Source organism: Aquirufa antheringensis, from assembly GCF_023921165.1.
GTDB classification, from domain to species: domain Bacteria; phylum Bacteroidota; class Bacteroidia; order Cytophagales; family Spirosomataceae; genus Aquirufa; species Aquirufa antheringensis.
The window spans coordinates 2,231,810-2,289,480 of sequence record NZ_CP049835.1 but is presented as its reverse complement, the minus strand read 5'-3'; the positions used below and the strand labels follow the sequence as shown (position 1 = coordinate 2,289,480).

Annotated in this window: 53 protein-coding genes and 1 tRNA gene (2 of these 54 running past the window's edge); 28 read left to right on the top strand and 26 right to left on the bottom strand. The window is 40.5% G+C overall.

Annotation, left to right across the window (positions count from 1 at the left end; all coding sequences use genetic code 11):
* The 8 genes in view from ribF to G9X63_RS10295 are tightly spaced (at most 43 nt apart) and all read right to left on the bottom strand, a layout consistent with a single transcriptional unit that may run on beyond the window.
* Positions 1-540 carry the 5' portion of a riboflavin biosynthesis protein RibF gene (gene ribF, locus G9X63_RS10330; RefSeq protein ID WP_252622903.1) on the bottom strand. The gene continues 381 nt to the left of window position 1, outside the view, so the window shows 540 of its 921 coding nt (coding positions 1-540); it begins with the start codon at positions 538-540; its stop codon lies off the left edge, out of view.
* A complete protein-coding gene (truB, locus tag G9X63_RS10325; RefSeq protein ID WP_252622900.1) occupies positions 524-1,213 on the bottom strand; it encodes a tRNA pseudouridine(55) synthase TruB in 690 nt (229 codons plus the stop codon). The genes ribF and truB overlap by 17 nt, the downstream gene beginning before the upstream one ends.
* A complete protein-coding gene (locus G9X63_RS10320; RefSeq protein WP_130923348.1) occupies positions 1,201-1,989 on the bottom strand; it encodes an undecaprenyl-diphosphate phosphatase in 789 nt (262 codons plus the stop codon). The genes truB and G9X63_RS10320 overlap by 13 nt, the downstream gene beginning before the upstream one ends.
* Positions 1,989-2,192, bottom strand: a complete 204-nt coding sequence (locus G9X63_RS10315; protein ID WP_130896694.1) for a DUF3098 domain-containing protein — start codon at positions 2,190-2,192, stop codon at positions 1,989-1,991. Before G9X63_RS10315 ends, G9X63_RS10320 begins: the two co-directional genes overlap by 1 nt.
* Before the next feature lies 1 nt (position 2,193).
* Positions 2,194-3,078 (bottom strand): cell division protein FtsX, encoded by an 885-nt coding sequence (locus G9X63_RS10310; protein WP_252622899.1) that lies wholly within the window; start codon positions 3,076-3,078, stop codon positions 2,194-2,196.
* A gap of 2 nt (positions 3,079-3,080) precedes the next feature.
* Positions 3,081-3,650, bottom strand: a complete 570-nt coding sequence (locus tag G9X63_RS10305) for a bifunctional nuclease family protein (RefSeq protein ID WP_252622898.1) — start codon at positions 3,648-3,650, stop codon at positions 3,081-3,083.
* Between the two features lie 43 nt (positions 3,651-3,693).
* Positions 3,694-4,623, bottom strand: a complete 930-nt coding sequence (locus G9X63_RS10300; RefSeq protein ID WP_236633209.1) for an electron transfer flavoprotein subunit alpha/FixB family protein — start codon at positions 4,621-4,623, stop codon at positions 3,694-3,696.
* 1 nt (position 4,624) lies between these two features.
* A complete protein-coding gene (locus G9X63_RS10295; RefSeq protein ID WP_130923350.1) occupies positions 4,625-5,359 on the bottom strand; it encodes an electron transfer flavoprotein subunit beta/FixA family protein in 735 nt (244 codons plus the stop codon).
* A 51-nt stretch (positions 5,360-5,410) separates the two neighbouring features.
* Between G9X63_RS10295 and G9X63_RS10290 the strand changes: the two genes are divergently transcribed.
* Positions 5,411-5,719 carry a tetratricopeptide repeat protein gene (locus G9X63_RS10290; protein ID WP_252622897.1) on the top strand — a complete coding sequence of 103 codons (309 nt, stop codon included), beginning with the start codon at positions 5,411-5,413 and terminating at the stop codon, positions 5,717-5,719.
* Here G9X63_RS10290 and G9X63_RS10285 read toward each other — a convergent pair whose 3' ends face one another.
* Positions 5,720-7,606 (bottom strand): DNA topoisomerase IV subunit B, encoded by a 1,887-nt coding sequence (locus tag G9X63_RS10285; RefSeq protein WP_130896689.1) that lies wholly within the window; start codon positions 7,604-7,606, stop codon positions 5,720-5,722.
* A 281-nt stretch (positions 7,607-7,887) separates the two neighbouring features.
* Between G9X63_RS10285 and G9X63_RS10280 the strand changes: the two genes are divergently transcribed.
* Entirely contained in the window at positions 7,888-9,126 is a 1,239-nt protein-coding gene (locus G9X63_RS10280) for an ABC transporter permease (protein ID WP_130896688.1), read from the top strand.
* Positions 9,127-9,197: 71 nt separating this feature from the next.
* Positions 9,198-9,281, top strand: a tRNA-Leu gene (locus tag G9X63_RS10275).
* A 35-nt stretch (positions 9,282-9,316) separates the two neighbouring features.
* Here the strand turns inward: G9X63_RS10275 and G9X63_RS10270 are convergent.
* Positions 9,317-10,792 (bottom strand): xylulokinase, encoded by a 1,476-nt coding sequence (locus G9X63_RS10270; RefSeq protein ID WP_252622896.1) that lies wholly within the window; start codon positions 10,790-10,792, stop codon positions 9,317-9,319.
* 14 nt (positions 10,793-10,806) lie between these two features.
* Between G9X63_RS10270 and G9X63_RS10265 the strand changes: the two genes are divergently transcribed.
* A complete protein-coding gene (locus G9X63_RS10265; protein WP_252622895.1) occupies positions 10,807-11,562 on the top strand; it encodes an ATP-binding cassette domain-containing protein in 756 nt (251 codons plus the stop codon).
* Here the strand turns inward: G9X63_RS10265 and G9X63_RS10260 are convergent.
* Complete coding sequence (locus tag G9X63_RS10260; protein ID WP_252622894.1) at positions 11,546-12,316, bottom strand: TatD family hydrolase; 771 nt, start codon at positions 12,314-12,316, stop codon at positions 11,546-11,548. The two genes, G9X63_RS10265 and G9X63_RS10260, sit on opposite strands and share 17 nt — an antisense overlap.
* Positions 12,313-12,924 carry a polysaccharide deacetylase family protein gene (locus tag G9X63_RS10255; RefSeq protein ID WP_252622893.1) on the bottom strand — a complete coding sequence of 204 codons (612 nt, stop codon included), beginning with the start codon at positions 12,922-12,924 and terminating at the stop codon, positions 12,313-12,315. The genes G9X63_RS10260 and G9X63_RS10255 overlap by 4 nt, the downstream gene beginning before the upstream one ends.
* 11 nt (positions 12,925-12,935) lie before the next feature.
* Between G9X63_RS10255 and ruvC the strand changes: the two genes are divergently transcribed.
* Positions 12,936-13,511, top strand: coding sequence for a crossover junction endodeoxyribonuclease RuvC (ruvC, locus tag G9X63_RS10250; protein WP_130896683.1), 576 nt, complete (start codon positions 12,936-12,938; stop codon positions 13,509-13,511).
* On the opposite strand, the gene G9X63_RS10245 is transcribed toward ruvC, so the two are convergent.
* Complete coding sequence (locus tag G9X63_RS10245) at positions 13,504-15,423, bottom strand: thioredoxin domain-containing protein (protein WP_252622892.1); 1,920 nt, start codon at positions 15,421-15,423, stop codon at positions 13,504-13,506. The genes ruvC and G9X63_RS10245 overlap by 8 nt on opposite strands.
* Before the next feature lie 45 nt (positions 15,424-15,468).
* Here G9X63_RS10245 and G9X63_RS10240 point away from each other — a divergent pair, with 45 nt between their 5' ends.
* Genes G9X63_RS10240 through G9X63_RS10225 form a run of 4 tightly spaced genes read left to right on the top strand, consistent with a single transcriptional unit; the run spans position 15,469 to position 21,639 of the window.
* Complete coding sequence (locus G9X63_RS10240; RefSeq protein WP_252622890.1) at positions 15,469-17,028, top strand: NAD(P)/FAD-dependent oxidoreductase; 1,560 nt, start codon at positions 15,469-15,471, stop codon at positions 17,026-17,028.
* 2 nt (positions 17,029-17,030) lie between these two features.
* A complete protein-coding gene (locus G9X63_RS10235) occupies positions 17,031-17,594 on the top strand; it encodes an NUDIX hydrolase (RefSeq protein ID WP_252622888.1) in 564 nt (187 codons plus the stop codon).
* A gap of 11 nt (positions 17,595-17,605) precedes the next feature.
* On the top strand, positions 17,606-20,326 hold the full coding sequence (locus tag G9X63_RS10230; protein WP_252622887.1) for a DNA gyrase/topoisomerase IV subunit A: 2,721 nt from the start codon (positions 17,606-17,608) through the stop codon (positions 20,324-20,326).
* A complete protein-coding gene (locus tag G9X63_RS10225) occupies positions 20,326-21,639 on the top strand; it encodes an MFS transporter (RefSeq protein WP_252622886.1) in 1,314 nt (437 codons plus the stop codon). Before G9X63_RS10230 ends, G9X63_RS10225 begins: the two co-directional genes overlap by 1 nt.
* Here G9X63_RS10225 and G9X63_RS10220 read toward each other — a convergent pair.
* Positions 21,626-22,549, bottom strand: a complete 924-nt coding sequence (locus tag G9X63_RS10220; protein ID WP_130923361.1) for a LysR family transcriptional regulator — start codon at positions 22,547-22,549, stop codon at positions 21,626-21,628. The genes G9X63_RS10225 and G9X63_RS10220 overlap by 14 nt on opposite strands.
* A 109-nt stretch (positions 22,550-22,658) precedes the next feature.
* Between G9X63_RS10220 and G9X63_RS10215 the strand changes: the two genes are divergently transcribed.
* Together G9X63_RS10215 and G9X63_RS10210 are read left to right on the top strand one after the other, a co-directional pair.
* Positions 22,659-23,207 carry a peroxiredoxin gene (locus tag G9X63_RS10215; RefSeq protein ID WP_130896676.1) on the top strand — a complete coding sequence of 183 codons (549 nt, stop codon included), beginning with the start codon at positions 22,659-22,661 and terminating at the stop codon, positions 23,205-23,207.
* 48 nt (positions 23,208-23,255) lie between these two features.
* The gene (locus G9X63_RS10210; protein WP_130896675.1) at positions 23,256-23,828 is read left to right on the top strand and encodes a carboxymuconolactone decarboxylase family protein; all 573 of its coding nucleotides are present in this window, start codon (positions 23,256-23,258) and stop codon (positions 23,826-23,828) included.
* A gap of 48 nt (positions 23,829-23,876) precedes the next feature.
* Here the strand turns inward: G9X63_RS10210 and G9X63_RS10205 are convergent, their stop codons facing one another.
* Together G9X63_RS10205 and rpe are read right to left on the bottom strand one after the other, a co-directional pair.
* Entirely contained in the window at positions 23,877-25,898 is a 2,022-nt protein-coding gene (locus G9X63_RS10205) for an OmpA family protein (protein WP_252622885.1), read from the bottom strand.
* Between the two features lie 4 nt (positions 25,899-25,902).
* Positions 25,903-26,565 carry a ribulose-phosphate 3-epimerase gene (rpe, locus tag G9X63_RS10200; RefSeq protein ID WP_252622884.1) on the bottom strand — a complete coding sequence of 221 codons (663 nt, stop codon included), beginning with the start codon at positions 26,563-26,565 and terminating at the stop codon, positions 25,903-25,905.
* Between the two features lie 74 nt (positions 26,566-26,639).
* Here rpe and ligA point away from each other — a divergent pair, with 74 nt between their 5' ends.
* From ligA to G9X63_RS10180, 4 genes are read left to right on the top strand one after another with little or no spacing between them, the layout of a single operon-like run.
* Complete coding sequence (gene ligA, locus G9X63_RS10195) at positions 26,640-28,637, top strand: NAD-dependent DNA ligase LigA (RefSeq protein WP_252622883.1); 1,998 nt, start codon at positions 26,640-26,642, stop codon at positions 28,635-28,637.
* Between the two features lie 2 nt (positions 28,638-28,639).
* Positions 28,640-29,533: a 4-hydroxy-tetrahydrodipicolinate synthase gene (gene dapA / locus G9X63_RS10190; protein ID WP_252622882.1), complete on the top strand. Its 894-nt coding sequence runs from the start codon at positions 28,640-28,642 to the stop codon at positions 29,531-29,533.
* A 6-nt stretch (positions 29,534-29,539) separates the two neighbouring features.
* On the top strand, positions 29,540-29,842 hold the full coding sequence (locus G9X63_RS10185) for a Dabb family protein (protein ID WP_130896670.1): 303 nt from the start codon (positions 29,540-29,542) through the stop codon (positions 29,840-29,842).
* Positions 29,823-30,263, top strand: coding sequence for a YbjQ family protein (locus G9X63_RS10180; RefSeq protein ID WP_130896669.1), 441 nt, complete (start codon positions 29,823-29,825; stop codon positions 30,261-30,263). Before G9X63_RS10185 ends, G9X63_RS10180 begins: the two co-directional genes overlap by 20 nt.
* Here G9X63_RS10180 and G9X63_RS10175 read toward each other — a convergent pair.
* Complete coding sequence (locus tag G9X63_RS10175) at positions 30,229-31,611, bottom strand: alpha-L-fucosidase (RefSeq protein WP_252622880.1); 1,383 nt, start codon at positions 31,609-31,611, stop codon at positions 30,229-30,231. The two genes, G9X63_RS10180 and G9X63_RS10175, sit on opposite strands and share 35 nt — an antisense overlap.
* Entirely contained in the window at positions 31,611-34,037 is a 2,427-nt protein-coding gene (locus G9X63_RS10170) for a M14 family zinc carboxypeptidase (RefSeq protein WP_252622878.1), read from the bottom strand. The genes G9X63_RS10175 and G9X63_RS10170 overlap by 1 nt, the downstream gene beginning before the upstream one ends.
* A gap of 83 nt (positions 34,038-34,120) precedes the next feature.
* On the opposite strand from G9X63_RS10170, the gene fucP reads away from it, so the two are divergent.
* The 10 genes from fucP to G9X63_RS10120 all read left to right on the top strand — a co-directional run bounded on the left by fucP (position 34,121) and on the right by G9X63_RS10120 (position 43,589).
* Positions 34,121-35,446 carry an L-fucose:H+ symporter permease gene (gene fucP / locus G9X63_RS10165; protein ID WP_252622876.1) on the top strand — a complete coding sequence of 442 codons (1,326 nt, stop codon included), beginning with the start codon at positions 34,121-34,123 and terminating at the stop codon, positions 35,444-35,446.
* A complete protein-coding gene (locus tag G9X63_RS10160) occupies positions 35,446-35,781 on the top strand; it encodes an L-rhamnose mutarotase (protein WP_130896665.1) in 336 nt (111 codons plus the stop codon). The genes fucP and G9X63_RS10160 overlap by 1 nt, the downstream gene beginning before the upstream one ends.
* Entirely contained in the window at positions 35,778-37,427 is a 1,650-nt protein-coding gene (locus tag G9X63_RS10155) for a UxaA family hydrolase (protein ID WP_130896664.1), read from the top strand. The genes G9X63_RS10160 and G9X63_RS10155 overlap by 4 nt, the downstream gene beginning before the upstream one ends.
* Positions 37,428-37,609: 182 nt before the next feature.
* The gene (locus G9X63_RS10150) at positions 37,610-38,350 is read left to right on the top strand and encodes an SDR family NAD(P)-dependent oxidoreductase (RefSeq protein WP_130923371.1); all 741 of its coding nucleotides are present in this window, start codon (positions 37,610-37,612) and stop codon (positions 38,348-38,350) included.
* A gap of 4 nt (positions 38,351-38,354) precedes the next feature.
* Entirely contained in the window at positions 38,355-39,029 is a 675-nt protein-coding gene (locus G9X63_RS10145; protein ID WP_252622874.1) for an SGNH/GDSL hydrolase family protein, read from the top strand.
* 1 nt (position 39,030) lies between these two features.
* Positions 39,031-39,870, top strand: coding sequence for a fumarylacetoacetate hydrolase family protein (locus G9X63_RS10140; protein WP_130923372.1), 840 nt, complete (start codon positions 39,031-39,033; stop codon positions 39,868-39,870).
* Positions 39,867-40,700, top strand: a complete 834-nt coding sequence (locus G9X63_RS10135; protein ID WP_252622871.1) for an amidohydrolase family protein — start codon at positions 39,867-39,869, stop codon at positions 40,698-40,700. Before G9X63_RS10140 ends, G9X63_RS10135 begins: the two co-directional genes overlap by 4 nt.
* Entirely contained in the window at positions 40,697-41,479 is a 783-nt protein-coding gene (locus G9X63_RS10130; RefSeq protein ID WP_252622869.1) for an L-fucose dehydrogenase, read from the top strand. The genes G9X63_RS10135 and G9X63_RS10130 overlap by 4 nt, the downstream gene beginning before the upstream one ends.
* Complete coding sequence (locus tag G9X63_RS10125) at positions 41,476-42,540, top strand: D-TA family PLP-dependent enzyme (protein ID WP_252622867.1); 1,065 nt, start codon at positions 41,476-41,478, stop codon at positions 42,538-42,540. The genes G9X63_RS10130 and G9X63_RS10125 overlap by 4 nt, the downstream gene beginning before the upstream one ends.
* Positions 42,531-43,589 (top strand): dipeptidase, encoded by a 1,059-nt coding sequence (locus tag G9X63_RS10120; protein WP_252622865.1) that lies wholly within the window; start codon positions 42,531-42,533, stop codon positions 43,587-43,589. The genes G9X63_RS10125 and G9X63_RS10120 overlap by 10 nt, the downstream gene beginning before the upstream one ends.
* Here the strand turns inward: G9X63_RS10120 and G9X63_RS10115 are convergent.
* Genes G9X63_RS10115 through G9X63_RS10085 form a run of 7 tightly spaced genes read right to left on the bottom strand, consistent with a single transcriptional unit; the run spans position 43,586 to position 51,642 of the window.
* Positions 43,586-44,302: an SDR family NAD(P)-dependent oxidoreductase gene (locus G9X63_RS10115; RefSeq protein WP_252622863.1), complete on the bottom strand. Its 717-nt coding sequence runs from the start codon at positions 44,300-44,302 to the stop codon at positions 43,586-43,588. The two genes, G9X63_RS10120 and G9X63_RS10115, sit on opposite strands and share 4 nt — an antisense overlap.
* A 1-nt stretch (position 44,303) precedes the next feature.
* Positions 44,304-46,019: an IlvD/Edd family dehydratase gene (locus G9X63_RS10110; protein WP_130896655.1), complete on the bottom strand. Its 1,716-nt coding sequence runs from the start codon at positions 46,017-46,019 to the stop codon at positions 44,304-44,306.
* On the bottom strand, positions 46,012-46,650 hold the full coding sequence (locus tag G9X63_RS10105; RefSeq protein WP_252622862.1) for a hypothetical protein: 639 nt from the start codon (positions 46,648-46,650) through the stop codon (positions 46,012-46,014). The genes G9X63_RS10110 and G9X63_RS10105 overlap by 8 nt, the downstream gene beginning before the upstream one ends.
* Entirely contained in the window at positions 46,643-47,791 is a 1,149-nt protein-coding gene (locus G9X63_RS10100) for a MalY/PatB family protein (protein ID WP_252622860.1), read from the bottom strand. Before G9X63_RS10100 ends, G9X63_RS10105 begins: the two co-directional genes overlap by 8 nt.
* Positions 47,781-48,551: an N-acetylmuramoyl-L-alanine amidase-like domain-containing protein gene (locus tag G9X63_RS10095; RefSeq protein ID WP_252622857.1), complete on the bottom strand. Its 771-nt coding sequence runs from the start codon at positions 48,549-48,551 to the stop codon at positions 47,781-47,783. The genes G9X63_RS10100 and G9X63_RS10095 overlap by 11 nt, the downstream gene beginning before the upstream one ends.
* 1 nt (position 48,552) lies before the next feature.
* Positions 48,553-49,878 carry an MFS transporter gene (locus G9X63_RS10090; protein ID WP_252622855.1) on the bottom strand — a complete coding sequence of 442 codons (1,326 nt, stop codon included), beginning with the start codon at positions 49,876-49,878 and terminating at the stop codon, positions 48,553-48,555.
* A gap of 6 nt (positions 49,879-49,884) precedes the next feature.
* Entirely contained in the window at positions 49,885-51,642 is a 1,758-nt protein-coding gene (locus G9X63_RS10085) for an alpha-amylase family glycosyl hydrolase (protein WP_252622853.1), read from the bottom strand.
* Between the two features lie 98 nt (positions 51,643-51,740).
* Between G9X63_RS10085 and pgmB the strand changes: the two genes are divergently transcribed.
* Together pgmB and G9X63_RS10075 are read left to right on the top strand one after the other, a co-directional pair.
* On the top strand, positions 51,741-52,388 hold the full coding sequence (pgmB, locus tag G9X63_RS10080) for a beta-phosphoglucomutase (protein WP_252622851.1): 648 nt from the start codon (positions 51,741-51,743) through the stop codon (positions 52,386-52,388).
* Positions 52,389-52,468: 80 nt separating this feature from the next.
* Positions 52,469-54,742, top strand: coding sequence for a family 65 glycosyl hydrolase domain-containing protein (locus G9X63_RS10075; RefSeq protein ID WP_252622850.1), 2,274 nt, complete (start codon positions 52,469-52,471; stop codon positions 54,740-54,742).
* 139 nt (positions 54,743-54,881) lie between these two features.
* Here the strand turns inward: G9X63_RS10075 and G9X63_RS10070 are convergent, their stop codons facing one another.
* Complete coding sequence (locus G9X63_RS10070; protein ID WP_252622849.1) at positions 54,882-55,880, bottom strand: fatty acid desaturase; 999 nt, start codon at positions 55,878-55,880, stop codon at positions 54,882-54,884.
* Positions 55,881-56,040: 160 nt separating this feature from the next.
* Here G9X63_RS10070 and dnaK point away from each other — a divergent pair, with 160 nt between their 5' ends.
* Positions 56,041-57,671, top strand: partial view of a molecular chaperone DnaK gene (gene dnaK / locus G9X63_RS10065; RefSeq protein WP_252622848.1) — the 5' portion only. 262 nt of this gene lie beyond the right edge of the window; 1,631 of the gene's 1,893 nt are visible here — the first part of the coding sequence; the start codon lies at positions 56,041-56,043; its stop codon lies off the right edge, out of view.

Sequence of the window (57,671 nt, the reverse complement as noted above, 5' to 3'; positions counted from 1 at the left end):
CATCGCTTTGGCCTTTTGTACTTCTCCTTCAGATAGGTACTTTTTGATTTGTGAGGAACTAACTATTACCTCATCCACTTTTGCTACATCAATGGAGATGGCTTCTAATTCAGCGCTAAAATGCTCCTTGATATAAGAAATAGAACCTTCTCTGTTTTTCCCAAAATGATTGTCATAGCCTAAAATCACTTTTTGTGCTTTTAGACGATGTACTAAATGTTCTTGAATAAACAATTTTGCGGGTAATTCGACGATATAGGCATCAAATGGAATGATAATCACATAATCGATTCCTAATCCCTCCAATGCAGCAATTTTCTCCTGCATGGGCATCAATAATTCATTACGCTTTCCTGTGAAATGATCCGCGGGGTGATTTGAGAACGTAATGACACAGGTCTTAAGATTTGCCTCCTTAGCTGCAGTTAAACAGCCTTGTATCACCTTCAAATGACCCAAATGCAAGCCATCAAACATACCGATAGTCACAGCTGTAGGCGAATCAATTGAAACCGTATCAAAACTATAAAAGCACTTCATGTAATTCGCTGTTAAAAGTGGCTACCTCCTGTGCTTTGTCTAAACCCCATTCACCTATTTTTGTTCGAACCAATTCACTCATATAAGCGCCTGATTGACATTTAGTGCCGAAATCTCGTACAATACTCCGAATATAAGTTCCCTTACTACATTCAATTTCAAAGCTAATCTCAGGAAAATGAGTTGCATCAATTTCCATTCGATACACTTCCACATCTCTTATCTTAATCTCTAATTCATCTGCGCTTACGCCATTTCGCGCATGGGTAAATAAACGTTGTCCATTGAGTTTAATCGCAGAATAAATAGGAGGGACTTGCTGAATAGCACCTAAAAAAGTTTGACGAACATCCTCTAGTAAACTGGAATCAATATGATCAATTGGATATTCACCGTCAAACTCGGTTTCTAAATCAATGGAAGGAGTGGTTTTACCCAAAACTAGTTTGCCTGTATAAGTCTTCGGAAGAGATTGGAAATAATCAATCTTCTTTGTGTATTTACCCACACACATGATTAAAATACCGGTCGCTAATGGGTCTAACGTTCCTGCGTGACCTATCTTTTTAAATCGACCCATATTCCGAATCTTCTTGACCACATCGAAAGAAGACCATTCCCTAGGCTTGTTAATCACATAAAACTTATCTTGAACTTCTATTAACTCATCCACAGGTACACACTTAATAAAAGACCAACAATAATGCGATAGTATCCAAATAATTTAAAACCATGCTTTTTTACAAATCCGACCATCCAATGGATCGTTAGGAGTGCCACAATAAAACTTATCACTGTGCCAATTCCCAAAAATTGAATATGTTCTTTCGTAAACAACACATCAAAGTCGTGGCGATAATCCAATAATTTCTTAGCACACGCTCCTAAAATAGTAGGTATCCCTAATAGAAATGAATATTCAACAGCTGCGGAATGACTAAGACCTAAAACGCGGCCACCTACGATAGTTGCACCCGAACGGGAAACACCAGGAATCATCGCTATACATTGAAATAAGCCTATTTTGAAGGCTTTTAAATAGGAGATGGCGTTAATTTCTGTTGAGTCTACTTTTGAAGGCAACCAAGCATCAATTCGGATAAGAATGAATCCTCCCACGATCCAAGAGCCAGCTATAAACCAATAGCCTTGGAAAAGCGCTTCTAAAAAATCATCCAACAAAACACCTAAAATGACCGCTGGAATAAATGAGGCTATAATTGTATAGTAAATGGATAATCCAGAGGCAAATAATCGTTTGAAGTAGAGGAACGGGACAGCAGCAATAGCACCTAATTGAACGAAAACAGTAAAGAAATTAAGAAACTTAGAATTTTCAATTCCTAACAAATTTTCAGACACAATTAAATGAGCCGTAGATGACACAGGTAAGAACTCCGTTAAACCTTCTACTAAACCTAAGATGATCGTTTTAAGAATCTCTGTCATTAGCGTTTCCACTTAAAAAGGGAGAACACCGGAATAATGATCCCGACTAAAACCAGAATAGGACCAAGGGTTAGGCCCAAAAAGCCAAAGCCAAATTCCTCTTTATCTAAGGTCATCACAAAAAAACCAACCAACATAATTCCTATACCTAGTAAGAGAATTTTGATGTCTTTAGCCCCTAATGGCATATTGGATTGACTCATATTAAAATAGGTTTGTATGTTGAATTTTTAAATACTTTGAAATAGAAAAGAAGGAAGCAATTACACTGAAGAAGGTACAAAAACCTACACAGACCAGAACCAATTGAACTTGATTGTTTATTTCGAAAAATAAGGAAGATATCTCAGGAATTGATGTAGAAAAATAATAGAATGCTCCATCCGCTAGCACGAAACCTATTAGTCCACCTAAGAAACCAACTAATAAAGCATTCAATAAATAGGGCTTTTGAATAAATCCATTCGTGCTACCTAGCAATTGCATCGTCTTTATCAAAACACGGTTTCCATGAATATGAAGTCGAATATTGTTTGCTAATTGTACATAAACAAACAACACTAAAATGACTATTAAAATCAATCCTACATAACCCACTGCCTTAATTTTACCTAATAAAGAACCGATGAATGTATTCGGGTAAGTTACTTCGTACACTTCGGGTCTTGTTTGAATTTCTGTTACAATCTTTTTAAAAGCAGCTTCGTTTTTAAATTCTTCCTTAATACCTAAAATCAAACAGTTTTTAAATGGATTTTCTTCCCCTAACAGACTTTGATAATCTTCTTGTGAAGATTTAAGGAATTCAGAAGCAATCTGGGCTTTGGACTTAAATTCTAATTCAGGCTTCAACTCCTTTTGTCCTAAATAGGGGCGAGTTTTGAAATAAGTAATCGTAGCAGCTAAATCAGAAGTGGATAATGAATCGCTTAAATAGACATATACCTTCATCTGAGACTTAATTTCATCTCCCCACGACTTTACGCTAACAAACAATTGAAAGAATAATGCAAGAATAAAGGCCAAACTCGCCATTGAAATCACCAAGGTTAACTGGGTAGATTGTGGACGGCTTTTAGAATATTTCATATTTATAATTTTTCAATTTCATCTCGTAATTTGGCAGCCTCTTCATAGTTTTCGTCTTGCAGGGCTTTCTGTAACAATCCATCTAATTCGGCCTTAGATCGAACAACTAGTGCCTTCTCTAACACATCAAGATCATCCTCTAATTCATCCAAAAACTCTTCCTCCGGAATGCAAATCTCATGTAACAACTTTTCAGATATTAGAATGGGAATATCTAAACGGATGGCCAAAGCAATGGAATCTGACGGCCTCGCATCAACTTGAAAGGTCTCTCCATCTTTGTATACCTCCAGATTCGCATAGAAAATACCATCTTTAAAGTCGGTAATTAAGACTTTTTGAATAGATACATTCGAATAGGAAAGGAGATTAACACACAAATCATGCGTTAAGGGACGACTGGTCTGTATTTTTTCCAAATAAACGGAAATAGATTGCGCCTCTTGACTTCCAATCACAATCGGAAAACGCAAGGATTGCGCACTATCAGACTCTAGTAAAAGAATGTAGGAGCTAGCACCTACAGAACTAGGGTTAACCGATAGAATACGCAAAGGAACAAACTCTTTCAAAGGCCTATATTAAAACACAAATGTACCAATTAGACCGCTAATTTTAATGAGATTGAAGCTTTTTTGTTAACCTTGGAAGTATATCATTCACATCACCCACGATTCCATAGTCTGCGTGTTTAAAAAATGGTGCTTCTGGGTCATTATTAATCACTACTACAATACGTGAACCATTTACTCCAGCTAAGTGCTGAATGGCACCAGAAATACCACAAGCGATATACAAATTAGGTGAAATCTTAACGCCGGTTTGTCCTACGTGCTCATGGTGAGGGCGCCAATTTAGATCAGATACGGGCTTAGAACAAGCGGTTGCAGCACCTAAGGCTTTGGCCAAATCCTCTACAATCGTCCAATTACCTGGATCTTTTAAACCACGACCAGCACCCACCACTAATGCGGCATCTGGCAAAGGTATAGCGCCAGTAATCGGTTTTAAGGCAAGAATAGAAGCTTTGCTACCTGATGCATTCGTTAAAGTGGTAACAGAACTAATCGATTGATCTCCATACGCTGCATTACCACTAAAATCAAAATTGCGATTCAAGCTGAAATAAGACGCAGATTCCGATGTCACTGTTAACGAAGCCTTACCAGAAAAGATCGATTTACTAATAGTGAATTTTCCTGCCGAATAAGTCAATTGCTGAACGCCTGAAATCATTTCTTGAGATGAACTTGCAGCTAATAGGCTTAACAAATTATCGACTTGAATAGATTTTATACCAAATACGGTGAAACCGTCTACTATTTTCAATAATGGTTCAATGGAAGACGAATCTGCCCACAATCCCTCAGATAAAGTGATAACATCAACTGATTTTGAAGCAGGTAACGAAGCAAACTTCACTTCGCCTATAGCCACCAGTAAAATGGATTCCGGCGTGAAGGAAGATAAAAATGAAATTAATTGAATAGAAGTATCAGAAAGCTGACCTTCTTTTGTCTGAGCAATAATAGCGACCTTTTTCATCTTATAATACGTTTGTCTCCGTTCTTAATAAATCAATTAACTGTTCAGCATCTTCGGCTTTAATCATCTTGTTCTTCCGAGCTGTTTCGGCAATATCCGCTTTAACAATCTGAATTTGACCGATGGATTCCAAAGGCAATACCACTATTTCTTTTGTACGAGCCGTCATGATACCGCGCATGGATGGAATCTTCCACTCGGCAATGGGCTCTTGACAACCCAAAACAGCGGGTAGGGGACAAGAAACCTCCATTTTACCACCATCCATTTCCACTTCTAATTGTAAACCATCACCAGCAACATCTAAATGCATCACTGGATTAAAATGGGTGTACCCTAAAGCTCCCGCCACTAAACCATGGACAATACCTGAATTATAATCAATGGATTCTTTACCCATTAAAATGAGATCCATTGGGTTTTGATTAACGTAGGATACAATGGCATTCGCAATCTGAGCCGAAGTAGTAGGATTTCCATCCACACGTACAGCTGAATCTGCCCCCAGAGCTAAGCATTTGCGAATAAGTGCTTCAGATTCGGAACCACCTACATGCAAAACAATCACTTCAGCACCAGTACTTTCTTTTAATTCAATAGCTCTTGAAAGGGCATAATCATCGTAAGGACCTACGATAAATGTTAATCCTTGGCTACTAATTTGGGAGGTTGATGGATCTATTGCTATTTTTGAGGTAGTGTCTGGGACACAGGAGATACAGACTAGTATTTTCATGGCAGATTAAATTGTTATGCAAGCATACTAATTTGTTTTTAATTTAGCAAAATGGATCGCAAAGAATTTATTAAAAATGAGATTAATCAAGATCCAATGGATCCGTTTAACCACTATCTATTAGCGATAGAATTGTATAAAGAAAAGGCTATTGAAGCTTCTTTTGAGCAATTTGAACGAATCATTACAGATTTCCCAGACTATATAGCGACGTACTACACCTATGCGAACGCACTTCTAACTGAAATCAAGGAAGATAGAGCAGAAAAAATAATACGATTAGGGATAAATGAAGCAGAAAAAAAAGGAGCTACTAAAGCCTTGAAAGAACTTAAACAACTCCTTGAATTGAATTTCTAATTACCCTAATAAAACCTCTTCCAAATCTTTTTCCACAACGAGGTTGTCAATGATGAATTTTTGGCGTTCCGGTGTATTTTTACCCATGTAATAGGTTAGAAGTTGCGGAATGGTAAAATCTTTTTCTAGAATCACTGGCTCTAGCTTAATATCTTCACCAATAAAGTTTCCGAATTCCTCAGGCGAAATTTCGCCCAAACCCTTAAATCGCGTAATCTCAGGCTTAGGACCTAAGGCCTCGATCGCATTGCGACGTTCTTCATCAGAGTAGCAATAACGCGTTTCTTTCTTATTTCGAACTCTAAATAGGGGAGTCTCTAAAATATACAAGTGACCATTACGCACTAAATCAGGAAAGAATTGCAAAAAGAAGGTTAAAATAAGCAACCGAATGTGCATACCATCCACATCGGCATCCGTCGCAATGACAATCTTATTATAACGTAGATTATCTAAGGAATCTTCAATATCTAATGCATGTTGCAATAGATTAAACTCTTCATTTTCGTAGACTATCTTTTTTGTTAGGCCAAAGCTATTCAATGGCTTACCTCGTAAACTAAATACCGCCTGCAATTGCACATCACGTGATTTAGTGATACTTCCAGAAGCTGAATCACCCTCCGTAATAAACAAAGTAGTGTCGTGACGAGTCTCCGATTTCTCATCCGACAAGTGTACACGACAATCCCTTAATTTCTTATTATGTAAGTTCGCTTTCTTCGCACGCTCATTCGCTAATTTCTTGATACCAGCAATATCCTTACGCTCACGTTCTGATTGTAAAATACGCTTTAGTAAAGCATCGGCAGATGCTGGATTTTGATGCAAATAATTATCTAATTCCGTCTTCACAAAATCCCCTACAAACGTACGAATCGAAGTAGAGTTTGAATCAGGTGAAATAGTCGTACTACCTAATTTAGTCTTCGTTTGAGATTCAAAAACGGGTTCTTGAACCCGAATCGCAATGGCCCCCACGATACTCGCACGAACATCCGATGGATCAAAGTCTTTCTTAAAAAACTCACGTACCGTTCTAACAATCGCTTCTCTAAAGGCCGCCAGGTGAGTACCACCTTGGGTTGTATTTTGTCCGTTTACGAAAGAGTAATACTCCTCTCCGTATTGGTTATTATGCGTTATCGCTAATTCAATATCATTACCCTTTAAATGAATAATTGGATACCGATTTTCCTCCGCATTCGTCTTTTTAGAAAGTAAGTCGAAGAGACCATTTTGGGAAAAATACTTCTCTCCATTAAAATTAATGGTCAATCCCGCATTTAAATAGGCATAATTCCAAAATAAGGAATCTAAATACTGCGGAATAAAATGATAGTTTTTAAAGATCGTATTATCTGGTTCAAACTGAACGTGCGTTCCACTTTTCCCATTCGATGCTTCGATGCCAGGAGATTCAGCGGTTAATTCACCCTTACAAAACTCAGCCCACTTTGTTTGGCCATCTCGGTAAGATTGTACCTTAAAGTAATTAGATAGGGCATTCGTGGCTTTAGTACCCACACCATTTAGACCTACAGACTTTTGGAAAGCACCAGAATCATATTTACCACCGGTATTAATTTTGGAAACGCAATCGATCACTTTTCCCAAAGGAATACCACGACCGTAATCACGCACTTCCACCTTATGATCAGAGATTTTAACGTCAATAGACTTCCCATTTCCCATCATGTGCTCATCAATCGAGTTATCCATGATCTCTTTCACAAGAACATAGATACCATCATCCACCGATGAACCATCGCCTAATTTACCGATATACATACCCGGACGAAGCCGAATGTGCTCTTTCCAATCTAGGGAACGAATACTATCGTCGTTATAAATGGGTGCGCTTTGTTGATTTTCTTCCACTGACATAATTTTACACTAAATTATCAAATAGTTCGCGATTAAGAAAGAGGGAGGATTGAATTAATTAGGTCAAAAAAAGGACTAACGGATTAAAAGCCTGTTTCATTGGTTTTTAATGCTGTGAAAAAGGGGATAACTTGCGGTAGCTTTGCAACAGTCGTCACTGCGTGACTTAGTCGCCTTCGGCTTAGTCATCGCTTCGCGATTTAGTCGTCACTGCGTGACTTAGTCGCCTTCGGCTTAGTCAAAAAGTCGCCGGAAGAATCCGGCTTAGTCAAATAGAGAATATGAATGTAAAAGAAAATGTATTAGAGGGTCTGCGTTCCATCAAGGGTAACCTGTTGAGAACGGTGTTGACTGCACTCATCATATCCTTAGGGATTACCTCCCTTGTGGGAATTTTAACGGCTATTGATGGAATTCAAAGTTCTGTAGATAATTCCTTTTCTGGTTTAGGGGCTAATTCGTTTGACATTCGTAATCGTCCAGCTATGCAAGTAAGGCGAGAAGGTCAAAAAGAAAAACGATTTAAAAATATCGATTATCGTCAGGCTATCCATTACAAATCTTTATTTTCTACAAAAGGAAAAGTATCTCTAAAAACCAATGTCAATTTTAATGCCATTGCGAAATTTGCGTCCAAGAAAACAAATCCTAACACCCGTGTGCTCGGAATTGACGAAAACTTCATGGAGTTAAAAGGTTATAAAGTGGGTGCAGGGCGTAATTTTTCGCCCAATGAACAACTGAATGCCATTAACGTTTGTATTTTAGGTGTTGACGTCATTGATCAATTATATGAAAAAGAAAGTCCTATTGGATCTGAAATTATCGTTTCTGGGATAAAGCTAAAAGTGATTGGAGTATTAGAGAAAAAGGGAAATATGATGGGTGGAGGAGATGATCGAGTAGTCGTTGTTCCTTTAGAAACGGGTCGTAAAATGGCTGTGGGTCGCAACTTGACATTTGATATCACCACATCGTCTGCAAAAATTAATAACCTCGATGATTTCATGGAAGAAGCGCGTGGGGCTATGCGGAAAGTACGAATGGATCCGATAGGCATGGAGGATTCATTTAGTATCGACCGTTCAGATTCTATGGCGAAAAGTTTCGAAAGCATAACAGGTTCTTTACGCATTGGTGGATTTGTGATAGGGTTTATTACACTTTTAGGTGCTGCTATTGCCTTAATGAATATTATGATGGTTTCTGTCAGCGAAAGAACGCGTGAAATTGGTATTCGTAAATCACTAGGAGCAACGCCAGGTCGTATTCTACAACAGTTTTTGATTGAGGCGATTGTTATATGTTTACTAGGAGGAATAGGAGGGATTATGTTCGCCATTCCAATTGGAAACCTAATTGCACAAGCTATTAGCTCTGGTTCAGCTAGTTTTATTATCCCTTGGTTATGGATGACGACCGGGATTATAATTTGCATTTTAGTTGGCTTATTTTCAGGAATTTATCCAGCTTTCAAAGCCTCTAAGATGGATCCAGTGGAAGCTTTACGTTACGAATAAAACAGAATTTGTGTTAAACACATTTGCGAAAGCAAATCATTTAGCCTAGTTTTGCATTGCAATTTTGAATTGCCCAGATGGCGGAATTGGTAGACGCGCTGGTCTCAAACACCCGTGGGTGCAAGCCCGTGCCGGTTCGACTCCGGCTCTGGGTACAAGCCTCTCAAGCGATTGAGAGGCTTTACCTTTTTTAAGCGGGTAGGTTATTCTTCCAAACACCGTAAGCATCCGCATAGGCATTCTTTAAACTTCCATCAGGATGAATCGTTTTCAAGACTTTGATATGACTCACCGCTTCATCTTCATTAGCATAATATCCTACACCCGCACCCGCACCTAAAGCCGCACCAAAAGCTCCATCTGATTCCAATAATTCTACTGAAGCACCTGAGGCATTCACAATGGCTTGTGTAAATAGCTCACTCAAATACATATTAGCTAAACCTGCCTTTAATTTCTTAGGCTTAACGCCCACGTTACCAAGCAATTCTATGCCATAGACCATGGAGAAGGCAATACCTTCTTGAGCGGCACGAATAATATCAGCTGATTGATGGCGATTGAAATCTAAATGCTGAAAACTGCCACCTAAGGTTTGATTCTGGAAAATCCGCTCTGCACCATTCCCAAAGGGCATACAAACTAAACCATTCGTACCAATTGTCGCTTTTGCACCTAACTCATTCATTTGGGAATAAGTTAAAGAAGGAAAGAAATTCTGCTTCACCCAACGGTTTAAAATACCCGTACCATTGATGCACATTAACACTCCTACACTTGTTTTAGTAGCTGTATGATTTACGTGGGCAAACGAATTAACCCGATTTTCTGTATCAAACTTTAAGTCAGCTGAAATTCCATAAACTACCCCTGAGGTACCAGCCGTAGTGGCGATGTCACCCGGATGTAAAACACCTAAGGAATAGGCATTATTAGGCTGGTCACCAGCTTTATAGGTTACCTTCACGTGAGATCCTAAACCTAATTCAGCAGCTACATTAGCAGTTATCGTGCCGTGATCCGAAAATAAAGGATGAACCGGCGGAAAAATGGATTCAGGGAAGCCATAATAAGCCATTAAGTCTTTAGCAGGGTGTGATTCTTTAAAATCCCACAATATACCTTCTGAGAGGGCTGAAGCTGTTGTGGTAAAATTGGATGTAAAACGACCTGCAATGAAATCACCTGGCAATAATACCTGTGCGATTTGTTCAAAAACGGCAGGTTGATTCTCCTTTACCCAGGCTAATTTAGCGGCGGTGAAATTACCAGGAGAATTCAGGTAATGACTTTGGCAAAATGACTCTCCTAAGTCTTTATAAGCTTTTTCTCCAAAAGGAGTGGCACGGGAATCACACCAAATAATAGATGGGCGTAACACCTGAGCTTCTTTATCTACGACGACCAAACCATGCATTTGATACGATATACCAATGGCTCCGATGTTTTTAGGGTCATACAAACCTGTAGAATTCGCTTTTAAAATAGCTTGTTTAACACAATACCACCAATGTTCTGGGTCTTGTTCAGCAAAACCTGGTTGAGGGGAAGAAATCTCATTTTCAACCTCTGGATAAGAAGTAGAATAAATTAATTGTTGGTTTGCTGCATCAACAATACTAACTTTAATGGAAGAAGTTCCCACATCAATTCCGCACAGAATCATTTTAAATAGGTTTAATGTTAAAAATCGGCATAAAGAAACACCAAGTTACTAGTCATTTTGCTTTATCCAATATTCAAATAAAGGTAAAATCAGGCGAAATCTACGCATTAATTGGAAAAAGTGGTTCGGGAAAAAGTACGATTGCGAACCTATTAGTGGGTTTGAAATACGATCAAGACTATTCCATTAGCATAGATTCAAAGGAATTAAATGATGGTTTGGATCGATTAATTCCGAAATTCAAAAAAGCGGGCTACGTCCCTCAAACCCTCCATTTAAAGCCTCATCACACCGTATATAATTATGCACAAGTATTATTCCAATACCTCCCTAATGCCCAACAAGATGCGGTAATAACTAAATACCTGAAGCAATTTTACTTATCGAAACAGCGCGACACAAAAGTAGCGGATTTATCTGGAGGTGAAAGACAAAAATTAGCCTTACTGGAAGCCATCAGCCAACCTATTTCTTATTTGGTATTAGATGAGCCTTTTAGTCAATTAGATACGGAACAAAAATTAGAATTCTCTCAAATAATAGCTTCAGTCGTTAATGAGCGGGCTATTCCTTGTATTTTGATTAGTCATGATTTGACCGATATACTACAATTGAGCCATTCCGTAGGAATTATGGAGAATGGGAAATTAGTATTTCAAGGCTCTTGGACAAAGTTTAAGGAATCATCAAATTCCGTGGTCTTAAGACTAAAAAAAGCCATACTTGACTGGGATAATCAAATGAAAGGCCTAATTAATAACCTGAGATAGTTTTTAATTGCTGTGCATTTTCGTTCGTCTGGGACACCACATGATCTAATGACACTTCGTATAAATCAGCCAATTTTTGAGCAATGATAGGGATATTCTTAGGTGAATTAGGCTTTCCTCTAAAGGGCACAGGGCTTAAATAGGGTGCGTCTGTTTCTAATACAATTCGAGACAAAGGAATATCCTTGATATCCTCAAATAGCGTCGTGTTTTTATAAGTAATTACACCGCCAATACCCAAATAATAGCCTAAATCAGTCAAAACCTTTGCTTCTCTAGCGTCACCTGCAAAACAATGAATAATACCTCCTAAAGGAGAGAATTCAGGTAACTTAAGCGTTTTAATTAAATCTGCATACGCTTTTCGACAATGTATATCTACCCACAGACCAAGATCTAATGCCCAATGGCATTGTTGCTTAAAGGCGTCCATTTGTTGGTCTGCAAAGGTCGTATCCCAATAATAATCGAGTCCAATTTCGCCTATGGCTAGCACCTTTTTATTGTCTAACTCCTTTTTTAGCACAGCTAACTCTTCTAAGTAATTTTCTTTCACATAGGTAGGATGCAATCCAATCATAGGAAGAACAAAATCAGGGTGATTTTCACTTAACTTCTTCAGATCCACCCAAGATTCCGAATCACAATTAGGCAACCAAACTTCAGTTACGCCGGCGTTCTGAATCTCCTTTAAGTGAAATATAATATCTTCTTGAAAATGAACATCATACAGGTGTGCGTGCGTATCTATCATAGGGCGGATAAATCAAAATTTTGTTCTTGACAATAACGAAGAATGACAGGTAAAATAACCTGTAAGTGGGGGAAAGCTTTGACACTATCGTGCATCACCACAACAGCACCAGGTTTTAATAAAGGAAGAACCGATTTTAGGATAGCGGAAGAAGTTAATGATGCATTGTAATCTCCCGTTAATACACTCCATAGAAAAACATTTTCCATTTCAAGGTACATCTTGCGCGTAATCCGCCCGTAGGGAGGACGAAAACCGACAGATGTGATGTGTTGCTGCGCAAATACATCCTCACATTTCTCAACATCAGCTAAAAAGGAAGCATAATCCATTTTCCAGGCATTACTATGGTTCATGGTATGATTTCCGATACTATGACCACCAGCCTGAATGCGTTGAATAATACTCGAATTTTCTACCACATTCTTGCCAATGCAAAAAAATGTAGCCTTTGCCTTGTATTCGTTCAAGCATTCTAGGACAAAATCCGTAATTTCAGGAGTTGGTCCATCATCAAAGGTTAAGTAAATCTGACGATCAGCTGGTTTTGACCACGTAAAACGCGGTAAAAGGTCAGGAACGAACGACGGAATTTGATGAATAAACATACACAGCATTAATGGCGCAAATTAGCACTTCCTCTTCAGAAAAAATAATCTTAGGCATTGACCCAGGAACGCGTTTCCTTGGTTATGGATTATTGCGTATCACGAATGACAAGGTTACTGTGTTACAGTATGGAGTGTTAAACTTGACTAAATACACGACGCAGGGAGCTAAATTCTTAAAGATTCACGAACGCGTTTTAGGTATTTTAGAAGAGTTTTTACCAGATGAAATCGCGATTGAATCTCCCTTCTTTGGAAAAAACGTTCAGTCGATGTTGAAATTAGGCCGCGTGCAGGGAATGGTGATGTCTTTGGCCTTCTCTAAATCAATTCCCATAGCGGAATACGAGCCTAAAAAGATCAAGCAATCGGTGACAGGGAATGGGAATGCGTCGAAAGAACAAGTCGCAAAAATGGTGGAGATTATTGGCAACATTAAGTTAGATGCCAAAATGCACGATGCTACTGATGCCCTCGGAATCGCCATTTGCCATCATTTCCACAATAAAAACATCAGCTCCACGCTCAAAGGCACGAAGAAAGGCTGGGGCGCATTCGTCACTGAGAATCCGGAACGAATTAAATAAGTTCAGAAAGCTGTTTATCTACCTCTTGTAATGTCGCAACAGGGGCAAAGCAATAATCTCCCACACATAATAAATAGGCCTCTATTTCATCCGAAGGAACAAAAACTAGTTGTTCTTTATCGATACACCAGTCAAAACCGACTAATCCATCAACATTCCCTGCATATTTCAACATCGCCTTGGGATGCTCCATCCACTCGGAATAAATACGTAGCCAATTTGCAAAATAGGCTGGATGAGCCATAGCTCTTTCGATAATTTGAGATAACATCGCACGACCTTGAAGTGTGTAATCAGCTTTATTTTTCAGTATTCCCATCCATAAAAAAGCTTCACATAGCATCGAATTAGACGAAGGCATCACCGAATCCATTACTTCCACTTTCTCCGCAATTAAATAGTCTGCCTTTTTCGACCGGTATTGATATAACGCTAATTCCGGATGAGCAAAATCATCGCATATCATCTGCAGAATTTTGTCAGCTTTCTCTTTATAGACTATATCTGAAGTCAACAAATAAACTTGAATGTAAGCCAAAACCAAAGCCGCCACATCATCTAAAAAAGCGCCAATCGGTTCACGCGAATACTGAGCCTGATGTAACCAAAGATTATCTTTGTTCAAATGCGTTTCAATGGCCTGCAGTAAATCGAAAGCACTTTGCAAATCCTCTTTTCGACCAAAAACTTGATAAACTTCCACAAATGCTGCCACTAATTGAGCATTCCAAACCAAGACTTCTTTTGTATCTGTCCCAGGTCTTATTCTCGTAAGCCTTGCAGCTCGTAAAACCTCCATCTCTTTCTCAAAATGCGCATTTAAAACAGGAGATGATTTGAATAAAATATTGCGTCCATCTTCCCAATTCCCATTCTTTGAGATGGAATAGGTCTTTAATAATTCTTCATTATTCAAGCCAGCCAATTCTGCATGAGACCAGGTATAGAATAATCCCTCTTGTCCCTCTGAATCCGCGTCTAAAGAGGAATAATACAATCCGTGAGGCGAAAGTAACTCTCTCTTTAAAAAGGAAATCGTATCAAAAATAACCTCTTGGTACAGCGGATTACGCTCTCGCTTATAGGCTTTCGTGTAGGCAGACAATAATTGCGCATTATCATAGAGCATCTTTTCAAAATGAGGACAAAACCATTCCGAATCCACCGAATACCTCGAAAATCCGCCACCTACAGCATCATAGATTCCTCCTTGAGCCATTTTTTCCATCCACGTTTTTTGAAGAATAGGTAAACCTAATTCAACAGAAAGAGAACTGGGAACCGAATACAAAAACTGAATTAAAGAGGGTAGAGGAAATTTAGGCGCTTTATTAATACCACCAAAAACAGGATCTAAAGCCGATAAAATTTTAGTCAAAGCAGCAGGAATAATTGCTGCCGTTTCAGCTAAATCCGAATGAGCAAAGAACGAGGCATTTTCAGAAAGACTTTCGGCGAAACCATCCGCTGATTTAGCTAAATCCTCCCGATTGTTCACAAAAGCATTGTGAATCGAGTGAAGTAGCTGGATCCAATTAGCCTTTTTGAAATAAGTCCCGCCGTAAAAAGGTTTTTGGTCTGGTAATAAAAACACATTCAGTGGCCAACCGCCATTCAATCCCATTTGATGAAGCGCCTCCATATATACCATGTCCACATCCGGTCGTTCTTCCCTGTCTACTTTAATGTTCACAAAGTGTTCATTCATGATAGCAGCCACTTCTTCATTCTCAAATGATTCGTGTTCCATCACATGGCACCAATGACAGGCAGCATATCCAATACTCACTAAAATGGGTTTGTCTTCCTTTTTAGCTCGTTCTAATGCCTCAAAGCCCCAAGGTTCCCAATGAACCGGGTTGTTTTTATGTTGCAATAAATAGGGGGAAACTTCTGCGCCAAGCTTATTCATCTGAAATAGTCAAAATTGATTCGTAAATTTGCACAAAATACTCGTATGATTGACCAAAGAGACTTCGTTCTTAGCCCAGATACTGCCCATTCACCTGAAAAATTAGCTCAATTTTTAACAGCTGAGATGGGAGAGTCGTATCTAGCGGCTTGTACCTATCGCATTGAAAAAAGGTCAATCGACGCTAGAAGTAGACAAATTAAAGTAAATCTTCGGATTGGCTTTTATGAGAAGGGGCACGATTTCAGCCTTTCTGCTCAATTACCCACTTTATCAAAGAACGCTAAAAAAGTCATCATCATTGGATCTGGTCCAGCGGGATTATTTGCGGCGATCGATTTTGTCAAAAAAGGAATCAAACCCATCGTTTTAGAACGAGGTAAAGATGTGCGTGACCGTAGAAGGGATTTAGCCGCTATTAACCGCTTTAATTTAGTGGATCCAGATTCTAATTACTGTTTTGGAGAAGGAGGCGCAGGTACCTATTCGGACGGTAAATTATATACGAGAAGTACGAAACGTGGTGATATCAAAGGGGTTTTGGAGACATTTGTGGCTCATGGGGCCCATAGCGACATCTTATTTGAGGCTCACCCACACATAGGAACAAATAAGTTACCAGGTATTATCGCATCCATGCGGGATGCAGTCATTGCAGCGGGAGGAGAAGTACATTTTCATCACCGAGTAGTGGACTTTTTAATTGAAAATAAAACGATAAAAGGGGTGGTATGCTCAAATGGAGCGGAATTCCAAGCTGACCGATTATTATTGGCTACAGGACATTCTGCCCGAGATATATTCCAATTATTGCAAACGAAAGGGGTAGCTATCGAAGCTAAACCTTTTGCTATCGGTGTTCGAATCGAACACCAGCAGTCCTTTATAGATCAAGCTCAATACAAAGTAAAGCAACGACCTGAATACTTACCACCGGCTAGTTTTAGCTTAGTAACGCAAAGTAATTTCCAAGGAGTACAACGCGGCGTTTTCTCTTTCTGTATGTGCCCAGGAGGTTTCATTGTTCCCTCTGCCACATCCCCTAATCAAGTGGTGGTGAATGGCATGTCCCCCTCCAGACGGGATTCTAAATATGCCAACTCTGGCATTGTCGTTAGTATTGTAGCGGAAGATTTAGCGAGATACAAGGAATTTGGAGCTTTGGCAGGGATGCAATTGCAAGAAGAATTAGAGCAGAAGGCAGGGAGTTTAGTAGGAGGGTCCCAAAAAGCGGTCTCCCAATATACTCTCGATTTTATCCAAGGAAAAGCAAGCAAGAGTTCGCATCCTACCAGTTATGTACCAGGATTAGAACCAGGTGAGATGCGCGAATTCTTACCTGATTATATCTCAGAACCTTTGGCCCAAGGATTCCAAGATTTCAATAAGAAGATACCTGGATTTTCTTCTAATTTAGGCCAAATCATTGGCCTAGAGAGTAGAACATCCTCTCCTGTGAAAATACCCCGTGATAAAGAAACGTTGGAACATCCGGAGATAAAAGGTTTGTATCCATGTGGTGAAGGTGGTGGATATGCGGGAGGTATCATGTCCGCAGCTTTGGACGGAATACGATGTGCAGAAGCTATCGCTAAAACAATGTAGGGATGAAAGAATTCGAGCCTTTCAAGCAGATTTACAGACAAATTCTTCAAAAACCAGAGATTAAAGAAAATGCGAAACAGGCAGCAGTCGCCGTTCTGTGGATCGAAATAGAAGAACAAGAACCTCACCTTATTCTTATCGAGCGCAATCAGTACGATGGTCACCACAGTGGCCAAATGGCACTGCCAGGCGGAAAAATGGATCCAACTGATCAAGATTTACGGGAGACAGCAGCCAGAGAAGTGCTGGAAGAAATAGGAGTGGAGATCGATTCGACTTCTTTGGAATACATTACAGAGCATTGGATTCATGTCTCTAATTATTGGATGACGGCATTTTCGATTCGGATAAATAAAAAGCTGTCTTACGATTTAAATAAAAGAGAAATTAATCGTATTTTTGAAATACCTGTATCCTTCTTTCAAGATTCAGCTAATCTACAACCTTTTGAAGTTAGCTACGATGGAAATAAGATCCTGAGTCCATCCTTTGTGTATGAGGGGAATTTGATTTGGGGGGCTACAGCATTAATCATGTACCAACTCTTCCATGCGGAAGATAATTAGCTATAATTACTATGAGTGAAACAGCGGACGGCGCACTACAGAATCAGATTGCGGTAGCAGGGATGTATGAGAATTGGTTCTTAGAATATGCTTCTTACGTTATTTTAGAGCGTGCAGTTCCGGCCGTTGAAGATGGATTGAAGCCCGTTCAGCGTCGTATTTTGCACGCATTGAAGGAAATGGACGATGGCCGTTTCAATAAGGTTGCGAATGTCATTGGTCAAACGATGCAATACCACCCGCACGGGGATGCTTCTATCAATGATGCGATTGTTAATTTAGGCCAAAAAGAGCTCTTATTTGATTGCCAAGGTAACTGGGGAGATAACCGTACAGGCGATAGCGCTGCAGCAGCTCGTTATATTGAGGTTCGTTTATCGAAATTCGCGAGCGATGTTGTTTTTAACAACCAAACCACGGAATGGCAAATGTCCTACGATGGTCGCAAGCGCGAACCCGTAACACTTCCGATTAAATTCCCCCTTTTACTTGCTCAAGGGGTTGAAGGTATCGCCGTAGGTCTTGCTACGAAGATTATGCCTCATAATTTCTGTGAGATTATCCAGGCATCCATCGACATCTTAAATAACAAGAAAGTAGAACTGTATCCAGACTTCCTATTAGGGGGAATGATGGATGCCTCTAATTATAACGATGGACTTCGCGGTGGAAAAATCCGTATTCGCGCTAAAATCGATGAATTAGACAAGAAAACGCTTGTCATAACGGAGATTCCGTACACGACCACAACCACTTCATTAATCGATTCCATTATCAAGGCAAATGATACGGGTAAAATCAAGATCAAGAAGGTAATTGATAATACGGCCAAAGACGTAGAGATTCAAATTCAATTAGCTCCAGGTATTTCTCCGGACGTTACAATTGACGCTTTGTATGCCTTTACCGATTGCGAGGTATCTATTTCACCTAATGCCTGCGTGATCATCGAAGATAAGCCACACTTTATGGCTGTAGGCGAAATACTACGCGTTTCTACTAACCAAACAGTTGATTTACTTCGTCAAGAATTAGAGATTCGCAAAGGGGAGTTGATGGAAAAAGTGCTTTTCAGCTCTTTGGAAAAAATCTTCATCGAAAACCGCATCTACCGTGATATCGAAGAATGTGAAACCTTTGAATTAGTTATTCAAACAGTAGATAAAGGCTTAGAGCCTTACAAAAAAGACTTCTACCGCGAAATCACCGAGGAGGATATTCTTCGCCTTTTAGAAATCAGAATCAAGCGTATTTCAAAATTCGATAGCTTCAAAGCAGACGAATTAATGAAGCGTTTATTAGACGAATTAGCCGAAGTAGAAGATCATTTGGCGAACTTGATCCGTTTTGCAATAGATTACTTCAAGAATCTATTAGCTAAATACGGAAAAGGGAGAGAGCGTCGCACGGAGATCAAGAACTTTAATACCATTTCTGCAACTGTCGTTGCTGCTGCTAACCAGAAGTTATATGTCAACCGCGAAGATGGTTTCATCGGTTATGGCTTGAAGAAAGACGAATACGTAATGGATTGCTCAGATATCGATGATATCATCGTATTCCGCTCAAACGGTACCTGTGTCGTGACTAAAGTACAAGAAAAGGTATTCGTGGGTCGCGATATTATTTATTGCTCCGTATTTAAGAAAAACGACGATAGAAAAGTCTATAACGTCGTTTACTTAGATGGCAAGTCTGGCACTTCCTATGTAAAACGTTTCAAAGTAACTTCGGTTACGCGTGATCGCGAATACAAAGTGAGTAGCGATAATGCGAAGTCTAAGCTTACCTATTTCTCAGCCAATGAAAACGGCGAGGCTGAGGTAATCCAAATTAGCCTAACTGCGAATTGTACGGCTAAAATCAAGCAATTTGACTATGACTTCGCGAAACTAGCGATTAAAGGACGTGAGTCTTTAGGAAATATGCTAACCAAATACCCTGTTCGTAAAATCACGATGAAATCTGCGGGAGTATCTACCTTAGGTGGGGTGGATATTTGGTACGATCCTACGATTGGTCGCTTAAACCGCGATGGACACGGAGACCATATCGGCAATTTTGAGCCGAATGACAGCATTTTGGCTATTTATGGATCAGGTAATTATGAGTTAACTAACTTTGAGTTAACAAATCGTTACCCGGCTGAGGAAATCATGTACTTAAAGAAATTCGAGCCTCAAGCTATTATTTCTGCAGCTTACTTCGATGGATCTAACAAGACGCACTTAATCAAACGATTCCATTTAGAAACAACATCATTAGATAAGAAATTCTTATTCATATCGGATCATAAAGCAAGTAAACTAATTGCTGTAACAGATAATTATGCCCCTAACGTACAGATAAAGCATAAACCAGATGGGAAGACGAATGAGTTAGAAATCATTCCAATCGATGAGTTAGCCGAAGTAAGAGGGTGGAAGGCTTTAGGAAGTAAGTTAAATTATCCGAAACTAGTCGAAGTTGTTTTCCTTGCAACGGAGGAGGAAGCTCCAGTCGTTGAAAAGGCACCAGATGTACCTGAACCTGTAGAGATGGAGGAAGCGGAGGAAGGGGAAGAGGTAGCAGAAACCGTTTCAGTGTCCACAGAAACACCAGCAGAAGCCACTTCAGAGGAGCCTGAATTCGTAGTCAATTTCCCTGAAGAAAAAGAACAACCGGAAGAGAAAGATGATATCCCATTTGAAATAAAAAACCCACCTAAAGGGGAACAATTAGGCTTATTTTAATGGAACAACAGCTGAATAATCCGAAAACGTTAAATGCATGGGCCTTTTATGATTGGGCTAATTCTGTGCATTCTTTAACGATTACTTCAGCCATTTTTCCCATTTATTTTCCTTCAGCAGCGATTACCCTAGGAAGCACTACGCCTGGAATGATTTCCATTTTAGGTTTCGAACTAAGCAATACGGTTGTTTTTTCTTATTCTATTTCCGTTGCCTTCTTAGCCCTAACTATATTGATGCCCTTCCTCTCTGGAATTGCGGATTATACAGGCGCGAAGAAAAGTTTTATGCGTTTTTTCTGTTATCTAGGGTCTTTCAGCTGCATAGCCTTATTTTTTTTCAGTAAGGGCCATTACTTTATAGGTACGCTCGGATTCCTATTTTCTATCATTGGATGGGGTGGAAGTATGGTATTCTACAATAGTTTTCTGCCTGAAATAGCCACCCCCGATCGATTTGATCGCTTAAGTGCGAAAGGATTTACCTTAGGTTATATAGGCTCTGTTTTATTATTAGTCCAAAACCTAACGATGCTTTTAAAACCCGAATGGTATGGCGGAATAGAGGGCGAAATGGCTGCTCGCGTTTCATTTTTAACCGTTGGTTTGTGGTGGTTATTATTTGCACAAATCCCCTTACACTACCTTCCTGATTCAATTGCAAAAGAGAAAGATACGAGGCACTGGTGGCTGGGAGGTTTTAAAGAACTTCGCAAAGTATTTAAGGAGGTAATCGTGATTAAAGAGGTCAAATTCTTTTTAATCAGTTTCTTCTTATTTAATATGGGAGCCCAAACGGTGATGTATTTAGGCGCTTTATTTGGAAGTCAAGAATTGCATTTACCGGAAGATGCATTAATCATCACTATTTTACTGATTCAACTCGTAGCTATTCCTGGCGCCTATTTCTGTGCCCGATTATCAGGCTGGATAGGTAATATCAAAGCATTAGGTTTAATTGTGCTCGTTTGGATATTCATTTGTGCTTATGCGTATACGGTCACGTCTCAATTTAATTTTTATTTACTAGCGACGGCCATCGGTTTTGTGATGGGCGGAATTCAATCGAATAGCCGCGCTACTTACGCTAAATTATGTCCCAAAGGGGAGAAGGATACCGCGTCCTATTTTAGCTTCTTTGATGTTTGTGATCGAATGTCAACAGTTATAGGCACGTTTATGTTTGGCCTTGTTATTCAATTAACGGGCAATATGCGGATCAGCATTTTGGTACTTACCATTGTTTTTGGGGCTAGTTTATTGTTCCTTAGACCTTTATTAAGAAGCGCTAAGGCAAAAACTATATGGGGATAATGTTCCGTTCCTGCGAATGTTTCCACGAGTCTGGAATATGAGCTAAAATCTCAAGTTCCAATGCTTTTACCATCGCTTTTCTTGAATAGGAGGGTGCGTGAACGAGGGCAACTTCCCTTACAGGCTTAGGTTCAGGTAAAGTGTACACTTTTTCTTTTAGTTTAGGATCTAAGTAATCCACGAACATTTGAGGTATAATGGTTTGGCCAAATCCTTGATCAGCCAGACGCACAATCGTTTCCATACTTCCCGTTTGATATGTCATCTTAGTGCCCACTAATGGGCCTGATGGTAAGTTACAGATGGAATTCACTTGGCTACTTAAACAATGTCCTTCCTCTAATAGCCATAACTTAGAGGGATCTAACGTCGATTTCAGTTTCGAACCATCCTCTTCCCATACATTAGAGTACAAGAACAATTCTTCATAATAGAGTGGAATCTCTACTAACGAATCATTTAATGGGGTAACCAAAATTCCGATATCAATTTTTCCTTCCTGAATGCCTTTTTTGATATTAGCCGTGGTCGTTTCCGCAATGCGAATAGTCAAATCAGGGTATTTCAACTGAAAATCCGCTAGAAACTTGGGCATCAAATAGGGAGCAATGGTAGGAATGACACCGATGGAAACAAAGCCATTTACTTGATTTGACCAACCTTTGGAAAGAGAAAGAATCGAATTACTCTCATTTAAAATCGCCCGTGCTTTTGCGATAACTTCTCTTGCTTCTAGGGTAGGAACGAGAGGTTTCGCCTTGCGATTAAAAAGGGTAAGGTTTAATTCATCCTCTAACTTTTGCACCTGCATACTCAGGCTGGGCTGAGAAACACAACAATAATCCGCAGCTTTGGAAAAACTTTGCAAATCAGCTAGGGCGACAATGTACTCTAATTGCGTTATAGTCATAGTATAATTTAAAACTATACAAATATAGAAAATATAGATTTGACTAATAACACTTTAAACAAGATCTTTGCATCACAATTTAACAAGAACAATAAAACAACCAATACAGATGGCAAATCACATGTTAGGATTAGGAAGTCAATTCCCTACATTTTCAAAAACAGCAGTCGTTTCTTTAGAGCAAGGAAAAGAATTTTCAACAATCACTTCAGAAGATCACAAGAAGGACGGTAAGTGGTTAGTGATGTTCTGGTGGCCAAAAGATTTTACTTTTGTTTGCCCTACAGAAATCGCTGAATTCAACCGCCGTGCAGGAGATTTCGCAGATCGCGATGCTTCTTTAATCGGAGCTTCTACAGATTCTGAATTCGTTCACGCTGCTTGGAGAAGAGATCACGACGATTTACGTGGATTAAAATTCCCTATGTTAGCGGATACTTCTAAGAGCTTAGCAGAAGAATTAGGTATCTTAACTGAAGGAGAGAAAGTAGCTTACCGTGTAACCTACATCGCTGACCAAGATGGCGTTATCCGTTGGGTATCTGCCAATGATCTTTCAGTAGGTCGTAACGTAGACGAGGTTTTACGTGTATTAGATGCGCTACAAACAGACGAGCTTTGCCCATGTAACTGGAAAGCTGGAGACGCTACATTATAATCAGTTCTTTAGCCCCAGGATTCCCTGGGGCTATTAAAATCAACAACCATGAGTGAGACAAAAGACAACTTATTGGCGGAGATCAATATCCCTGCCACAGAATCGTTTGCCCTTTTAGATACCCTTGATGCAGCAGATCACCGCTACATTAAAGATCTTAAAATCAATGTTTCGAATGCCTTACGCGCTCAAACGTTGACAGAAAAAGAAGCTATTCTATTAGCCTTAGCGGTTTCTGTGAATCAAAAGCACACTAGAACAATTGATTCACTAACAGAACTAGCGCTTAGCAAAGGAGCTACGGATGCAGAGATTACAGAAATGCACGCTTTAGTATCATTACTGAATGCTAACAACATTTTCTACCGTTTCAAGCACATGGTAGATAAAGAGTACTACAATACGGCACCAGCGGGTATTCGTATGTCGATTATGATGAACCCTGTTTTAGGTAAAGAATTCTTTGAATTAGCTAGCTTAACGGTTTCTGCGATTAACGGCTGTGAAATGTGTGTAACTTCTCATGAGCAATCTGTGAAGAACCACGGAGCTACTGAAGCGCGTATTTTAGATGCCATCCGTCTAACGGCGATCATTAAGAGTTTGATCGTACTTTTATAATACGAGTTTTAGGTTGATTGAAATAGGGGGGAGCAATCCCCTCTTTTTTTATTCTATGGGAATGAGCGTAAACTCCACCCGGCGATTACTTTTACGCGTATCTTCTAATAGGTTGTTTGCCAAAGGCTTCGAACCGCCCCATCCCTTCGTTTGAATACGATTCGCGTCTACTCCCTTAGAAACCAAATAGGCCTTTACGTTCTCCACTCGTTCGATAGATAACTTTAAATTATCATTCCAGTCACCTTGGTTATCGGTATGACCCTCTAATAGCAAGCCGTATTGCGTATTCTCGGATAAAATGGAAATAATCTTCTCTAATTCAGCTTCAAAACCGGGCTTTAATTCTGCCTTTCCTTGATCAAAAACAAGATTAGAAAACGCATAAGCCTTATTTTTTTCTACCGTTTGAAGGAAGAAATTGCGATTGACTAACTGAAAATTAGTGGAAGAGGTGAAGTCAAAATTTTCCACCTTGGAGAAGAATCCCTGTTTCTTAATTTGAACGGTAAATGGCTTTTTAGCTGGCCACATAAAACTATAATCACCTACATAAGGCTCATAATCAACCGAAAGCGTATCCGAGGGATTCCCTTTTGCTTTAATGACGATGCGTGCAGCCATTGGTTCTTTGGTTTTCTGATTTATGACTTGACCCGTTAGCTGAATTAAGGTCAAAGGCTTCGCTTTTTCTGGAATCTTGATACGGAAAATATCTTCCGCGCCCACTGAGTTCTCAGTGGAGCTAAAATAAGCAAAATCACCTTTAGCCGATACAGAGAAATAACCATCCCACTGAGGCGTATTCACAATAGGCCCAAGGTTTTCTGGGGTAGACCAATTTTGCCACGTATCATCTAATCGACGAGATAAAAAGATATCATTATTGCCATAACCTACGTGACCACTGGAGGAGAAGTACATCGTCACTCCATCGGGAGCAATAAAAGGGGTTGATTCCGCTTCACCCGTATTAACAACTGGGCCTATGTTTTTCGGTTCTGACCAGGAATCATCTGCATTCAAAAACGAAACATAGATATCCTTTCCACCATATGAATCTTTGGTTTCCGTGGTCATCAAGAGGACTTTACCATTAGGCGCCAACGTATATTCAGAGAATTCTGATTTATTCTTAAAGTTGACAATTTTCAACGCTTTAGGAAAACTCCACTCACCTGTTCGTAATAAGAAAGAAAAGGAAACGCCTTTTTCCATCGTACCGTCTTTTCCGTAGACATTGTTTAATAACAACGTCTTTCCGTTAGGGGTAATGCCGCAAACTGCATTGTTTTCGTCATTATTGATGGGAGCAGGAAACAGCGTAGCTTTTGACCAAGTACGATCAGGCTGCCAATTAGATACCCAAATATCCTGGTTCTTGTTAGCTCCTAAATTATCAGGATGCTTCCAGCGAGTGAAATAAAGCTTTTGGCCATCAGGGCTAACAACGGGACAAATCTCATTAAACTTCGAATTAATAGCATTTCCTAGGTTTTCACGTGCCTGAAAGGCATTCGCATCAGTGGTTAATTTCAAAGAAGACTCGATAGGTTCATCGCTATCAGAGATACCAATAGCATCAATTTGGGAGTATCCTTTCACCCGTAATGAATTAAAGGAAATCTTGATGCCCTTTAATTTGAAACTCGTTTTAGTCGGGAGTCGAATGGTGGTAACTTGAGATCCTGCGGAAGCATAACCAGGGGCGAAGGACCGCAAAGGATAGATCCTATTATTCTGATCTAAACCATCTACCGAAGTGATGCTACCAGCTCCAAAGTTTTCAAAAATAGCGATTTGTTTCACCGCCATCGTCGTATCAAATCCTACTAACAGGTATTCTCCTTCTGGACTATCAGCGGTCATCGATTGCCAAGCACTAGGAGTGGCAGCCATTTTGGGGTATTTACTAGGACGACCTAACGCATGTAAAGCTCTGTATTCCCTACCTAAAAGGGGATCTTTGTATTCACTAGAAACGGAAATAACCTGAGAAGCCCATTTTACTTTTTGGGCCAAAGTAAGGGTGGAAACAAAAATCAACAAGATGCAGATTCTGACACCCATCAAATTAATTCGCTACAGACAATAAATCAGCTATGGTTGCCTTCGGATCTTTTGAAGCAAAAACAAAACTTCCAGCCACTAATACATCTGCACCTGCTTGATATAAATCTGCGGCATTTGCCATCGTAACACCACCATCAATTTCAATCTTTAGGGCCGTATTACCTGCTTTTGCGGCCATATCGGCTAAACGCTTCGTTTTATTGATCGCATTAGGAATGAACTTTTGACCTCCAAATCCTGGATTGACTGACATAATCAAGGCTAAATCTAAATCCGCAATAATGTCTTCATAAACTTCTACTGGTGTACCCGGATTAATGGCCACACCCGCTAGGCAACCGGCATCTTTGATTTGCTGGATCGTACGATGAATATGAGGACATGCTTCGTAGTGTACGGTGATGACTTTGGCTCCTGCTTTGGCAAAAGTCGAAATATATTGCTCTGGCTTTTCAATCATTAAATGAACGTCAAGCACCTTTGTAGCGACTTTATGAATAGCTTCCAATACCGGAAAACCAAAAGAGATGTTAGGCACAAAAACCCCATCCATGACATCAATATGAATCCAATCTGCAGCAGATTCATTCAACATGTGTACTTCTGAACCAATGTTTAAAAAATCACAGGCTAAAACCGAGGGGGCAATGATCAAATTTCTCATAAGGCAAAGGTATAAAATATTCCTAAACCTTGTTTCCCGCTTGATTCCAATTGAATTAAGTTTTAATTTCGATTATGGATATAAATCAGCGGATGAATGAACTCATTGAGAAGATCAATCTCTACAATGAGGCCTATTATCAACAGAATGAAAGCATTATTTCGGATCAAGCATTCGATCTATTACTCGCTGAATTAATCAAATTAGAGCAAGAAAATCCTCTTTTTGCACGTTCTGATAGCCCCACTCAAAAAGTAGGCGGCACCATCACGAAAGAATTCAAATCCGTCACTCACCAATTTCCGATGTTATCCTTAGGAAATACTTACAATGAAACCGACTTGAGGGATTTTGATGAACGGGTAAAAAAAGGGTTAGAAGGAGAGGACTTCGAATATGTGTGTGAGTTAAAGTTTGACGGAGTGGCCTTATCGTTTTGGTATACCAATGGAGTATTACAAAAAGGGGTAACAAGAGGAGATGGAACGCGAGGGGATGATATTACGGCGAATGTAAAGACCATCAAGAGTCTGCCCATCCGTGTCAGTTCCACCATTCTACCCAGTACCTATGAGATTCGAGGAGAGGGGTATATGCCTATCACTTCGTTTGATCGTATCAATGCGGAGAAAATTGCAAAAGGAGATCAACCCCTAGCTAATCCACGAAATGCTGCATCTGGCACCTTTAAAATGCAGGATTCAGCAGAGGTAGCTAGAAGAGAAATGGAATGTTTTATCTATTCCTATTTAGGCAATGAGAACCCATTTAATAGCCATTCCGAGGCATTAGAACACTTGAAATCGGTCGGTTTTAGTATTTCCCCTACGTACCGTGTTTGCGCATCCATTGATGAGGTGTTAACCTATATCGAGGATTGGACAGAGAAAAGAAATGATTTACCCTTGAATACAGATGGAATTGTGATCAAGGTCAATGATTTTGGACAACAGGAACGTTTAGGTTTTACGGCCAAATCACCTCGTTGGGCCATCGCCTTCAAATACCCCTCAGAAATTGCCCGAACACGTATCAACTCTGTATCTTATCAGGTAGGAAGGACAGGTAATGTGACACCTGTAGCCAATTTAGAACCTGTTTACCTGGCTGGTACCGTTATTAAACGTGCCTCCATTCACAATGCGAATGAAATGGAACGCCTCGATTTACGCGAGGGAGATACCGTATTCATTGAAAAAGGGGGAGAGATCATTCCTAAAATCACTGGAGTGGATACTTCAGCCAGAAAAGAGGGAAATGCTTTTGTGTTTCCGCATGCATGCCCATCTTGTTCAACAGAACTTGTTCGCTTAGAAGGCGAAGCCAATCACTATTGTCCAAACGATACCGGCTGTCCGCCGCAAATCAAAGGGAAAATCGAACATTTTATTGCTCGTAAAGCCCTGAACATTGAAAACCTCGGAACTGAAACGGTCGACTTATTATTCGAAAAAGGGATCGTTCAAAATGTGGCTGACCTGTATGATTTAAATGCAGATAAATTCATCGGTTTAGAGGGATTTCAGTCTAAATCGATACAAAACATACTTTTTAGTATAGAAAAATCAAAGCAAATCCCGTTCCGCCAAGTATTATTTGGATTAGGGATTCGGCATGTAGGAGCCACCATCGCGGAGAAACTAGTTTTGCATTTTCATTCCCTAGAGAATTTGATGCAGGCTAGCCTAGAAGATTTAATCGCGGTTCCTGAGATAGGGGATCGGATTGCGCTCAGTGTACTGGAATACTTTGCGGCTTCCGAAAATAAGGACATCATCGAGCGTCTTAAGAGGGCAGGAGTTCAATTTTCAGAAGAAATAAGCGAAATAGTTTTAGAAACAACGGCTTTGGACGGCAAAACTTTCGTAATTTCGGGAGTATTTAGCCATTTCGATCGAGATGGATTAAAGGCAAAAATCATCGCAAACGGCGGAAAAGTCGTTTCCAGTATTTCTGCCAAATTAGATTACCTAGTCGCCGGTGAAAATATGGGGCCTGCTAAACTAGAAAAAGCAAATTCATTATCCATACCAATTATCTCGGAGGACGAGTTTATTGCCCTCCTTTCTTAATTATGCAATCATTACCTAAATTTCACGGCGTTGCGCCAGCTCTAGTTACTCCCATGAACGAAGATCGTTCCATTAACTGGGTTGGCTTAACGAAATTAATTCAACACGTGAGCAACGGTGGGGTGGATTATTTAGTCGTTCAAGGAACTACAGGTGAATCTGCTACTACCACATCGGATGAGAAGAAACAAATTGTTTCTACCATTCAAGAGGCAAATACAAAGAACTTACCCATCGTCTATGGATTAGGTGGAAACAATACGGATTCATTAATAAACCAAATCAAACAAACGTCATTTGAGGGTATTGATGCCATTTTATCCGTTTGTCCCTACTATAATAAGCCGAGTGCAAGAGGCGTGATCGCACATTACGAAGCAGTGGCTGATGCTTGTCCTGTTCCAGTGATTATGTACAATATACCTGGAAGAACAGGCATTAACATGTCAGCGGAAACGGTTTTAAAGCTTTCTGAACACCAGAATATCATTGGAATAAAGGAGGCGTCTTGCATCATTGAGCAATGTATGGAGATTGTCTACCACAAATCAGACGACTTTTTATTAATCTCTGGAGATGACGTTCAGGCTGTGCCTATTATATCCATTGGTGGTGTGGGTGTTATGTCCGTGATTGCGAATGCGTTTCCGCAACAATTTACGACGATGATTCACCACGCATTAGCAGGGGATTATCGGTCAGCCCAAAAAGAATTAGGCAAATTCCTGACCATCGACCCGTATTTATACGAAGAAGGGAATCCAGTGGGAGTGAAGAAATTATTAGAGAATCAAGGTTTGTTTGGTGCTCAGGTCCGTTTGCCACTCGCTAGCGCATCTGCAGAATTAGGAAAAAAATTAGCGCAAATTAGCGCACAAGAAGGATTAAATAAATAATAAAATATGTTTGTACACATTGTTAATTTTTGGTTAAAAAAAGGGTTAAGCGCAGAAGACATTGCGCTGTTTGAAGCAGGCGTCCAGTCATTAGCTGACGTAGAAACGGTGGATGTATTTAGCGTAGGAAAACCGGCTAAAACAGATCGTCCAGTAATCGATCGTTCATACGATTATTGCTTATTAACAACATTTGAAGAGGAGAAAGGACACGATTATTACCAAACGGCTCCCATCCATTTAGAATTTATTAAAAACTGTGCCCACCTTTGGGACAAAGTCTTGATCTATGATTCAGAAAGCATGTAAGCTTCTTCTCGTGTTTAGCGTGGTGGGTTGTTCTAAATATGTGAAACCTTCTACCTATTACTCGAACGATTTTAAAAATGGGGGTGTAGAACGCCACGATGGACTAGGATTTGAGGTGCCCGTAAAATACGATATTGATGTCGTGTATTTTAACGAAAAACCTAAACAGAACTACGAGGATATCGAGACCATTAAAATGTCTGGGGAAGTGCCTCTAGAGGATAAGCAGCTCCAGAATGGAAAAATGCTTTACCGAGGTAACCACCAAGATAAAAAGCAGGAAATTTTACGTCAAATGGTCGATAAGGCCAAAGAATTAGGTGCAACTGCCCTAATAGACGTTAAATATTCCGTTTATAGCACGCAAACAGCAAACGGCTTTACCTTTACTGGAAAAGCGGTTCGTTACGTGTTGAAATAAACCGATAAGCTTCTAAATTAGAAATTAAAACAGGACCTCTAGATCCTGTGAATCTAATTTGGAAGCTTTTTAGTTTCCGCTCTTTGAAGGTGATCATTCGCTTGTGACCGATTGTTCCCGCTTTAATTACTTCCTTATTACCCAATTCATCGACCAATTCCACTTCGAAACTACTCACGCGCTGCCCTAAGGCAATAGGCTCTTCAAGCATGAGGGTGTTTATGCTTAAAGGGTTTTTCAATTCAACGCGAATATCCTTCTTTTTAGGAGAGGCCATCCAAAAGGTCGAGTTCTTTCCATCGAGTAGTGGATCATTCGTATTTTTCTTTAATAGATTAACAAGTGATTTTGTGCGAATCGCCGCAAAGCCCATCAGTGAAGCCGAATCATTCTCGTGAATCAAACCTCGCGTATCGACAGGAATATTCAATAAAAGATTCGAATTTCGACCTACCGAAGCAGCGTAAATCTTTAATAAGGAATCAGGTGTCTTGACCTTATTATCCTGATCCGGATGGTAGTACCAACCTGGACGAATAGATACATCCACTTCCGGAGATACCCAATGGGTTCCATTTTCTTGACCATTTCTATAATTGTCAAAATCAGGACATCCTGGATAGATCTTATCGCGTAAAATTGGACTCCACATCGTATCATATGCGTATCCCCGCTCATTTCCTACCCAACGAATATCTGGTCCTGCATCGGAAAATTGCACAGCAGCTGGTTGATATTTATTAACCATGGAGTGGAACAAATTCCAATCATACACCTGCTTCTTACCATTGGGACCCTCACCATTAGCACCATCGTACCAAAACTCGAATATAGGTCCGTAGTTCGTCAATAATTCCTCCTGCATTTTGGCATACACCTGATTATAGTCATCTGTTCCATAGGCAGGATGGAAACGATCCCAAGGAGACAAATAAATACCCAGCTTCAAACCGTATTTCTTGCAGGCCTCTGACAATTCTTTCACCACATCTCCCTTACCGTTCTTCCATGGGGACTTTGCCACCGAATGGGTCGTATATTTAGATGGATAAAGGGCAAAACCATCGTGATGTTTAGCTGTCAAAATCAATCCTTTCATTCCTGCTTTCTTTGCAATTCTAGCCCACTGATTGCAATCTAATGCAGTCGGATTAAAAGAAGAGGGACTTTCTTTTCCCTCGCCCCATTCCACATTCGTAAACGTGTTCATGTTAAAATGAATGAAACCATAAAACTCTAATTCCGACCAAGCTAATTGCTTAGCAGAAGGAATAGGATAGACGGGAGCTACCTTTTGAGAAAATAGCGAATAGCTTAATAGAGCAAATAATAGCGTAAATCTTTTCATTAAAATTCAGTGTATAGGAAGCAATTTTCGAAAATGGTTTGACCTTGGTTAGGAATCGCACGGAATAAAGGGTTAAAACCAAACCAAATGATTTTACCTTTATCCACCTCTTTAACGCCTAACATTAAAGAATTGGCTAGTTGAGCTTTCTTATTAGCCCCTACAAAACCCATAATATTCGGCTTTGAAGAAGTTTTTAACACAGGTGTAAAATCCTTCGGAAGCTTAACGAAATCACTCACTTGATTTAGAATATAGATCGATGTATCATTAATTCTGAAGGCCAAAGGATGGGTCTTTTCTAACTCCACTTGCAACATATTCCCTGAAGTGGTATTAGACAATTCAGCTCTCTCACGCATTGCATAAGTCGAAGTGTGTTTAGCGGTATCCTCTTTCACCACTAAATCCTTATCCTCCAAAATCTTACGAGCACCTTCCATTAAAATTAGTTTCCCGCCTTTTTTCACCCAATCAGTTAATAGAATTGAATTCGTATTCGATAGGGCGGCATGTTTGCCATCAGGATAAATGATGTGCGTGTAATTGAACAAATTCGACTTAAATAATTGCGTCGACGGGATGAACGAGGGCTTAAATCCGTATTTCTGAGTTAAGAAATAGGCTAGTTCTCCTTGTTGATTTACGTCATTAACTGGATCGACTACTACGGCAATTTTAGGAATAAAGATGGGTTTAAAATGGGGTGAACCAAGGTCGTAGCTTGATTTTGAGCGGTAGGAGTCAAGAGATTCTAGAAATATGTTAAGCTTTTCCATTTTTTGTAAAAATTTAACACGATCTGCGTTTTTAACCTTAGTAAACGAAATAATAATTTCTCCATTTTGCACATCTGAAAAAGTAACTAAAGCGCCTATTTGAATTGCAGAATGAATTAATTTTTGATTTAAGGATGGAACTTTAGGCGTTGCAATATAGGCGACATGCATTGCTGTATCAAGATCTAACAACCTTTCTCCTTCATGATCTTTAACTACATTAAACACATTTTCATTAACACCAAACGCCTTTATTCCATTCAATTGAAACAAATTCCAAGCTGTGATATCATATGTCATTGAATCTTCTATGGCGATAGTTGGATCCAATAAAGCTTGAATCAATGGCGCAGATGACTGTTTAGCAGGAATTAATAATCCAGTAAAATTATCCAATAATGAAACCACCTTCATTGATGAATAATCATACACCTTAGTTGATTTTGAAACACCCATATCTTTCATATAGGTGATATTATTTTTCTCTAATAATTGAATAAATTCTTGACCTTTTTCTAATTCCTCCTCCGGCACAAAATAATACGCAAACTTATTCGACGGATTCGTTCTCGACTTATCATGCACACCATAAAACGAAGCTTTCAAGCTTTCTGCATTTGCTAAAGACCATTCGACTAAATTTAGTGCCAAAGCCGAGTGGTGCTTCACTCGATCCACAAGGGAAATAGTATCGCCGTCACTTTTGGCAGAAATTAATCCACCTCTAATTCCCCCTTGCTCTAAGGTCATTCCTAAGGCACCATTCAAAACAGGGTAGGTGTCTCCGTAGCCTGGGTACAATAAATCATACACTTCAGAAGTGAAATAAGGCCATTTCTTTTCATCAAATAACTTCGAAAAAGATCGACCTACACTTTCCTGTAAATCCTTTGTCGACTGCGCAATGAAATTCAAATAAGGCTTTGCTGCCGGGGGGAAATAATACGAGTGTTGGAAACTTTGCTCGTGAAAATCCGCGTGCATCATGGGCATCCAAGAACGGTAGAACTTCAAACGCTGTTGTGTCTCTTTCTGTGTCTGCCAAACCCAATCGCGGTTTAAGTCAAACGAGAAATGGTTATAACGACCTGATGTAATTCCCTCATAATGCTCTTGATCGTTCGGATCTGGATTTCCACCTGCGATATAATTACGGCGATTGTATTGGGTCACATACGCATCGCGACCATCTGGATTGATGCAAGGATCAATCAAAATAACATAAGGAACGGATTGATTGGGTTTTGAAATCAAAGCATATAATGTGTTCAAAGCCGCCTCGCTTCCGGCTGCTTCATTTCCGTGCACATTAAAAGAAAGATTGATGATCACGGGGAGTGAAGTATCCGTTTTTTCGCCTTGGATACGTTTCTGGTGATTTTGCTGCACTTGCTCTAGGCTCACTCCAGATGGAAGATTCGCAATAAGCATTTGGCCTTGCTCGCGCCCCTCACTGGTTTGACCATATACTTGCCATTGTGCTAGTCCATTACTTTGTGATGCCAAATAACGACTATAGGCTACAATCTGATGGTGGTAAGTAAATTTTGTACCGATAGGGTAGCCTAAGAATTCTTCAGGCGACTTAATCTGAGCTGAAAGGCTTATGCTACCTAGTAATAGGAGAATAGCAAAGTAATTTTTCATTATGTCAATTTGGTTTGCATTAAAATTAAATAAAAGGCGGTAAATTAAGCAGTGTTTTGACTTTATAAATAAATTAATTCAACATGGCATTACCTCTAAACGATAAAAAAACAACCCTAAAGAATTCAGAATCCACTTCTTATACGATTCCCTTAATCCTAGTCACTAGTTTATTCTTCTTGTGGGGACTTGCTAATAGCTTAAATGGTTCCTTAGTCAAACAATTCCAAACTGCCCTAGATTTGCAGCGCTGGCAAGCCAATATCGTGGAGACGGCCTTTTATTTTGGGTATTTCGCGATGGCACTCCCAGCCGGATATGTCATGAAAAAGATGGGCTATAAAGCAGGAATCCTAATGGGCTTAATACTTTATGCCGCTGGATCTTTTCTATTTTACCCTGCAGCAGAAGTACGTATTTATGGCTTTTTCTTAGCAGCCTTGTTCTTAATGGCTTCTGGAATTGCCTTTTTAGAGACTGCTGCAAACCTTTATGTGACGGTATTAGGAGATCCTAAAAAGGGAGATTTTAGATTAAACCTAGCTCAATCCTTTAATGGTATGAGTATTATTTTAGGACCTATCATCGGTGGATTATTCATCTTCTCTGAGAAAGAATATACACGAGAAATGATTCAGGCGCTTCCTGTTGCAGAAGCAGAAGCCATTCGGATAAGCCAAGCCGCTTCTGTACAAATGCCCTATCTAATCATCGGACTTGTCGTAGCATTAGTTGCCATATTGTTTGTATTCACCAAAATGCCAGAATTACAATCAGCAGAAGAATCAAACGGCAAAGTAACTATAGCGAGTTTATTAAAGCGTAAACATTTGGTATTAGGGATATTAGCGCAGTTTTTAAATGTAGGGGCACAGGTTTCACTTTGGGGGAATTTTGTGGATTTGAAATTGGATTTGGCCAAAAACGACAATTTGTGGATTGTAGATAAAATCTACCAAATATCAGATACGATGAGTCCTACGCAGATTGCTAGTTTCCATGCTTCCTTTGCTTTTATCTTGTTTTTACTAGGTCGATTCATAGGAACTTATTTGATGGGAAGAATTGCCTCAAACAAAGTGTTAGGCATATATGCCATAGGAGCAGTGATCTCTGTAGCCGTGGCGATGTTCGGAGGAGGACTAGCTGCTTTATTGGCTTTGATAGCTGTCTATTTCTTCCAATCCATTATGTTCCCGACCATTTTCGCCTTGTCTTGCAAAGGCTTAGGTGACGGATCTAAATTAGCATCCTCTTTAATCATTATGTCCATTGTAGGTGGGGCACTTGTTCCTCCGTTAACCGCATCTTTATTCAAAATAGGTACGGTAGCAGCATTGAGCGTACCTTTATTGTGTTTTACTTATATTATCTATTTCGCTTACAAAGGATTTGAAATCAAAGACTAATGCAACGATTTATCTTATTTCTAGACTTGAAGGATGACCCTGAATTAATCAGGGAGTATGAGAAATACCACGAGTCCATTCCTACAGAAATTGAAGATAGTATACTTTCTTCAGGAATAGAATCCATGCAAATCTTTCGTTTTGAGAATAGACTTTGTATGGAAATTATTTCAAATGATGAATTTAGTTTTGCCAAAAAAGGGGAGATGGATTCCCTTAACCCAGCCGTACAAGCCTGGGAAACCTTGATGTCGAATTACCAAAAAACAATCCCTGGAACTCCAGCAGGAGCCAAATGGGTACTTGCCAATACCATATTTAGCCTAACAAAATGAGCCAAACATTCCTACAAATTAACCCTACTGACAATTTACTTGTTGCCTTACAAGATCTTCCTAAAGGAACTGTTATTCAGCACAACGGCAATGAAATTACACTTCAAGATGATATAGCAGCTAAGCATAAATTCACCACGGAAGCCATCGCTAAAGAGGGAAAAGCAACGATGTATGGCGTTTTAGTAGGACTTGCGAGTCAAGATATTCCCAAAGGAGGGCTCATTCACACCTTCAATTTACATCACGCTGCCACTGATTTTGTGGGAAAACAACAGGAGTATAATTGGACTGCGCCTGATGTATCAAAATTCCAAAACAGAACATTTAATGGCTACCACCGCGCAGATGGTCAAGTAGGTACTCAAAACTATTGGTTAGTCATTCCCCTGGTTTTCTGCGAGAACAGAAATATCGAATTATTAAAGAATGCGTTCTTAAATGGTTTGGGCTTCCAAAAAATGGACCCATTCACTCAAAAGGTGCAACAATTAGGTAAGCAACTAGCTGAAGGAAAAGCACTAGAAATAGACACGGCTTCTTCTGCCTCCGTTTTAGTTCATAAATCATCCCAATTCCCGAACGTAGACGGTATCAAATTCTTAACGCATGAAAGTGGATGCGGCGAGAATAAAGACGATTCCTTAAATCTATGCGCCTTATTAGCGGGTTATTGCCTAAATCCGAACGTTGGCGGAATAACTGTTTTAAGTTTAGGATGCCAACATTCTCAAATTGAGGTTTTTAAAGAGAAGTTGAAAGAAAAAGATCCGAATTTCTCTAAGCCATTATACATCTTTGAGCAACAACAAGATAATGGCAGCGGAGTAGAGAATATGCTGAATGAAGTGATTCTACAAACATTTAAGGGTCTAGTGGAAATCAATAAACAAACGCGTAAACCGGCTCCTTTATCCGCATTACGCGTAGGTGTTAAATGTGGTGGATCAGATGGATTCTCGGGAATCTCTGCGAATCCAGCTATTGGGCATACCGCAGACTTAGTCGTAGGACTAGGTGGAACGGTGATGATCGCTGAATTCCCTGAATTATGTGGTGTCGAACAAGAACTTCAAAATAGATCAGTGACTAAAGAAATCGCTGACAATTTCGGTTTCTTAATGCGCGAATATGCAAGACGCGCTGCCTTGGTAGGCGCAGGTTTTGATATGAACCCATCTCCAGGTAACATCAAAGATGGTCTCATCACAGATGCGATCAAATCTGCGGGAGCCGCTAAAAAAGCCGGTTCATCACCTATCGAAGATGTGTTAGGCTATGGCCAATACGTAACTAAGAAAGGGTTAAACCTTGTTTGTACTCCTGGAAATGATGTTTTAGCAACAACGGGTATGGCCGGTGCTGGTGCTACCATTCAATTATTCACTACAGGTTTAGGAACACCGACAGGTAATCCAATCAGCCCCATGGTGAAATTATCAACCAACACTAAACTAGCTGTGAAACTGCCTGAAATTATCGACATCGATTGTGGTCCAATCATTTCCGGTGAAAAGACGGTAGAGCAAATGGGTGAGGAAGTTTTAGAATACATCATTCAATTAGCCTCTGGAGAGATTAATACGAAAGCGATGGATCTAGGCCAAGATGACTTTATGTTCTGGAGGAGAGGGGTTTCGCTTTAAATGGTGAATGGTGAATGATAGATTATAGAGTAGAGAGTATAGATGTGATGAATGGTGAATGATACATTTTTCCTCCGAACAATTGACTAAATCGTATAGCGATGACTAAATGACGAAGTCGTGACTAAATCGCATAGCGATGACTTGTTCGCGCAGCAACTACCCACTGACAACTGAATGACATGTTCAAACTAACTAACAAAAAAGTCCTCATCACCGGCGGATGCTCCGGCATCGGACAATCCATTGCGCTAACTTTCTTAGCACAAGGGGCGGAGGTGCATGTTTTGGATTTAAAGCCATCTGCAGAACCTATGCCGGATGAAATCACCTTTCATCAAGCTGATATAACTTCACTAGAAGCGGTAGAGGCCATTGCTGCAAAGTTGAAAACGATAGATATCTTAGTCAATAATGCGGGGATTCCGCAGATTGGAAATTTGGAGAAAACGAGTCCATCAGACTTCCAACGCATCTTTGATGTCAATGTAAAAGGGGCTTATCATTGTATGTATGCTTTTATTCCAGCTATGATGGAACAGAAATCAGGGGTAATATTGAATATGGCCTCGGTGGCAGCCTCGGTGGGAATTCCAGATCGTTTTGGGTATTCGATGACAAAAGGAGCCATCAAATCGATGACTCAATCGGTGGCGAAAGATTACGTAAAACAGGGTATTCGTTGTAATTGTATATCACCAGGAAGAGTCCATACGCCGTTTGTGGATGGGTTTATTGCCAAAAACTACCCAGACCAACAAAAAGAAATGTTTGAGAAACTTTCTGCTACTCAACCGATAGGTCGAATGGCGAAACCACAAGAAATTGCGCATTTAGCTTTATATTTATGTTCCGATGAAGCCGCATTTATCACAGGTTGTGATTATCCAATCGACGGTGGATTCATTTATTTAAACAACTAAACCTATGAAAAAACAACTGATTTGCCTGTTATTGATTTTGGGAACCTCACTGAGTTCATTCAAGAAAGACGGTCCTAAGCGTATTATTTTCTTTGGAGATTCCATCACTCAAGCGGGAGTAGGAAAGACTGGGTATATTACCAAAATGACCGAAATGATTGCCGCACAAGGCCTTTCGAATCAGTATGAGTTAATCGGAGCCGGCATCGGAGGAAATAAAATTTACGATTTATACTTACGCCACGAAGAGGATGTGGTCGCTAAGAATCCTAATTTAGTCATTATTTACATCGGTATTAATGATGTTTGGCATAAAACAAGTTCACGTACGGGTACGGATGCGGATAAGTTTGAAAGATTCTATACTGCTTTAATCAAGAAGATTCAAAATGCTAATGCTCAAGTAGTTATCTGCACACCTACAGTGATCGGAGAGAAGTTTGATAACTCAAACGAGAACGATGGAGACTTAAATGCTTATTCGGCCATCATCAAGAAAATCGCTAAAGACAATAGTGTTCAATTGATCGATTTGCGCAAAGCCTTTATGGATTACGAGGCTAAAAACAACATCGAAAACAAGGCATCAGGTATCCTGACATCGGACCGCGTTCACTTAAATGAAACAGGTAATCAGTTCTTAGCTGATACGATGTGGGACGTTATTAAAAAATTATAAGATGAAATTAGCTAGAATCGGAGAAGAGGGGGCTGAAAAGCCCTGTATTTACCAAGATGGTACCTATTATGATGTGTCATCCCGTTTTATAGATTTTAACGAATCCTTTTTTCAACAGAATGGCTTAGCAGAATTAGCTCAACTACACCCAAGTGATTTCCCAGTCATATCCGGACGATTAGGTTCTTGCGTAGCAAGACCGAGTAAAATCGTATGTGTAGGCTTAAATTACGCGGATCATGCCAAAGAAACAGGAGCAGAGATTCCTAAGGAACCCATTTTATTCTTCAAGAGCACGACAGCCCTTTCTGGGCCGAATGACGATATCATTATCCCCAAGAACTCGACGAAGACAGATTGGGAAGTAGAATTAGCCATTGTGATCGGTAAAAAGGCCTCCTATGTTTCTGAAGCCGATGCCTACGATTATGTAGCAGGTTATTGCTTGCACAATGATCTATCTGAACGTGAATACCAATTAGAACGTGGTGGAAACTGGTCCAAAGGGAAGGGATGTGATTCATTTGCGCCTTTGGGACCCTATTTAGCGACAAAAGAAGAGATAAAAGACGTACATGCCTTAAATATGTGGCTAGATGTCAATGGGAAACGCTTTCAAACAAGTAATACCAATCAACTGATATTTAATGTTCCTCAAGTCGTTTCCTATATCTCTCAATTTATGACTTTATTGCCTGGCGATGTCATCAGCACGGGTACACCTCACGGCGTGGGATTAGGCTTTAATCCTCCTATCTATTTAAAGCCAGGAGATGTAGTTACCTTAGGCATGGATGGATTAGGGGAACAAAAACAATTGGCAAAAGCTTATCAGGGATGATTGATGCACATCAACATTTTTGGAATTACAACGAAGAGCGAGATACCTGGATAACACCAGAGATGTCCGTTCTTCGGGCTGATTTTTACCCAAACTACAGCGAACGTCTATTTAAAGACCAAGGTTTTACAGGCTGCGTGGCTGTCCAAGCGGATTCTTCTGAAGAGGAGACCTTATTCCTATTAGCATTAGCGGAACAAAACGAGTTCATTCAAGGAGTTGTAGGTTGGGTGGATTTACAAAGTCCCAATATTGAAGATCGACTGGCTTATTTCTCCCAATTTGAGGCCATCAAAGGTTTTAGACATATCGTTCAAGGGGAAAAAGATCCGAATTTCCTGGCTAGTTCAGCATTTATCCGAGGCGTCAAAACACTCGCTAGCTTCGATTTAAGCTATGATTTATTAATCTATCCGCATCAAATTAAATCGGCTATTACTTTTTGTAAATCCTGCGATGAACAAAAAATCGTGTTAGATCATTTGGCCAAAGCCCCACTTAAATCAGGGAATATCCAAGAATGGAAGAAAAATATTCAAGCGTTTGCTGGCTTATCGCACGTTTCCGCTAAAATATCGGGGATTGTGACGGAGGCAGCAGATCAATCTTGGACACAGGAACAAGTAAATGAGATTGTGAATGTGGCTTTAGACGTTTTTGGTCCACAGAGACTACTGATCGGAAGTGATTATCCAGTTGTTTTAGTCAATTCAACGTTAGAACGCTGGGTTACCTCATTTCAAGAAGCGCTTAAAGGGTTGAACGCGTCTGAAAAAGAACTGATCTACCATCAAAACGCCATCGAATTTTATCAATTAGAGACACTATGAATTTAGGATTAAGAGAGAAAGTGATTATTGTGACTGGTGGAGCCAAAGGTATAGGAGAAGGAATTTCCGAGTCTTTGGCCTTAGAATCTGCCATGGTAGCCATTGTAGGAAGAAACGAGGCAGATAATCTGCGTTGCATTGAAAAAATTCAAGCGACTGGTGGACAAGCGTTTTCCTTCGTGGCTGATTTAAGCAATCCCTCCGAATGCCATCAAGTAGTTGAAAAAGTGGCTACGATGTTCGGGAAAATTGATGGATTAGTTAATAATGCAGGTTTAAATGACGGAGTAGGCCTAGAAACAGGTAATTACGAGAAATTCATTCAATCCATTAACGCAAATTTGACCCATTACTATTTAATGGCTCAAGCAGTATTACCTTATTTGAAAAAAAGCAAAGGGGCTATCGTTAATATCGGATCGAAAACAGCAGAAACAGGACAGGGAAACACCTCTGGATATGCAGCTTCGAATGGAGGACGCAACGCCTTAACGAGAGAATGGGCGCTAGAATTGCGTGATTATAACATTCGAGTGAATTCGGTCATCGTGGCAGAATGTTTTACGCCTATGTATGAGAAATGGATTGAGACGTTAGAAAACCCGAAGGAAAAATTAGCCAGCATTACCAGCAAAATACCTTTAGGTCAACGAATGACCACAAAAGAAGAAATAGGCGATATGGTCACATTTTTGATATCTCCTAAATCAAGTCATACCACCGGACAAATCATCCATGTAGATGGGGGCTATGTTCACCTAGATCGAGCGATTTCATGAGAAATTTGGAAATCTTTGAAAGCCCGGGATTAATCGTATATCCTGATCGGGTAAAACGTAATATTGCCAAAGTCATCGAAATGGTGGATGGTAATCCCGCACGCTTGCGTCCGCACATCAAAACACATAAAACAAAAGAAGGAAACGACTTATTATTAGCAGCGGGAATCACCAAATTCAAATGTGCTACTATCGCCGAAGCGGAACTATTAGCGCTTTCAGAAGCGCCAGATGTGCTTATTTCCATGCAATTGATCGGACCTAATTTGGACCGTTTTAAGGAATTAGTAACCCATTATCCTAAAACAAAATTCTCCTCTATCGTAGATGATGCATTTGCCTCATCCGAGCTGAATCGCATTTTTACAGACCTTTCAGCAGGAGTTTTTGTGGACCTCAATATGGGGATGAATCGCACGGGTATTTTACCTGCTAAAGCTTTGGCTTTAATTCAACATATAGAAACTTTGCCTAATGTCACTTTGCGGGGTTTACATGCCTATGATGGTCATATTCGGGACAAAGTATATGAGGATCGAGTGAAACACGTGGAAACTGATTTCACCTCATTCTACAAACTTCTAGAGCGCTTAAACCGTTCTGATCTAGAATTAGTCGTATCCGGAACCCCTAGTTTCCTGGTGCACCACAAAAATCCCCAATTTACGTGTAGTCCAGGAACCTTTATCTTTTTCGATGCAGGTTATGCGGCCTTATTTCCAGAAAACACCTTTGAATTTGGAGTAGAGATTATCGCTAGAATCATTTCAAAACCTACCGATACCACTATTTGTCTTGATTTAGGTCATAAATCGGTGGCGGCTGAAAATCCGATAGATAATCGCGTTCGCTTCCTGGATCATCCAAATTGGGTATTAAAGTCCCAAAGCGAAGAACATGGCATCGTGGAAGTAGGTGATAATTCAGCATATACTATAGGTGAAATCGTCCGAATGATACCTTACCATATTTGTCCTTCGGTTAATCTACATTCCCATCTTCAAGTCATTGATGGTGGATTGTGGGAAGTGAAAGCTAGAAATCGCAGACTATGTTATTAATCGACGCCCATTTAGATTTAAGTATGAACGCGCTCGAGTGGAATCGAGACCTGCGCGCTAGTATTCAAGAAATCAATGATCGGGAGAAGCATTTATCGGATAAACCTGATCGTGGCAACGCTACCGTAAGTTTGGACGAATTACGAAAAGGGAATGTAGGCATCGTTGTGGCCACTCAAATAGCTCGCTATGTGGCACCTGACTCCACATTACCCGGCTGGAATAGTCCAGAACAAGCTTGGGCACAAACACAAGGTCAATTAGCCTATTACAAAGCACTAGAAAGAACTGGGGATCTTCGTCCAATTCGAAATAGATCCGAATTACACGATCATTTAACGCAATGGGAAGCTGATAAACATACAATTGGCTATATCTTGAGCCTAGAGGGAGCTGATTCTATCGTTTCATTAGAGTATTTAGAAATAGCCTATGCATCTGGTTTACGTGCCTTAGGTCCAGCTCATTATGGTCCGGGACGTTATGCACAAGGTACGAATGCCACGGGCGGAATGGGAGCAAGGGGACGTGATTTATTGCACAAAATGACGGATCTACAGATCATTTTGGATGCGACGCATTTATGTGATGATAGTTTTTGGGAGGCGATGGAATACCACCAAGGTCCCGTTTGGGCTAGTCATCAAAATTGCCGTGCCTTAGTGGATCATAATCGTCAATTCAGTGATGAACAATTGAAAGAGATTATTTCGCGAGGAGCAGTGATTGGCATGCCAATGGATGCGTGGATGATGGTTCCAGGTTGGGTGAGAGGGGAATCCACACCACTAAACAAAAATGTAACCCTAAACACGCTAATTGATCATTTAGTGCACGTTTGCGACCTAGCAGGAAACACGAATCATGTGGGATTGGGCACCGATTTAGATGGAGGGTTCGGTAGAGAGCAATGTCCTGCCGATATTGAAACGATTGCTGATTTACAAAAACTACCTGAATTGCTATTGAAAAGAGGATTTTCGGATGATGATATCGTCAAATTTTGTCACCAAAACTGGCTTGATTTCTTAGAAAAGACCTGGTCTTAGGCCTTTGGCGGTGGACTTATGCTTGTCCAGCCACCATCCACAATTAATGTTTGACCTGTGATATGCTTTGCTTTGTCACTCAAAAAGAAACAAACCGCTTCTGAAATATCTTGAACATCTGCAGGCTTCCCTAAAGGTGTCAATCTACTCCATTCCAGTAAATAGTTTTCGTCTTTCTCCGTACGTTCTGTCATGGTAGCACCAGGTGAAACCGCATTGATGCGAATTTGGACAGAGGAGAGGTCGATGACTAAGTTTTGGACTAATTGATTTAACGCCGCTTTTGTCATCCCATACGCCGCTAAATCTGGATGCGCTTGATGCCCCGTAACAGAAGAAGTGACCACAATAGAACCAGGATTACCCGCTTTGCGAATGGCTTTTGCTACTTCTTGAATCAAGAAAAAAGTCCCTTGAATATTCAAATCCAATAAAGACTTCATAGAAGCTGGACTATAATCCCAAAAACTCCCAAAGGTAGTAACCCCCGCATTACAAACACAACCAGCTAAATCACCTGGTAATGTTTGCGCATAAGCCACTAACTCTTGGATAAACTCGTAAGAACTAACGTCACCGGCCTTCGCGTAGGGTCCAGATAAAAGAGTGGGATCAATGTCATTCATGACCACTAAATGCCCCTCCGCCATCAATTGCAATGCAATTTGATGCCCAATCCCTTGACCAGCTCCGGTGACGATATACACTTTCATACTAATGTGAATCGCGGGTTACAATCGAACCTGATCCACCTTTCAAGAAATCGAAATCAGCTCCTTGATCTGCCTGTTCGACATGATCAATGAAAAGACCTACATAACCACGAATCGTTTTAGGCTTTTCAAAAGGTTGTGCTACTTTACGAGCTGCTAATTCTTCCTCTGAAACTTCCCAATTTATCGTTCTATTTTCGACATCTAAGGCAATGTAATCCCCATTCTGCACCCAATTTAATGGTCCACCAGCGGCGGATTCAGGAGAAACATGAAGAATAACCGTACCAAAACCCGTACCACTCATTCTACCATCAGAAATACGAACCATATCTTTGACTCCTTTTTCCAATAGCTTCTTCGGAATTCCCATATTACCTACCTCTGCCATCCCTGGATACCCTTTAGGCCCCACATTTTTCAAGACCATCACCGAATTTTCATCGACTTCTAATTCAGGTGAGTCAATTCGCGCGTGGTAATCTTCAATATTTTCAAAAACAACGGCTTTTCCTCGGTGCTTAAATAATGCTTTAGAAGCTGCAGATGGTTTCAAGACAGCACCATTGGGTGCTAGGTTTCCACGAACCACCGCTATTCCTGAATCCGGTTTAAAAGGAGCATCAAAAGTAGAAATGATGGAAGGCTCGTAAATAGGGGTATTTTCAATGTTTTCGCCCACTGTCTTACCATTTACCGTAACGATAGACGTATGCAAATGTTCCTTCATTTGATTCATCAAAGCCGGAAGACCACCTGCATAATACAGGTCTTCCATAAAGTGCTCTCCTGAAGGCTGAATATTAGCCAAAAGCGGAATATTACGAGAGAATTCATCGAAATCATCCAATTTCAAATCTACGCCTAATCGACCCGCAATAGCCGTTAAGTGAATCACAAAATTGGTCGAGCCACCTGTTGCTGCATTGACGCGAATGGCATTTTCGAAGGCTGGACGCGTTAATACTTTGGACATCTTCAAATCCTCATTCACCATCTCTACAATACGACGTCCAGAATGCTGTGCAAGCACTTTTCTACGGACATCTGCCGCTGGAATGGCCGCATTTTGTGGTAAACTTAAACCTAAAGCTTCTACCATCGTCGCCATCGTAGACGCCGTACCCATCACCGCACAATGACCTGGAGTTCTTGCCATACAGGCTTCTGCTTCGATAAATTCCTTCTGCGTTAACTCTCCTAGTTTATAGGCTTCAGCGAAACGCCAAACATCAGATGTTCCAATTTCCTTCCCCTTAAATTTCCCTTTCATCATAGGTCCACCCGAGATAACCAAGGTTGGCAAATCGACACTACAAGCACCCATCACAAGAGAAGGAGTCGTTTTGTCGCATCCACACATGAGTACCACACCGTCAATAGGGTTCGCACGAATGGATTCCTCCACGTCCATACTCGCTAAATTGCGGTACAACATCGCGGTAGGTTTGATTAAGGTTTCGCCCAAAGACATCACCGGAAACTCCACTGGAAATCCACCCGCCTCAATAATTCCTTTCTTCACAAATTCCGCTAATTCCCTGAAATGAGCATTGCAAGGTGTTAATTCTGACCAGGTATTGCAAATACCAATCACTGGTTTCCCTTGAAAATAATCATCTGGAATTCCTTGATTTTTCATCCATGCCCGGTAGATAAATCCATCTTTACCGGTCTTTCCAAACCACTGCTGCGAACGCAATTCAACTTTACTCATTGTCTTTTTCTAGGTCTAAGGTTTTAGAGAGAACAAAACTTCCGTCCGCTCCATATTTATAATAACAAGCGCGAATACCAGAAGAGATATCCGCATAAGGATCATTTTCATAGCCAAAAGAATGCACGATGGCCGCTTTTTCTAAATATAAACTATCTGCCCCCGCATAGCCTAAACGCTGCCGGCCCATAACCGAAGGAAATCGAATGGCCCTAACATTCCCACTTTCAAATTCAAAAGCAAAAATTCGGTAGTTTTTACCCTGCCAACCAGCTACCCAAAATTCAGGCTTCTCATTTCCATTCAAATCCGTTGCCAAAACGGAGGATGCCTTGAAATTAGCTACATTTTTTTCTATCAGAACTGCGTGACTTTTCTCCAATCGAATTATTCCAGAATCAACAGTAACCGTAAAGTCTTCGAAGGCAGAAGTTAACTCAGAAGCCCTAGTTTTCGATACGGTATCATCTGCAGCAATGAGCGCTAGGGAATCTCCATATGCCTTCACCACATCTACATCTGTTATCTCTGTTACTGCTGGCTTGTCATCTAATTCTCCTATGTACACGAAAATATAGGCCAAAAAACCTAACAATAGCACGAACAAGAAAAACTTCAACAACTTAGCCATTGGTAATCGATTTCATGCGTTCAATTGCTTTTTCTAGAACTGCTCGTGGACAAGCAAAATTCAGCCGAATAAAATTCCGACCCTTGAATTGCTCCCCACGTAACACGTGAACACCGGCCTCCCAGCTTTTCTTCTGGAAATCACCCAATACAGCCTCGTCGTATTCAATCCAAGCTAAATAGGTCCCTTCAAGAGGCTGCATAGCTAGACCAGGAGTAGAACGCACAAAATCTAAGAGTAGATCATGATTCGCGCGTAAATAGGGCAGAAGCTGCGCTAACCATTCTTCCCCATGTGCATAGGTAGCTAACATCACTTCGATACTATGTCTAGATAGCATGGAGAAGAAGCCTGCGGAAGCTTTAGTGAATTTATCTCGAAGTGCAGCGTCCGGAATGACGGCAACCGCTCCACCTAATCCCGCTGTATTAAACGCCTTAGAGGTAGCAAAGAAACTAATGATAGGCTGTTTCTCAAATCGACCAATCGAAATGTGCTCCGACTGAGGATATAAGCGCAAATCAGCGTGAATTTCATCAGAAACGATGGTTACGTTGTATTTCGCACAAAGTTCCACCATGCGCAAGATTTCTGTTTCATTAAAAACAGTCCCACCTGGATTATGTGGATTACACAAAAGGAAAACTTTCGGCCCTTTTTGAAGACCTCGTTCGAAATCTTCAAAATCATAGGTCCAGCGATCGCCCTCTTTGACCATTTCAAACGTAATCAGTGGGCAATTAACCCATCCAGCTACTAAATGAAAGGGATGATATACAGGAACTGCGGTAATAATTCCTTCCTTCTCATTGGTTAAGGCCGCACAGGCAGCAGTAATGCCGGGCACAATACCAGGAATCCAAACTTGTGAATCAAGCGATGTAGTCCAAGCATAATCGAGTTCAATTTTATGCTGAGCCGCTATTTTTAAAGATTCAGGAACAATAGAGTAACCTAATATACCATGAGCCGTGATACGATCTAATGCCTCCAAAATTTCATCTGCCACCGGGAAATCCATATCTGCCACTGGCATGGGTAAAATGTCTAGATGAGCAGGGTAAGCCACATTATCCCATTTGAATGAATGGGTTTGACGGCGATCAATAATTTGGTCGAAATTGTATTGTTTAATGGGCATATTCCGGTCTAAAGACATTAAATCCTATCATTGAAGGATGATTCTTTAAATATACGGAAATTGATTCAACTGATTGACACACTTTTCGGCGATCTTGAGAAGCGTGGACTAAATAATATTGACCCTTTTGCTGGCGAATAAAGCCTACATGTTGGTAATCAAGGTCTTTCCGCTTTGAAACGAAGGCTATAACATCACCCGATTGAAGAAAAGATGACACCTTAGAAAAGGATGCACTAGGAACATAGGTCATCGAGCCTAAATCTTTTTCCATTCTCTGAATGTCAGGGAGCACAATTATCCATTTTTTAGGAGCCAAAAATTGCGACAAAAATTCCACTTTTTTAACCGCTAAAACGCGAAAATAAGAAGGAATAACCTGTTTAAACAAGCCTTTGTCCTCCATTTGAAGAAATGTGGCGCTCAAATAATGATTCCTATTTTCATAGGAGATAGGCTTTCTGGCATAACGAATCCGCTCTAATTCACGAAGGAATGTAGAATCAACTCCTTTGGAACGGTATAAACTCCACACATTCTCCACAAAGGTCACGCAATCAAAACCAGAAAAATCCACCACAAACTTCTCCGGGTTTTCTTTCGATAAAGCATGAGAGGTATAGGGAAGGCCATAAAATTGCTCCGCAATCAACAAGGGATTACGCTTTTCTCGCGCTGCTTGAATCCGAGGCAAAACTGCTGAAGGAATTACCTGAGAAAAAGCGATGAAAGGGAAAAGCAAAAATACCCAGACTTTCATGCTAGGCCTTTTCCTTAATCCACAATACGCTAATCGAACCAGCGATAAAGAAGAAACCCGCTACCACGATAGCGAAAATGGCATTACCACCGTACACGTGTTTCACCAAGGATCCTCCAATAATACCACTCACGATTTGAGGTAAGGTGATGAAGAAATTGAAGATACCCATGTAAACACCCATTTTAGACATTGGAATGGAACCAGCTAAAATGGCATAAGGCATCGCTAAAATAGAAGCCCAAGCCATTCCCACACCCACCATACTGAGGATCAGCATCTGAGGATCTGAAATGAAATAGATAGAAATTAATCCCAAACCACCGGCTATCAAAGAAACCGCGTGCGTCGCTTTATTTCCAATTGCTTTGGCAATGCGTGGCAAAAAGATGGCATAAACGGCAGAAACCGCACTGTAAACGCCAAAAATAATACCCACCCAGTTGGCCGCATTTTGGAATTCAGGAGAACTATGATCGTCCATCGGTAATCCGTAAACGTGGTGCGCAATGGCAGGAGTGGAGAATACCCACATCGAGAATAAGGCAAACCAAGAAAAGAATTGCACCACACCTAATTGGCGCATCGTGAAAGGCATTTCCTTAATATAACGGAATACGGACCAAATCGAATCCTGTTTACCTTCTTCCTCAAAACCCATCGCCTCACGCTCTGCTGGAGAATATTCCTTAGTCGTCGCAATCGTCCAAACAATCGCTGTAATAAACACGGCTGCCCCTACGTAAAAACTATATAATACGTTGTCTGGGATTTGGCCTTCCACAGCATCCTTTGAAATACCGAACCAATTACCAAACATATAGGGTAGCCAAGAACCCACTACCGCTCCAATTCCTATCAAGAAGGTCTGAATCGAAAAGCCCAGCGTATTTTGTTCTTCTGGTAAATTATCCGCCACTAAAGCCCTAAACGGCTCCATCGCCACGTTAAACGAAGCATCCATCATCATTAAAATACCCGCACCCACGATCATCGGAGGGATAAAATTAGCTAAGGATCCCGCATGAGGGAAAAAGAACAAGGCTGTCGCAGCTAAAATCGCTCCTGTTAGGAAGAAAGGTTTTCTACGACCCAATCCATTCCAAGTACGATCTGAATAAAAACCAATAATCGGTTGAATGATCATCCCTGTTAAAGGCGCAGCTAACCAAAACCAAGATAATTGCTCGACATCTGCACCGAAGTTTTGAAGTACGCGGGAGGCATTACCATTCTGTAGTGCAAAACCAAATTGAATGCCTAAAAATCCGACACTCATATTAAAGATTTGGCCAATACTTAAACGCGGCTTAGTAAATGTTTTCATAGGTTTTTATAGTGAAATAACGATTGCGGAATTAGAGGGTATTTGAATACGATTTCCTTCGACTTTCCCCGCTGCAGCTGTAGGAGGGACAAACGATTTGATTGTTTTAAGCGTATAGGATTTTATTCCCATCATATCCATGGCTAACGTAGGTATTTCGATGTTAAAATCATGATTCACAGAATCAAAATTACAAATGATTAAGTTGCGGCCTTTATCGGTATAGCGCAGATAGGCATATACTTTATCTTTTGGATAGGCCGCATTTTGAGCGTATTGAAGATCAAAAAACTTTCCTTTTTGAATCACTTCGCTCGAATTAATCCACGCTAACAATTCGCTGTAGAAAGAATCAATTTCTTTTTCAGCCGCCGTTAATTTACCTCCATCAAATTTTCCACCATTTAACCAGCGCTGGTGTGTATCAACGCGATAAAAATCAAACATCGTTGTACGATCGTCTGCCTCATTAAATCCTTCGATTTCCTGCGCTTTCTCCCCAAACTCTTGACCAAAATAGATCATCAAAGGTCCATCGTGCATACTCGCGGTCAATACCATACCCGGAATAGTCGACCAAAAATTAGAAGCCGCAAAGCCACGTGAATTCAAACGCGTCTCATCGTGATTTTCTAGGAAACGTAACATATGGTTCGCAAAATCACCAGATTCCTGTTGCCAAACACGGGTAATATCAGCCGTAGTTGCGCCAGGTTTATTTTCCATAATATGACGAATTCCGTCATAAAGACCCACTTTATCATACAAATAGTCAAATCCTCCTTTGAAAATATAATTCCGGTATTCTTGTGGGTTATAAATCTCAGCGATAAAAACTACCTCTGGATTGAGTGCTTTTACCTTAGGAATAGCATAAGCCCAAAACTCGACAGGTACCATCTCCGCCATATCACAACGGAAACCATCCACTCCTTTTTTGGTCCAATACACTAACACATCTGTCATTTTCAACCAAGTATCCGGAATCGGATCAAAATGCGTCTGATTTCCATGTTGAAGATCAACACCGTAGTTTAACTTTACCGTTTCAAACCAATCATGAATCGAAGGTTGAGCGGAGAATACGTTGTTACCACTCACTTTCGCAGGAATTTCAATATAAGGAACTGTCACAGGGACTGGCGGATTCACACCCGTAGGAATGGTAAACTGAGTACCTGGTAAATAGTAGAAATTATTGGAAGGAGAGAAGGAGAGGTCTTTGTTATCGTTTTGGCCAAAATCAACCACTCCCGCCGGTTTCTGATCCGAATGATACACTCTGGCTAAGTGATTTGGTACAAAATCTAAGACTAATTTTAAATCTGCTTGATGGACACGATCTAACATAGCAGAAAACTCTTGCATCCGTTCAGCCGGTTTATCGGCTAAAAAAGGATTCACATCATAATAATCCTTAATCGCAAATGGCGAACCAGCGCGACCTTTGACTACCTGAGGATGATCTAAAGGCGATCCGAAAGCAGAAAAATCCTCCATCGTCGCGTGCTCTAGAATTCCCGTCGTATATAAATGAGAATAACCTTTCTTCTTCAATGCCTGTAAACCCTTAGTAGATATATCTTTGAACTTAGTTACCCCATTCTCAGCAGCAGAACCGTTTCTTTTCACGTTGGTATTTTGATTTCCCCAAAGATGGAACATCATTTGGTACACAACATGTTTATCAGTTTTTACGGATTTCTGAGCCATAAGAGGATACATTAAGAAGGCGGACAATAGAACAAGATAAAATTTACGCATATAATTTAAAATAAACTGTCTAGCACAGCAGAAAAAGGTTTTTTGGCAGATGTAAATGTAATAATTTTGCTAATCTTTAAAACAATCCCTACCTAAATATGTCTTACAAAGCCTGCCTTTTTGATCTCGACGGAGTATTAGTTGATACAGCAATTTATCACTTTCAAGCCTGGAAAATGCTAGGAGAGAATTTCAACTACCAATTAACCGAAGAGCAAAACGAACTATTAAAAGGCGTATCCAGAGTAGAATCATTGAATCGCATTCTAGATTGGGCTTCATATTCCGCTACAGAGGAACAAAAGGAAGCTTGGTTGAAAGAGAAAAACGACAATTACCTGCACTTAATTTCGAATATGAATCCATCCGAAATCCTTCCAGGTGTGGTGGATTTCTTAGGCCAAATTAAAGCAGAGGGCTATAAAATCGCCTTAGGTTCCGCCAGTAAAAATGCGGAGATCATTCTAGAAAAGACAGGATTAATGCCTTGGTTTGATCTAATCATCGATGGAAATAAAGTAAGCAAGAGCAAACCAGACCCAGAGGTATTCTTAAAAGGTGCCGAAGGACTAGGTTTTACGCCAGCAGAATGTATCGTATTCGAAGATGCTCAAGCCGGGGTAGAAGCTGCCATAAATGGAGGAATGAAAGTGATTGGAATAGGAGAAGCGTCGGTATTGAGCGATGCTAACAAGGTAATTCCGAACTTTATCGGAATAAAATCGGCTGATTTGCTTCTTTTTTAAAGAAACAGCCTAGCACAGAAATGTCCAAAATTTACAATTTTCTATTTTTGTGAGATTATCCTAATTACCTAATAAACTGAATGAAGCAATACCTTAAAATAGATGAGTGGAAAGTCATTGAAGACCAATTCCACCCCGCCTACAACGAAATCACCGAATCCATTTTCTCACTCGGCAATGGCCGTATGGGACAAAGAGGGTCTTTTGAGGAGACTTATACCGGTAAAACCCTTCAGGGAAATTATGTAGCGGGCGTCTATTATCCAGATAAAACCCGGGTGGGTTGGTGGAAGAATGGGTATCCTGAGTATTTTGCCAAAGTATTAAATGCCGCTAACTGGAACGGATTATCTATTCAGATCGGAGGAGTAGAAATCGATTTACATACGAGTGAAATCCATACATTTTACCGTGAATTGAACATGAAGGAGGGGTATATCCTTCGTAACTGCGAAATCACGCTTTCGAACGGGAAACGCTTAGCCATTGAATCCATTCGCCTCAATAGCATGGCGGATGATGAATCAGGTGTTATTTCCTATTCTATTACACCATTAAACTTCACTGAAGACATTCAAGTAAAAGCCTTTATCGATGGAGACATCAAGAATAAGGACTCGAATTACGATGAAAAATTCTGGGATGAGGTAAAAGTGGGTTCGAATTTTGTTTGGTCGAAAACCAAGAAAACAGGCTTCGAAGTCATTACAGCTCAACAAATCGAGATTAAAGCTAATGGTCAAAAAGTAGACGCAAAAGCTACCTCAACAACCCGCGAAAAGTACAGTGAACTGGCATACACGCTATCAGCAAAGCAAGGCGAAAAATTGACCCTTATCAAGTATGCGGTTAACATCAGCTCTGAGAATCACCCAACGGCGTCCTTTGAAAAGATCGCCTCAGACTACTTAGCCCGTATTTCAGCGAAAGGATTTGACAAAATGTTGCAAGAACAAGCGACAGCTTGGGCGACCAAATGGGCCATCAACGATATCATCATCTCTGGTGACGCATCCGCTCAACAAGGCATTCGTTTCAATATATTCCAAATGAACCAAACCTACACAGGGGAGGACGATCGTTTAAATATTGGTCCTAAAGGCTTTACTGGTGAGAAATACGGCGGATCGACCTATTGGGATACAGAAGCTTATTGCATTCCATTCTACCTAGGTACCGCTCCGGCAAAAGTTTCTAAAAACCTATTAATCTACCGTTGGAAGCAATTAGATCGCGCCATTGAAAACGCAGGTAAGCTAGGCTTCAACAAAGGCGCAGCCCTTTATCCAATGGTGACGATGAACGGAGAAGAGTGCCACAACGAGTGGGAAATCACCTTTGAAGAAATCCACCGTAACGGAGCCATCGCCTATGCGATTATGGACTACGTTAATTACACAGACGATCGTAAACACTTAGTAGAGTACGGCTGGGAAGTGTTGGTCGGAATCGCACGTTTCTGGGCTCAACGCGTAAACTGGTCGGAAGACAAGCAGAAATACGTCATGTTAGGCGTAACAGGCCCGAACGAATACGAAAACAACGTTAACAATAACTGGTACACGAACTACATCGCCACTTGGTGTTTAAAATACACGCTTGAAGTTTACGCAGAGATTCAACAGAATTACCCTGCAGAAGCTGCGGCTAAAATTACTTCAACAGCTTTCGCAAAAGAGGAAGTAGCGCAATTCCAGCACATCATCGAAAACATGTATTTCCCACGCGATGAAAAGCAAGGGATCTATTTGCAGCAAGATGGTTTCTTGGACAAGGTAATCGCACCCGTAGATACCATTACGGCAGAAAGACCAATCAACCAAAAATGGTCTTGGGATCGCATCCTTCGTTCATGCTACATCAAGCAAGCGGACGTATTACAAGGGATTTATTTCTTTGAAGACGATTTTAGCCTTGAGGAATTAGAACGCAATTATAATTTCTATGAGCCCATCACGGTACACGAATCCTCGTTAAGTCCTTGCGTTCATAGCATTTTAGCCGCTAAACTAGGCAAAGAAGACAAATCGTACGAATTCTACACACGTGCCGCACGTTTAGACTTAGATGATTACAATAATGATACAGAGGATGGCTGCCACATCACCAGTATGGCCGGCACCTGGATGTCGATCATCAAAGGTTTTGGTGGCATGCGCTTAAAGGATCACACCCTGCATTTCAATCCATTTTTGCCAAAACAGTGGAACGAATTCTCCTTCAAAATCAACTTCCGCGCGAATCAATTAAACATTGCCGTGAAAAAATCGGGAGTGGAGATCACTAATCTGGCTGGACCGGAGTTGACGGTGTTTGTGCATGGGGAGGCAAGACTACTAGAGAGTAGAGATTAGAGAGTATAGAAAAGAGATAAACTATCTCTACCATAAACAAAAAGGGAGCAATTGCTCCCTTTTTGTTTATCCAAATCTATACTCTCTACTCTATAATCTCCACTCTACTATCTCTTCTCTCTACTCTATAATCTATATTCTATTTTAATAGCTCTATATCCGGCATCGATTGATCCGTCAACGGAACTCCATCACGCTCTTTACGCGCAATACGAGAATACAAGCCTATTTCTTGTGAGAATAGGAAGGTGAAGAATAGCTTCACAAAGGACGTATGGTATTTCAAGTTGTCATAAAACTCAGGAGCGGCTGCCTTTAACTTTGGCAAATTATTCCAAGGAACAGATGGCATATCATGGTGTTCATTATGGTAACCCACATTCATATTAATGCCATTCAAGTTTCCATAATAGGAATACGTCTCCTGGTTCTTGTCTAACACTAAGAAATGTTCTTGGATCCAACGTGCTCCTAAAGGGTGTAATCCCACAGAAAATAGGAAACTTAATCCCATATAGGCTAGTGCTGACCAACCCAAAAAATAAACAATGATCGCATCAAAGGCTATTTGAGCAATAATATTCATGATTACTGGACGATCAAACACCGCTAATTCGATACAACGCATGGTACGAATGCCTTGAAAGAAAGGGAACAACAATAACCAGATCATCTTACCGACGAAATAATTATCGATCAATTTAGCCTCCCAATAATCCGGTAAATCTGCATCTAATTCATGAACTCCCTGAAAAGCATGGTGCTTTAAATGGAAATTCTTGAAAGAAATGGCTGTAGGAAAGAGGGAGGGGAAGTTAGCGATGATTCCCGCTAACACATTCCAAGAATTCTTTTTGAAAATCAAATTGTGCGCAGACTCATGAATACACACAAACAACGTATGCGTAGGAAAAGCCCCAAAAATCCAAGCCACACCTACAATCGCCCACCAAGGGTAATCCTTGATGAAATAGGCCATGGCAATCTGCATACCTACACAGGCTAAAATCCAAACGAAGGTCATCGGATTCTTTCCGATTAAATTCTTCACCTCAGGATGTGCTCTCACAATGGCACGTGTACGCGCTCTATGCGGTTCTGGGCCTTCTACCCAATTAAAATCTTTTGATTCGGACATAATTGTCTACTATTTAGTATGCAAATATACCACATATCGCCATTTTTTCCGTTAGCTCACTGATTTTAAATCAAAAGGTGACAATATGTCACAAAAGCCTTTGACCATCTCAAATGGCACATTCCTTGTATAAATGCTGTCAAAATATTTAAAAATAATCATGGGAAAAATTATTGGAATTGACTTAGGAACCACCAACTCATGTGTGGCGGTAATGGAAGGGAACGAGGCAGTCGTTATTGCAAACTCAGAAGGTAGACGTACGACTCCATCGATCGTTGCATTTTTAGAGAACGGCGAACGTAAAGTAGGTGATCCTGCGAAAAGACAAGCGATTACAAATCCACAGAATACGATTTCATCTGTGAAGCGATTCATGGGTAAAAAATATTCAGAGGTTAGCTCTGAACTAAAAACGATTTCTTACTCGGTAGAGCAAGGAAATAATGATACACCACGTGTTCGCATCGGTGATCGTTTATATACGCCACAAGAAATTTCTGCGCAGATTTTGACAAAAATGAAGCAAACAGCAGAGGATTATTTAGGCCAAACAGTAACGGAAGCAGTTATCACTGTTCCTGCTTACTTTAATGATGCAGAGCGTCAAGCGACGAAAGAAGCAGGTCAAATCGCAGGTTTAGAAGTAAAACGTATCATCAACGAACCTACGGCTGCTGCACTTGCTTATGGCGTAGACAAAGGTGGTAAGGATATGAAGATTGCGGTATTCGACTTAGGTGGTGGTACGTTTGACGTATCGGTACTTGAATTAGGTGATGGCGTATTCGAAGTAAAATCAACAGATGGCGATACACACTTAGGTGGAGATGACTTTGACCAAGTAATCATCAACTGGTTAGCGGAAGAATTCATCGCTGACGAGAATATCGACTTGCGTAAAGATCCAATGGCTTTACAGCGCTTAAAAGAAGCGGCTGAAAAAGCGAAAATCGAATTAAGTTCTAGCGCTGCAACGGAAATCAACTTACCATACATTATGCCGGTAGATGGTATCCCGAAACACTTAGTACGTTCCTTATCAAAAGCGAAATTCGAGCAATTAGCCGATAGCTTAATCCAGCGTACTTTAGAGCCTTGCAAGCGTGCGATGAAAAATGCCGGTTACACGAACTCGGATATCGATGAGGTAATCTTAGTAGGTGGTTCGACGCGTATTCCACGTATTCAGGAGGAAGTGGAGAAATTCTTTGGCAAAAAGCCTTCTAAAGGAGTAAATCCAGATGAGGTAGTTGCGATCGGAGCTGCTATTCAAGGTGGTGTATTAACGGGAGAGGTGAAAGACGTTTTATTATTAGACGTAACGCCACTTTCATTAGGTATCGAGACCATGGGTGGTGTATTCACGAAGTTGATCGAGGCTAATACGACGATTCCTACGAAGAAGTCTGAAACCTTCTCTACGGCAGCGGATAACCAACCATCAGTAGAATTAAACGTTCTTCAAGGTGAGCGTCCAATGGCGAAAGATAACCGCTCATTAGGCCGTTTCCACTTAGATGGTTTGCCACCTGCACAACGCGGTGTACCTCAAATCGAAGTAACATTCGATATTGATGCGAATGGTATCTTGAACGTTTCTGCCAAAGACAAAGGAACAGGTAAAGAACAAAAAATCCGTATCGAAGCATCTAGCGGCTTAACGGACGCGGATATCGAGAAAATGCGTAACGAGGCGAAAGCAAACGAAGCATCGGATAAATTAGAAAAAGAAAAAGTAGAAAAAATCAATCAAGCAGATGCGTTGATTTTCCAATCGGACAAGCAATT

Bases quoted from the DNA above. Each gene is read 5' to 3' on its own strand.
- G9X63_RS10320 (WP_130923348.1), bottom strand. From the start codon at position 1,989: ATGACAGAGATTCTTAAAACGATCATCTTAGGTTTAGTAGAAGGTTTA.
- G9X63_RS10315 (WP_130896694.1), bottom strand. From the start codon at position 2,192: ATGAGTCAATCCAATATGCCATTAGGGGCTAAAGACATCAAAATTCTC.
- G9X63_RS10310 (WP_252622899.1), bottom strand. From the start codon at position 3,078: ATGAAATATTCTAAAAGCCGTCCACAATCTACCCAGTTAACCTTGGTG.
- G9X63_RS10300 (WP_236633209.1), bottom strand. From the start codon at position 4,623: ATGAAAAAGGTCGCTATTATTGCTCAGACAAAAGAAGGTCAGCTTTCT.
- G9X63_RS10295 (WP_130923350.1), bottom strand. From the start codon at position 5,359: ATGAAAATACTAGTCTGTATCTCCTGTGTCCCAGACACTACCTCAAAA.
- G9X63_RS10290 (WP_252622897.1), top strand. From the start codon at position 5,411: ATGGATCGCAAAGAATTTATTAAAAATGAGATTAATCAAGATCCAATG.
- G9X63_RS10285 (WP_130896689.1), bottom strand. From the start codon at position 7,606: ATGTCAGTGGAAGAAAATCAACAAAGCGCACCCATTTATAACGACGAT.
- G9X63_RS10280 (WP_130896688.1), top strand. From the start codon at position 7,888: ATGAATGTAAAAGAAAATGTATTAGAGGGTCTGCGTTCCATCAAGGGT.
- G9X63_RS10270 (WP_252622896.1), bottom strand. From the start codon at position 10,792: ATGATTCTGTGCGGAATTGATGTGGGAACTTCTTCCATTAAAGTTAGT.
- G9X63_RS10265 (WP_252622895.1), top strand. From the start codon at position 10,807: ATGTTAAAAATCGGCATAAAGAAACACCAAGTTACTAGTCATTTTGCT.
- G9X63_RS10260 (WP_252622894.1), bottom strand. From the start codon at position 12,316: ATGATAGATACGCACGCACACCTGTATGATGTTCATTTTCAAGAAGAT.
- G9X63_RS10255 (WP_252622893.1), bottom strand. From the start codon at position 12,924: ATGTTTATTCATCAAATTCCGTCGTTCGTTCCTGACCTTTTACCGCGT.
- ruvC (WP_130896683.1), top strand. From the start codon at position 12,936: ATGGCGCAAATTAGCACTTCCTCTTCAGAAAAAATAATCTTAGGCATT.
- G9X63_RS10245 (WP_252622892.1), bottom strand. From the start codon at position 15,423: ATGAATAAGCTTGGCGCAGAAGTTTCCCCCTATTTATTGCAACATAAA.
- G9X63_RS10240 (WP_252622890.1), top strand. From the start codon at position 15,469: ATGATTGACCAAAGAGACTTCGTTCTTAGCCCAGATACTGCCCATTCA.
- G9X63_RS10235 (WP_252622888.1), top strand. From the start codon at position 17,031: ATGAAAGAATTCGAGCCTTTCAAGCAGATTTACAGACAAATTCTTCAA.
- G9X63_RS10230 (WP_252622887.1), top strand. From the start codon at position 17,606: ATGAGTGAAACAGCGGACGGCGCACTACAGAATCAGATTGCGGTAGCA.
- G9X63_RS10225 (WP_252622886.1), top strand. From the start codon at position 20,326: ATGGAACAACAGCTGAATAATCCGAAAACGTTAAATGCATGGGCCTTT.
- G9X63_RS10220 (WP_130923361.1), bottom strand. From the start codon at position 22,549: ATGACTATAACGCAATTAGAGTACATTGTCGCCCTAGCTGATTTGCAA.
- G9X63_RS10215 (WP_130896676.1), top strand. From the start codon at position 22,659: ATGGCAAATCACATGTTAGGATTAGGAAGTCAATTCCCTACATTTTCA.
- G9X63_RS10210 (WP_130896675.1), top strand. From the start codon at position 23,256: ATGAGTGAGACAAAAGACAACTTATTGGCGGAGATCAATATCCCTGCC.
- G9X63_RS10205 (WP_252622885.1), bottom strand. From the start codon at position 25,898: ATGGGTGTCAGAATCTGCATCTTGTTGATTTTTGTTTCCACCCTTACT.
- rpe (WP_252622884.1), bottom strand. From the start codon at position 26,565: ATGAGAAATTTGATCATTGCCCCCTCGGTTTTAGCCTGTGATTTTTTA.
- ligA (WP_252622883.1), top strand. From the start codon at position 26,640: ATGGATATAAATCAGCGGATGAATGAACTCATTGAGAAGATCAATCTC.
- dapA (WP_252622882.1), top strand. From the start codon at position 28,640: ATGCAATCATTACCTAAATTTCACGGCGTTGCGCCAGCTCTAGTTACT.
- G9X63_RS10185 (WP_130896670.1), top strand. From the start codon at position 29,540: ATGTTTGTACACATTGTTAATTTTTGGTTAAAAAAAGGGTTAAGCGCA.
- G9X63_RS10180 (WP_130896669.1), top strand. From the start codon at position 29,823: ATGATTCAGAAAGCATGTAAGCTTCTTCTCGTGTTTAGCGTGGTGGGT.
- G9X63_RS10175 (WP_252622880.1), bottom strand. From the start codon at position 31,611: ATGAAAAGATTTACGCTATTATTTGCTCTATTAAGCTATTCGCTATTT.
- G9X63_RS10170 (WP_252622878.1), bottom strand. From the start codon at position 34,037: ATGAAAAATTACTTTGCTATTCTCCTATTACTAGGTAGCATAAGCCTT.
- fucP (WP_252622876.1), top strand. From the start codon at position 34,121: ATGGCATTACCTCTAAACGATAAAAAAACAACCCTAAAGAATTCAGAA.
- G9X63_RS10160 (WP_130896665.1), top strand. From the start codon at position 35,446: ATGCAACGATTTATCTTATTTCTAGACTTGAAGGATGACCCTGAATTA.
- G9X63_RS10155 (WP_130896664.1), top strand. From the start codon at position 35,778: ATGAGCCAAACATTCCTACAAATTAACCCTACTGACAATTTACTTGTT.
- G9X63_RS10150 (WP_130923371.1), top strand. From the start codon at position 37,610: ATGTTCAAACTAACTAACAAAAAAGTCCTCATCACCGGCGGATGCTCC.
- G9X63_RS10145 (WP_252622874.1), top strand. From the start codon at position 38,355: ATGAAAAAACAACTGATTTGCCTGTTATTGATTTTGGGAACCTCACTG.
- G9X63_RS10140 (WP_130923372.1), top strand. From the start codon at position 39,031: ATGAAATTAGCTAGAATCGGAGAAGAGGGGGCTGAAAAGCCCTGTATT.
- G9X63_RS10135 (WP_252622871.1), top strand. From the start codon at position 39,867: ATGATTGATGCACATCAACATTTTTGGAATTACAACGAAGAGCGAGAT.
- G9X63_RS10130 (WP_252622869.1), top strand. From the start codon at position 40,697: ATGAATTTAGGATTAAGAGAGAAAGTGATTATTGTGACTGGTGGAGCC.
- G9X63_RS10125 (WP_252622867.1), top strand. From the start codon at position 41,476: ATGAGAAATTTGGAAATCTTTGAAAGCCCGGGATTAATCGTATATCCT.
- G9X63_RS10120 (WP_252622865.1), top strand. From the start codon at position 42,531: ATGTTATTAATCGACGCCCATTTAGATTTAAGTATGAACGCGCTCGAG.
- G9X63_RS10115 (WP_252622863.1), bottom strand. From the start codon at position 44,302: ATGAAAGTGTATATCGTCACCGGAGCTGGTCAAGGGATTGGGCATCAA.
- G9X63_RS10110 (WP_130896655.1), bottom strand. From the start codon at position 46,019: ATGAGTAAAGTTGAATTGCGTTCGCAGCAGTGGTTTGGAAAGACCGGT.
- G9X63_RS10105 (WP_252622862.1), bottom strand. From the start codon at position 46,650: ATGGCTAAGTTGTTGAAGTTTTTCTTGTTCGTGCTATTGTTAGGTTTT.
- G9X63_RS10100 (WP_252622860.1), bottom strand. From the start codon at position 47,791: ATGCCCATTAAACAATACAATTTCGACCAAATTATTGATCGCCGTCAA.
- G9X63_RS10095 (WP_252622857.1), bottom strand. From the start codon at position 48,551: ATGAAAGTCTGGGTATTTTTGCTTTTCCCTTTCATCGCTTTTTCTCAG.
- G9X63_RS10090 (WP_252622855.1), bottom strand. From the start codon at position 49,878: ATGAAAACATTTACTAAGCCGCGTTTAAGTATTGGCCAAATCTTTAAT.
- G9X63_RS10085 (WP_252622853.1), bottom strand. From the start codon at position 51,642: ATGCGTAAATTTTATCTTGTTCTATTGTCCGCCTTCTTAATGTATCCT.
- pgmB (WP_252622851.1), top strand. From the start codon at position 51,741: ATGTCTTACAAAGCCTGCCTTTTTGATCTCGACGGAGTATTAGTTGAT.
- G9X63_RS10075 (WP_252622850.1), top strand. From the start codon at position 52,469: ATGAAGCAATACCTTAAAATAGATGAGTGGAAAGTCATTGAAGACCAA.
- G9X63_RS10070 (WP_252622849.1), bottom strand. From the start codon at position 55,880: ATGTCCGAATCAAAAGATTTTAATTGGGTAGAAGGCCCAGAACCGCAT.